The organism is Flavobacterium sp. P1_E4 (assembly GCF_056405915.1).
The window spans coordinates 288,358-346,028 of the sequence record NZ_JBFUBE010000003.1 but is presented as its reverse complement, the minus strand read 5'-3'; the positions used below and the strand labels follow the sequence as shown (position 1 = coordinate 346,028).

General features: G+C 34.5%; 51 protein-coding genes and 1 riboswitch (2 of these 52 only partly in view). Of the genes, 20 read left to right on the top strand and 31 right to left on the bottom strand.

Annotated features, from left to right (window positions below; genetic code table 11):
• Nucleotides 1-816 carry the 5' portion of an A/G-specific adenine glycosylase gene (mutY, locus tag AC1DY0_RS05080; RefSeq protein ID WP_477187571.1) on the bottom strand. Its footprint begins 222 nt before the window's first position, so 816 of the gene's 1,038 nt are visible here — the first part of the coding sequence; the start codon lies at nucleotides 814-816; the stop codon falls past the left edge of the window.
• A gap of 133 nt (nucleotides 817-949) precedes the next feature.
• Here mutY and AC1DY0_RS05075 point away from each other — a divergent pair, with 133 nt between their 5' ends.
• On the top strand, nucleotides 950-1,240 hold the full coding sequence (locus AC1DY0_RS05075) for an HU family DNA-binding protein (RefSeq protein ID WP_035634379.1): 291 nt from the start codon (nucleotides 950-952) through the stop codon (nucleotides 1,238-1,240).
• A 390-nt stretch (nucleotides 1,241-1,630) separates the two neighbouring features.
• On the top strand, nucleotides 1,631-3,175 hold the full coding sequence (locus AC1DY0_RS05070) for an Rne/Rng family ribonuclease (protein WP_116798396.1): 1,545 nt from the start codon (nucleotides 1,631-1,633) through the stop codon (nucleotides 3,173-3,175).
• A gap of 100 nt (nucleotides 3,176-3,275) precedes the next feature.
• On the opposite strand, the gene AC1DY0_RS05065 is transcribed toward AC1DY0_RS05070, so the two are convergent.
• Nucleotides 3,276-5,276 (bottom strand): M16 family metallopeptidase, encoded by a 2,001-nt coding sequence (locus AC1DY0_RS05065; RefSeq protein WP_477187570.1) that lies wholly within the window; start codon nucleotides 5,274-5,276, stop codon nucleotides 3,276-3,278.
• A gap of 62 nt (nucleotides 5,277-5,338) precedes the next feature.
• Nucleotides 5,339-6,640: a M16 family metallopeptidase gene (locus AC1DY0_RS05060; protein WP_477187569.1), complete on the bottom strand. Its 1,302-nt coding sequence runs from the start codon at nucleotides 6,638-6,640 to the stop codon at nucleotides 5,339-5,341.
• A 251-nt stretch (nucleotides 6,641-6,891) separates the two neighbouring features.
• Here AC1DY0_RS05060 and rplU point away from each other — a divergent pair, with 251 nt between their 5' ends.
• The 3 genes from rplU to AC1DY0_RS05045 all read left to right on the top strand — a co-directional run bounded on the left by rplU (nucleotide 6,892) and on the right by AC1DY0_RS05045 (nucleotide 14,303).
• Nucleotides 6,892-7,326 (top strand): 50S ribosomal protein L21, encoded by a 435-nt coding sequence (gene rplU, locus AC1DY0_RS05055; protein WP_116796269.1) that lies wholly within the window; start codon nucleotides 6,892-6,894, stop codon nucleotides 7,324-7,326.
• Between the two features lie 22 nt (nucleotides 7,327-7,348).
• On the top strand, nucleotides 7,349-7,609 hold the full coding sequence (gene rpmA / locus AC1DY0_RS05050; protein WP_007805051.1) for a 50S ribosomal protein L27: 261 nt from the start codon (nucleotides 7,349-7,351) through the stop codon (nucleotides 7,607-7,609).
• A 652-nt stretch (nucleotides 7,610-8,261) separates the two neighbouring features.
• Nucleotides 8,262-14,303, top strand: a complete 6,042-nt coding sequence (locus AC1DY0_RS05045; protein WP_477187568.1) for a T9SS type A sorting domain-containing protein — start codon at nucleotides 8,262-8,264, stop codon at nucleotides 14,301-14,303.
• Nucleotides 14,304-14,687: 384 nt separating this feature from the next.
• On the opposite strand, the gene AC1DY0_RS05040 is transcribed toward AC1DY0_RS05045, so the two are convergent.
• The 7 genes from AC1DY0_RS05040 to ahcY all read right to left on the bottom strand — a co-directional run bounded on the left by AC1DY0_RS05040 (nucleotide 14,688) and on the right by ahcY (nucleotide 23,873).
• Nucleotides 14,688-15,617 carry an alpha/beta hydrolase gene (locus tag AC1DY0_RS05040; RefSeq protein WP_477187567.1) on the bottom strand — a complete coding sequence of 310 codons (930 nt, stop codon included), beginning with the start codon at nucleotides 15,615-15,617 and terminating at the stop codon, nucleotides 14,688-14,690.
• Nucleotides 15,617-16,150, bottom strand: coding sequence for a hypothetical protein (locus tag AC1DY0_RS05035; RefSeq protein ID WP_477187566.1), 534 nt, complete (start codon nucleotides 16,148-16,150; stop codon nucleotides 15,617-15,619). The genes AC1DY0_RS05040 and AC1DY0_RS05035 overlap by 1 nt, the downstream gene beginning before the upstream one ends.
• 178 nt (nucleotides 16,151-16,328) lie before the next feature.
• The gene (locus AC1DY0_RS05030) at nucleotides 16,329-18,656 is read right to left on the bottom strand and encodes a patatin-like phospholipase family protein (RefSeq protein WP_477187565.1); all 2,328 of its coding nucleotides are present in this window, start codon (nucleotides 18,654-18,656) and stop codon (nucleotides 16,329-16,331) included.
• Between the two features lie 206 nt (nucleotides 18,657-18,862).
• The gene (locus AC1DY0_RS05025; RefSeq protein WP_477187564.1) at nucleotides 18,863-19,966 is read right to left on the bottom strand and encodes a fatty acid desaturase family protein; all 1,104 of its coding nucleotides are present in this window, start codon (nucleotides 19,964-19,966) and stop codon (nucleotides 18,863-18,865) included.
• A gap of 252 nt (nucleotides 19,967-20,218) precedes the next feature.
• Entirely contained in the window at nucleotides 20,219-21,013 is a 795-nt protein-coding gene (locus AC1DY0_RS05020; RefSeq protein ID WP_477187563.1) for a hypothetical protein, read from the bottom strand.
• Between the two features lie 109 nt (nucleotides 21,014-21,122).
• On the bottom strand, nucleotides 21,123-22,445 hold the full coding sequence (locus AC1DY0_RS05015; RefSeq protein WP_477187562.1) for a tetratricopeptide repeat protein: 1,323 nt from the start codon (nucleotides 22,443-22,445) through the stop codon (nucleotides 21,123-21,125).
• A 111-nt stretch (nucleotides 22,446-22,556) separates the two neighbouring features.
• Nucleotides 22,557-23,873: an adenosylhomocysteinase gene (gene ahcY, locus AC1DY0_RS05010; RefSeq protein WP_477187561.1), complete on the bottom strand. Its 1,317-nt coding sequence runs from the start codon at nucleotides 23,871-23,873 to the stop codon at nucleotides 22,557-22,559.
• Between the two features lie 234 nt (nucleotides 23,874-24,107).
• On the opposite strand from ahcY, the gene AC1DY0_RS05005 reads away from it, so the two are divergent.
• The 6 genes from AC1DY0_RS05005 to AC1DY0_RS04980 all read left to right on the top strand — a co-directional run bounded on the left by AC1DY0_RS05005 (nucleotide 24,108) and on the right by AC1DY0_RS04980 (nucleotide 31,148).
• Nucleotides 24,108-24,764 (top strand): 4'-phosphopantetheinyl transferase family protein, encoded by a 657-nt coding sequence (locus tag AC1DY0_RS05005; protein ID WP_477187560.1) that lies wholly within the window; start codon nucleotides 24,108-24,110, stop codon nucleotides 24,762-24,764.
• Nucleotides 24,765-24,829: 65 nt separating this feature from the next.
• Nucleotides 24,830-25,588, top strand: a complete 759-nt coding sequence (locus AC1DY0_RS05000) for a phosphoglycerol geranylgeranyltransferase (protein ID WP_477187559.1) — start codon at nucleotides 24,830-24,832, stop codon at nucleotides 25,586-25,588.
• Nucleotides 25,589-25,594: 6 nt separating this feature from the next.
• Entirely contained in the window at nucleotides 25,595-26,230 is a 636-nt protein-coding gene (pnuC, locus tag AC1DY0_RS04995; RefSeq protein ID WP_477187558.1) for a nicotinamide riboside transporter PnuC, read from the top strand.
• Complete coding sequence (locus tag AC1DY0_RS04990; protein WP_477187557.1) at nucleotides 26,179-28,305, top strand: DUF4301 family protein; 2,127 nt, start codon at nucleotides 26,179-26,181, stop codon at nucleotides 28,303-28,305. The genes pnuC and AC1DY0_RS04990 overlap by 52 nt, the downstream gene beginning before the upstream one ends.
• Nucleotide 28,306: 1 nt before the next feature.
• Nucleotides 28,307-28,708 (top strand): alternative ribosome rescue aminoacyl-tRNA hydrolase ArfB, encoded by a 402-nt coding sequence (gene arfB / locus AC1DY0_RS04985; RefSeq protein ID WP_477187556.1) that lies wholly within the window; start codon nucleotides 28,307-28,309, stop codon nucleotides 28,706-28,708.
• A 232-nt stretch (nucleotides 28,709-28,940) separates the two neighbouring features.
• Nucleotides 28,941-31,148: a TonB-dependent receptor gene (locus tag AC1DY0_RS04980; protein ID WP_477187555.1), complete on the top strand. Its 2,208-nt coding sequence runs from the start codon at nucleotides 28,941-28,943 to the stop codon at nucleotides 31,146-31,148.
• A gap of 140 nt (nucleotides 31,149-31,288) precedes the next feature.
• Here AC1DY0_RS04980 and AC1DY0_RS04975 read toward each other — a convergent pair whose 3' ends face one another.
• Nucleotides 31,289-31,681, bottom strand: a complete 393-nt coding sequence (locus tag AC1DY0_RS04975) for a Rieske (2Fe-2S) protein (protein WP_477187554.1) — start codon at nucleotides 31,679-31,681, stop codon at nucleotides 31,289-31,291.
• Nucleotides 31,682-31,872: 191 nt separating this feature from the next.
• Here AC1DY0_RS04975 and greA point away from each other — a divergent pair, with 191 nt between their 5' ends.
• The 3 genes from greA to AC1DY0_RS04960 all read left to right on the top strand — a co-directional run bounded on the left by greA (nucleotide 31,873) and on the right by AC1DY0_RS04960 (nucleotide 34,043).
• Complete coding sequence (gene greA / locus AC1DY0_RS04970; protein ID WP_477187553.1) at nucleotides 31,873-32,349, top strand: transcription elongation factor GreA; 477 nt, start codon at nucleotides 31,873-31,875, stop codon at nucleotides 32,347-32,349.
• Between the two features lie 67 nt (nucleotides 32,350-32,416).
• Complete coding sequence (locus tag AC1DY0_RS04965; RefSeq protein ID WP_477187552.1) at nucleotides 32,417-32,806, top strand: HIT family protein; 390 nt, start codon at nucleotides 32,417-32,419, stop codon at nucleotides 32,804-32,806.
• A gap of 70 nt (nucleotides 32,807-32,876) precedes the next feature.
• Nucleotides 32,877-34,043, top strand: a complete 1,167-nt coding sequence (locus AC1DY0_RS04960) for a transglutaminase domain-containing protein (protein ID WP_477187551.1) — start codon at nucleotides 32,877-32,879, stop codon at nucleotides 34,041-34,043.
• Nucleotides 34,044-34,257: 214 nt separating this feature from the next.
• On the opposite strand, the gene AC1DY0_RS04955 is transcribed toward AC1DY0_RS04960, so the two are convergent.
• On the bottom strand, nucleotides 34,258-35,403 hold the full coding sequence (locus AC1DY0_RS04955) for a sensor histidine kinase (protein WP_477187550.1): 1,146 nt from the start codon (nucleotides 35,401-35,403) through the stop codon (nucleotides 34,258-34,260).
• A 281-nt stretch (nucleotides 35,404-35,684) separates the two neighbouring features.
• On the opposite strand from AC1DY0_RS04955, the gene AC1DY0_RS04950 reads away from it, so the two are divergent.
• The 3 genes from AC1DY0_RS04950 (at nucleotide 35,685) to aat (ending at nucleotide 37,705) form a co-directional block, all read left to right on the top strand.
• Nucleotides 35,685-36,572: a flavin reductase family protein gene (locus tag AC1DY0_RS04950; protein WP_477187549.1), complete on the top strand. Its 888-nt coding sequence runs from the start codon at nucleotides 35,685-35,687 to the stop codon at nucleotides 36,570-36,572.
• 21 nt (nucleotides 36,573-36,593) lie between these two features.
• Entirely contained in the window at nucleotides 36,594-36,968 is a 375-nt protein-coding gene (locus AC1DY0_RS04945; protein WP_477187548.1) for a DUF3127 domain-containing protein, read from the top strand.
• Nucleotides 36,969-37,066: 98 nt separating this feature from the next.
• A complete protein-coding gene (aat, locus tag AC1DY0_RS04940) occupies nucleotides 37,067-37,705 on the top strand; it encodes a leucyl/phenylalanyl-tRNA--protein transferase (RefSeq protein WP_477187547.1) in 639 nt (212 codons plus the stop codon).
• Nucleotides 37,706-37,735: 30 nt separating this feature from the next.
• On the opposite strand, the gene AC1DY0_RS04935 is transcribed toward aat, so the two are convergent.
• The 12 genes from AC1DY0_RS04935 to AC1DY0_RS04880 all read right to left on the bottom strand — a co-directional run bounded on the left by AC1DY0_RS04935 (nucleotide 37,736) and on the right by AC1DY0_RS04880 (nucleotide 48,407).
• The gene (locus tag AC1DY0_RS04935) at nucleotides 37,736-38,446 is read right to left on the bottom strand and encodes a HesA/MoeB/ThiF family protein (RefSeq protein ID WP_477187546.1); all 711 of its coding nucleotides are present in this window, start codon (nucleotides 38,444-38,446) and stop codon (nucleotides 37,736-37,738) included.
• A gap of 46 nt (nucleotides 38,447-38,492) precedes the next feature.
• The gene (gene thiH, locus AC1DY0_RS04930) at nucleotides 38,493-39,650 is read right to left on the bottom strand and encodes a 2-iminoacetate synthase ThiH (protein WP_477187545.1); all 1,158 of its coding nucleotides are present in this window, start codon (nucleotides 39,648-39,650) and stop codon (nucleotides 38,493-38,495) included.
• A 67-nt stretch (nucleotides 39,651-39,717) separates the two neighbouring features.
• Nucleotides 39,718-40,494: a thiazole synthase gene (locus AC1DY0_RS04925; RefSeq protein ID WP_477187544.1), complete on the bottom strand. Its 777-nt coding sequence runs from the start codon at nucleotides 40,492-40,494 to the stop codon at nucleotides 39,718-39,720.
• On the bottom strand, nucleotides 40,475-41,113 hold the full coding sequence (locus AC1DY0_RS04920; protein ID WP_477187543.1) for a thiamine phosphate synthase: 639 nt from the start codon (nucleotides 41,111-41,113) through the stop codon (nucleotides 40,475-40,477). Before AC1DY0_RS04920 ends, AC1DY0_RS04925 begins: the two co-directional genes overlap by 20 nt.
• Nucleotides 41,106-41,861: a hydroxymethylpyrimidine/phosphomethylpyrimidine kinase gene (locus AC1DY0_RS04915; protein ID WP_477187542.1), complete on the bottom strand. Its 756-nt coding sequence runs from the start codon at nucleotides 41,859-41,861 to the stop codon at nucleotides 41,106-41,108. Before AC1DY0_RS04915 ends, AC1DY0_RS04920 begins: the two co-directional genes overlap by 8 nt.
• Nucleotides 41,834-42,445 (bottom strand): thiamine phosphate synthase, encoded by a 612-nt coding sequence (locus AC1DY0_RS04910; protein WP_477187541.1) that lies wholly within the window; start codon nucleotides 42,443-42,445, stop codon nucleotides 41,834-41,836. Before AC1DY0_RS04910 ends, AC1DY0_RS04915 begins: the two co-directional genes overlap by 28 nt.
• 11 nt (nucleotides 42,446-42,456) lie before the next feature.
• Nucleotides 42,457-44,280 (bottom strand): phosphomethylpyrimidine synthase ThiC, encoded by a 1,824-nt coding sequence (gene thiC / locus AC1DY0_RS04905; protein WP_477187540.1) that lies wholly within the window; start codon nucleotides 44,278-44,280, stop codon nucleotides 42,457-42,459.
• Between the two features lie 227 nt (nucleotides 44,281-44,507).
• A complete protein-coding gene (gene thiS, locus AC1DY0_RS04900; RefSeq protein WP_477187539.1) occupies nucleotides 44,508-44,714 on the bottom strand; it encodes a sulfur carrier protein ThiS in 207 nt (68 codons plus the stop codon).
• A 65-nt stretch (nucleotides 44,715-44,779) separates the two neighbouring features.
• Nucleotides 44,780-44,876, bottom strand: a riboswitch (TPP riboswitch).
• A gap of 145 nt (nucleotides 44,877-45,021) precedes the next feature.
• Complete coding sequence (locus tag AC1DY0_RS04895; RefSeq protein ID WP_477187538.1) at nucleotides 45,022-45,846, bottom strand: hypothetical protein; 825 nt, start codon at nucleotides 45,844-45,846, stop codon at nucleotides 45,022-45,024.
• Nucleotides 45,847-45,917: 71 nt separating this feature from the next.
• On the bottom strand, nucleotides 45,918-46,487 hold the full coding sequence (locus tag AC1DY0_RS04890; RefSeq protein WP_477187537.1) for a DNA-3-methyladenine glycosylase I: 570 nt from the start codon (nucleotides 46,485-46,487) through the stop codon (nucleotides 45,918-45,920).
• Nucleotides 46,487-47,203, bottom strand: coding sequence for a hypothetical protein (locus tag AC1DY0_RS04885; RefSeq protein ID WP_477187536.1), 717 nt, complete (start codon nucleotides 47,201-47,203; stop codon nucleotides 46,487-46,489). The genes AC1DY0_RS04890 and AC1DY0_RS04885 overlap by 1 nt, the downstream gene beginning before the upstream one ends.
• Nucleotides 47,204-47,348: 145 nt before the next feature.
• The gene (locus AC1DY0_RS04880) at nucleotides 47,349-48,407 is read right to left on the bottom strand and encodes a Ppx/GppA phosphatase family protein (RefSeq protein ID WP_477187535.1); all 1,059 of its coding nucleotides are present in this window, start codon (nucleotides 48,405-48,407) and stop codon (nucleotides 47,349-47,351) included.
• A 223-nt stretch (nucleotides 48,408-48,630) separates the two neighbouring features.
• On the opposite strand from AC1DY0_RS04880, the gene AC1DY0_RS04875 reads away from it, so the two are divergent.
• Complete coding sequence (locus tag AC1DY0_RS04875; protein ID WP_477187534.1) at nucleotides 48,631-49,893, top strand: MFS transporter; 1,263 nt, start codon at nucleotides 48,631-48,633, stop codon at nucleotides 49,891-49,893.
• A 319-nt stretch (nucleotides 49,894-50,212) separates the two neighbouring features.
• Here the strand turns inward: AC1DY0_RS04875 and tsf are convergent, their stop codons facing one another.
• From tsf to rplM, 4 genes are all read right to left on the bottom strand, one after another.
• Nucleotides 50,213-51,175 (bottom strand): translation elongation factor Ts, encoded by a 963-nt coding sequence (gene tsf, locus AC1DY0_RS04870; protein ID WP_116796238.1) that lies wholly within the window; start codon nucleotides 51,173-51,175, stop codon nucleotides 50,213-50,215.
• Between the two features lie 136 nt (nucleotides 51,176-51,311).
• On the bottom strand, nucleotides 51,312-52,106 hold the full coding sequence (gene rpsB, locus AC1DY0_RS04865; RefSeq protein WP_477187533.1) for a 30S ribosomal protein S2: 795 nt from the start codon (nucleotides 52,104-52,106) through the stop codon (nucleotides 51,312-51,314).
• A 174-nt stretch (nucleotides 52,107-52,280) separates the two neighbouring features.
• Nucleotides 52,281-52,667 carry a 30S ribosomal protein S9 gene (rpsI, locus tag AC1DY0_RS04860; protein ID WP_077371473.1) on the bottom strand — a complete coding sequence of 129 codons (387 nt, stop codon included), beginning with the start codon at nucleotides 52,665-52,667 and terminating at the stop codon, nucleotides 52,281-52,283.
• A complete protein-coding gene (rplM, locus tag AC1DY0_RS04855; protein ID WP_326400300.1) occupies nucleotides 52,667-53,122 on the bottom strand; it encodes a 50S ribosomal protein L13 in 456 nt (151 codons plus the stop codon). Before rplM ends, rpsI begins: the two co-directional genes overlap by 1 nt.
• Nucleotides 53,123-53,472: 350 nt before the next feature.
• Here rplM and AC1DY0_RS04850 point away from each other — a divergent pair, with 350 nt between their 5' ends.
• Complete coding sequence (locus tag AC1DY0_RS04850; RefSeq protein WP_477187532.1) at nucleotides 53,473-54,492, top strand: LacI family DNA-binding transcriptional regulator; 1,020 nt, start codon at nucleotides 53,473-53,475, stop codon at nucleotides 54,490-54,492.
• Between the two features lie 98 nt (nucleotides 54,493-54,590).
• Here AC1DY0_RS04850 and AC1DY0_RS04845 read toward each other — a convergent pair whose 3' ends face one another.
• The 3 genes from AC1DY0_RS04845 to AC1DY0_RS04835 all read right to left on the bottom strand — a co-directional run bounded on the left by AC1DY0_RS04845 (nucleotide 54,591) and on the right by AC1DY0_RS04835 (nucleotide 56,929).
• Entirely contained in the window at nucleotides 54,591-55,010 is a 420-nt protein-coding gene (locus AC1DY0_RS04845) for a hypothetical protein (RefSeq protein ID WP_477187531.1), read from the bottom strand.
• 181 nt (nucleotides 55,011-55,191) lie between these two features.
• Nucleotides 55,192-55,920, bottom strand: a complete 729-nt coding sequence (locus tag AC1DY0_RS04840; protein ID WP_477187530.1) for a LytR/AlgR family response regulator transcription factor — start codon at nucleotides 55,918-55,920, stop codon at nucleotides 55,192-55,194.
• Entirely contained in the window at nucleotides 55,910-56,929 is a 1,020-nt protein-coding gene (locus AC1DY0_RS04835) for a sensor histidine kinase (RefSeq protein WP_477187529.1), read from the bottom strand. The genes AC1DY0_RS04840 and AC1DY0_RS04835 overlap by 11 nt, the downstream gene beginning before the upstream one ends.
• A 257-nt stretch (nucleotides 56,930-57,186) precedes the next feature.
• Between AC1DY0_RS04835 and AC1DY0_RS04830 the strand changes: the two genes are divergently transcribed.
• Nucleotides 57,187-57,671: the 5' portion of an alpha-amylase family glycosyl hydrolase gene (locus AC1DY0_RS04830; RefSeq protein ID WP_477187528.1), read on the top strand. The gene runs 1,366 nt beyond the window's last position; only the first 485 of its 1,851 coding nucleotides appear in the window; it begins with the start codon at nucleotides 57,187-57,189; the stop codon falls past the right edge of the window.

Here is a 57,671-nt window from a genome sequence, read left to right as displayed (position 1 = left end):
CACGGTTTCGAAATCTTCGACTTTGTCGGTTTCGATTAAAGGGAACTCATATAGATTGTGCCAGATTCCTTTGGCGGTGCGTTTCTGAATGATGGTGTTCTCCAAATCATCGACTGCTACTATATAATTAAAGTAGCGGTTTCGAACTTTAGTTTTCTTTAATTTTACGGGTAACTGATCTACTTTCTTTTTTTGCAGAGCGGCACAGCTATTATTAAAGACACATTCGGTGCAATTTGGATTTTTCGGTACGCATTGCAGGGCGCCAAATTCCATTATGGCTTGGTTGAATTGTGCCGGGTTGTCTTTAGGCATTAGTTCGAAAGCCAAAGCAGCGAATTCTTTTTTGGCTGAAGCTTGTGCAATATCGGTTTCTAGGTCAAAATAACGTGAAAGTACGCGGAATACATTTCCGTCAACGACGGGAACACATTCATTATAGGAGAAGGATGCAATTGCGGCTGCTGTATATTCGCCGATTCCTTTTAGCTTTAACAAGTCGGAATAATTATTTGGGAAAACGCCGTTCATTTCAAAAGCTACTGTTTGGGCAGTCTTGTGTAAATTTCGAGCACGGGAATAATATCCTAATCCTTGCCAAAGTTTTAGGACTTGTTCTTCATTGGCTTTTGCCAAATCAAAAACAGTCGGAAAAGCCTCGGTAAAAGCAAAAAAATAAGGCATTCCTTGAGCCACTCTTGTTTGCTGAAGCATGATTTCGGAGAGCCAAATTTGGTACGGATCGGTGGTTTTTCGCCAAGGTAAATCACGCTTGTTTTGTAAGTACCACTTAATTAATGTGTTGTGAAATTTCATTGTAAAATAATTGTAAACAAAAGTAATTGTTTATGTAATTAAATTTTAACGAATTAGGTTGATTTATTGTTTTTTAAATTCATATATTTGCAAACTCAAAAAAATTATTACAACATAATAAAAAGGAAAGAAAATGACGAAAGCAGATATCGTAGCGAAGATTTCAGAAAAATTAGGTCTTGAAAAAGGGGATGTACAAGCAACCGTAGAGACTTTTATGAACGAAGTGAAAAACTCACTAGAAACTGGTGACAATGTTTACCTAAGAGGTTTCGGTAGTTTTATCGTTAAAACAAGAGCTGAAAAAACTGGAAGAAATATTTCCAAAAATACCACTATTAAAATTCCAGCACACAACATTCCTGCATTCAAACCTGCGAAAGTTTTTGTTGAAGGTGTAAAAGTGAACAACGAAGCAAAATAACACTATTAATTAATCATAAAATCTATTAGATATGCCAAGTGGTAAAAAAAGAAAGAGACATAAGGTAGCGACGCACAAACGTAAAAAAAGAGCGAGAGCTAACCGTCACAAAAAGAAAAAGTAGTTTTAAACTACTTTTTTCTTTTTTAAGTTCATTGAAATTGAGAAAAAGACGAATAGATGAAAGACGAAAAGAGAAAAGACGAAACTGTCTATTATCTAGTAATCTATTATCTTAAAGTCTTCTACTCTCCGGGTACAATACCTGTTAAATTATTGTTTAATCCATCCTTGCTGAAAAGTTGATGGTTGGTAGTTGATAGTTGATGGATTTTCCAACAACCGACAACCGACAACCGACAACCAATAAGTACGGATAAAAATTTACAAATGAATAAAGAATTAATCATTCGATCTAGTTCTGATTTCGTAGATTTTGCCTTATTAAAAGATGGAAAACTAATTGAATTACACAAGGAAGAAGAGAAAAGCAACTTTCAAGTAGGTGATATTTTTATTGCCAAAATAAGAAAACCTGTTGCCGGACTTAATGCTGCTTTTGTAAACGTAGGCTTCGAAAAAGATGCCTTTTTACATTATCACGATTTAGGGCCTAACTTAGCTTCCCAACTGAAATTCATAAAACTTGTAAGCGCAGGTAAAATAAAAGATTTCTCCCTAAAAAACTTTCAGTTTGAAAAAGAGATAGACAAGAATGGTACAATTACAGATGTAATTAGTGCCAATCAATCTGTTTTGGTGCAAGTTGTCAAAGAACCAATATCGACCAAAGGGCCAAGGATAAGCGCAGAGCTTTCTCTAGCCGGAAGATTTATTGTTTTGGTTCCGTTTTCTGATAGAGTTTCTATTTCGCAAAAGATAGAAGACAAAAAAGAAAAGGAACGTTTGAAACGTCTTGTACAATCAGTCAAACCAAAAGGATTTGGCGTTATTGTTCGCACAGTAGCCGAAGGCAAAAGCACAGTAGAATTAGAAAAAGATTTGCAGAACCTGCTTAGCAGATGGACTGCAATGTGTAAAAAATTACCAACTGCTCATCATCCTTCCAAAGTATTAGGAGAGCTCAACAGAGCTTCTTCAATATTAAGAGATGTATTTAATGATACTTTCAGTAGTATTCAAATTGATGACGAAGAGTTGTACAACCAAACAAAGGATTATCTGCAAGAAATTGCACCATCCAAACAATCAATTGTTAAGTTCTATCAGTCCAAAGACACTCCAATTTTTGAGAAATACAATATAGAGAGACAAATCAAAACTTCATTTGGAAAAACTGTTTCCATGAGTAAAGGGGCTTATCTTATTATAGAACACACAGAAGCTTTGCACGTTATAGACGTAAATAGCGGAAACCGTTCCAATAAAGCTACCAACCAAGAGGATACAGCCATGGAAGTCAATATGATTGCAGCCGCCGAAATAGCGAGACAATTGCGTCTTCGTGATATGGGCGGAATCATAGTAGTTGATTTTATCGATATGTCGAATCCCGAAAATCGTAAAGTCTTGTTCGACTTCTTGAGAGAAGAAATGAGCGACGATAAAGCGAAACACAAAATCTTACCACCGAGTAAATTTGGGTTGGTCCAAATTACCAGACAACGCGTAAGACCAGAAGTTAACATAAAAACTAGAGAAGAAGATCCAAACAATGAAAATGGCGAAATTGAAGCGCCAATATTAATCATTGACAAAATCGCTTCCGATCTGGAAAGAGTTTTAAAAACCCACAATAAAGTAGTGCTTAATGTACATCCGTTTGTGGCTGCATACCTCAGTAAAGGTTTTCCATCATTGCGTTCAAGATGGTTTTTTGAACACAAAAAATGGGTGAAAATCATACCACGTGACGCTTACACGTATTTGGAATATCATTTCTACGATAAAAAGGGAGATGTTATTAAGGAATAAAACAAAGAACCGCCTTTCGTGAGATTGGCGGTTTTTTTGTGTCTTGTTTAAAAAAAAACTGCCTATTAGGACAGTCTTTTTGATTTAGAAAATTTATTGATTATTGAAAATCGGTGTCATTTACTCCTTCGTTGATTGTGATTTCAGACATTTTGATATCCAGTTCAATGCCTATGTTTTGGATGATGTTAAAAGGAATTTTTATACTTTTTACTTCTCGATAATCGTTAAAATTAGTAGTAACAATAATTGTTTCTTCGTCTTGATCTATGATTTTAGATTCGGCTAGTTTCAGTCCGGTTTTGGTATCGTAGAAATAGGTGTTTTTTCCGTTTTTGATAACATAGGTATCGTTTCCATTGATAGTTTCAATTCGGTCGATGGTTAGTTTGTTCATCTTTAATAAAAGAAGTTCTTCAAAAGGAGTAGCTGATGCTTGCATTTCGGCTAACTCATCTCCTTCAAAATCTTTGTGTTGTCCTTGTTCAATGGCGTAAGCTCCTTTTTGAGTGATGACCTGTTTCATCATACTCATTCCTTCCATGGAAATTTCCACCAAAGAATTTCCTTTAATATCAATTTTTGAAGTATAGATTAAAGGTGCTGGAGCCTGCGGAATAGATGCTGATCCTACCATTGTGATAGATTTTACCGAAGAAACTACTTCCTCTCCTCCAATTGCTTTGATGTAATTCTCAAGCACATTTTTGGCTGTGATTCCTTCTGGAATTTCTTTGTTCAAAAGCGGTTTTTCTAAAGGATTTCCGTATTTGTCAAAATAGAACATCGGAATTTTTAGTTTTTCCAATCCTAGAGCAATCTCAGATCCTTTTCCTGTAATTACAATTCGCATATTGTCGATTAGGAAATATTTGTTGGCTACGCGTAATACGTCATCAGTGGTTACTGCGTTTATAGTTTGAATGTATTTCTCGTAAAAATCGGCTGGAAGTTTTTCGGTTTCTATGTTTAATGCATATCGAGCAACGGCTTGCGGTTTTTCTACCTGCATCACAAATCTTCCAATGTATCCTGCTTTTACAGTTGCAAGTACTTCTTCGGTAACTTTCTCGGTACGGATTCGTTTTATTTCTTTGATAAATTCCACTACGGCACTATCAGTAACAGCGTTTCTTACGGCAGATTTTGCGAAAAATTTGGAAGTGTATTTACCTGCGCCTATGCTTGATCTAGCGCCATAAGTCCAAGCGTGTTCTTCGCGTAAATTCATATTCAGATAACTGTTGAAATCTCCTCCCAGAATTTGATTGGCAATTACCACAGGGAAAAAATCAGAATCTCCCATTTTTAAATTCACGGTGTTTACCAATGTGATTTCAGACTGAACGGCATTGGATACATCAACTAAGTTGATTTGTAAATTTGATGTGTTTGCTGGAATATCATAGGGTACTTTTGGAGTGCTTTTTTTCTCCCAATTACCAAATAATTTTTCTACGACTACTTTTACATTATTGTATTTAACATCACCAACAATTACTAAGTATGCGTTTTCGGGAACGAAGTAGGTTCTGTAATTTGTTTCTACATCGGCAAGTGTTATGTTGTTTAAAGTTTCTTCGGTCATAAATTCACCAGAAGGATGGTTCTTTCCAAAAGCTAAAACATCAACAACGCGACTGGCAATTGCGGGAACGCTTTTTTCTTCGGCTTTCATTCCTTCGATTAATTTGGCCTTTTCTTTGTCAAAATCTTCTTGAGTGAAATTTGGATGTAAGACACCTTCTGCCATTAGTTCCAGAATTCTTCCGCTGTATTTGGAAAGTGAATTCGCTGTAGCTCCGTGAGAACTGAAATTGATGTCTACTCCCCAAAAGTCTATTTCTTCATTGAAAGCAGTTTTTGTTGTTATTTTACTACCGTTACCAATCAGGTTGCTGGTTAATTCATCGACTCCTTTTTTGTTGCCTTCTGCAAAAGGAGCGTTGTCTAACGTTAGATTGAAGGATACTTTAGGTAGTTTATGATTTTCTACTACCAATATCTTCATGCCATTGTTCAAAACAAAGCTTTGTGGTTTTTTGATATTGATTATAGGTGATTTTCCGGGTTTGGGTTGCGTGCGATCTTGTGCTTGCATAATTCCTGTTGATAATGAAAAGGATGAATACTGTACTTGTTTTCTTTATGATATCGGTTTCTTTAATTTTGGATTTTTGCCGGTATATAATCTAAAAGTAAGCGTTGATTTGAGTTTAAGTATTTGTTGGCAACCTCCCTAATTTCTTCTCTTGTGATAGAATGGTACAGTTCGATTTCTGTGTTAATTAGGTTGATGTCTTTGTATAATAGGTAATAAGATGCTAGATTATTGGCAATCCCTTCTATAGTTGCATTTGTGTTCACGAAAGTGTTGTCAAATTTGTTTTGCAGTTTTTCATAATCTTTTTCAGAAATCAAATCAGTTTGGATTTTTACAATCTCTTCGTCAATTTCTTTAAGTATGTCTGTGGTAGTGAAGTTAGCCATTGGTAATCCATATATTATGTACATTCCATAATCTTCTTGGCTAAAGCCAACAGCTCCGATTTGTAAAGCCATTTTTTTATCGTCTACCACTTTTTTGTATAATTTGGAACTTTTACCGTCACTTAGGTAAGATGAAATTAAGTCCAATACTCTGGCGTCTCTGCTTTTCATTGATGGAGTACGATAACTTGCTACCATCATCGGAATTTGAATGTTAGGGTCTTCGTAGGTAGCTTTGATGGTTTCTGTTATTGGTTCTTCTATGAAGGTTTTTTTGGGAACAATTTCTCCTTTCGGAATAGAACCAAAGTATTTTTGAATCCATTCCTTGGCTTGTTCTTTTTCAAAATCTCCGGCGACTACCAAAACAGCATTATTCGGCAAATAGAATTTTTTGTTGAATGCTTGAAATTCCTCTAGTGTTGCAGCATCTATATGCTCCATAGACCCGATTGTTGTCCAGCGATAAGGATGATTTTTGAACATATTTTCTTTTACCGCGGCCAATATATTTCCGTACGGTCTGTTGTCGTAGCTGGTCCTTTTTTCTTCTTTTACAACTTCATTTTGGGTATCGACCCCAATTTTGTTGATTATCGGGTGCATTAACCTTTCGGATTCCATCCAAAGTCCCAATTCTAAATTATTTGATGGGAATATTTCGTAATAATAAGTTCTGTCATCGGTAGTGTTGGCGTTATTTGTTCCTCCATTTGAAGTTACAATTTTAAACCATTCGCCTCTCTTGATGTTTTTGGTTCCTTCAAATAATAAATGTTCGAAAAAGTGAGCGAAACCAGTTCGATCTGGATTTTCGTCTTTGGCGCCCACGTGATACATGACAGAAGTAATAACAACAGGGGCAGAATCGTCATGGTGTAAAATAACATGTAAGCCGTTATCTAAATCGTATTCCTCGAAAACTACTTTTTGAGCTGAAGCAACTCCTCCTAACGTTAATACGGTACTTGACATCATTGTTTGTTTTTAATGGTAATTGTTATGCGATTTTGTTATAGCAAAAATACCTTTTTTTATCCTGTAGAAAGTAAGTAAATTCATCATTGGGAATATATTAACGTTATTTTACTTTGCAACGGTAAGTGTTTCAAAAATAGGATGAAATAGGTGAAGAAAAAGCTATGAAATATTTTTTCAGTAAAGGATTGCAGGGTAAATATTTAATTGTATATTTGCAACCTTAAAAATTATTAAAACAATTCAGTATGTATGCAATCGTAGAGATAGCAGGGCAACAGTTTAAAGTAAGCAAAGACCTAAAGGTTTACGTTCACCGTTTGGCAAATGAAGAAGGATCAAAAGTTTCTTTTGATAAAGTTTATTTGGTAGACGATAACGGTTCAATCACAATAGGCGCCCCAGCTATAGAAGGTGCTTCAGTAGAAGCTAAAGTGTTACAACACTTAAAAGGAGATAAAGTTATCGTTTTCAAAAAGAAAAGAAGAAAAGGATACAAAAAAAGAAATGGTCACAGACAATATCTTTCTCAAATTGTAATTGAAGGTATTACTGTTGGAGGAGCTCCTAAAAAAGCAGCTTCTAAAAAAGTAGCAGTTGAAGCAACTACAGAAGAAGCAGCAGAAGTTGCTCCTAAAGTAAAAAAAGCTCCTAAAGCTAAAAAAGAAGATACACAAGAATAATAACAAAATAAACTAATACGTCATGGCTCACAAGAAAGGTGTCGGTAGTTCCAAGAATGGTAGAGAATCAGAATCAAAACGTTTAGGCGTTAAGATTTTTGGTGGACAAGCTGCTATCGCAGGGAACATCATCGTAAGACAAAGAGGTTCAAAACACAATCCAGGTGAAAACGTTTACATCAGTAAAGATCACACCCTACACGCAAGAGTAGATGGAGTTGTTAAGTTCCAAAAGAAAAGAGATAATAAATCTTATGTTTCTATACTTCCATTCGAAGCATAATCATAAGAATTAAATATTATTGCAAAACCCGTTTCGAAAGAAACGGGTTTTTTGTTTTTAATTTTGTTGTCGAAATTATTCAGTAACTGTAGTTTGCTATATGAATTCTTTGGTGTGTCTCGTTTTTTATTTAGTTTATATAAAGACATCAGTCAAATCATTGAAATGGTAAACAGAATTAGAAAAGGAAAGTAAAACAGTAGCTGAAGAAATAATGAAAATAGGTTTCGATTAAAATATATGTCGAGCCATGCAAATTTTTAAACAATAAATTCTGTATCTGACCTATATGTTTTGATTTTAAAAAAGTTTATGGTTCTTTGATATTGAATATTCAAGAGAAAAATTTGTATTTATATCGAATTATGTCATTTAAAAAGTCGTTTTAATTCTATATCCGGGTAAGTTTTTCTTTATACATAAAATGGCAAAACGAGATAAATATGCTATAATTTTGGGGCTTAAATTAATTAAACATAATTGTTTTTGATGAAAATAGTGTTGAAAAATTATTTTTTTGAAATATGTTTGATTTTGTGTCTTATTGAAGCAGCCTAAAAAAATCTACCGATTATAGACTTCATGCCTAGATTCTTAGCTTATACTATTATGAAAATTTTTCAAGGAGTATTTCAACTAAATTCTACACTGTATGAACTCAAAAATGACTCTGTTTTTACTGGCATTCTTAATTCTTGTTGGTAATGTAAATTCGTATTCCAATGCTGTTAAAATTGACTCTCCAAGAGTGTCAAATTTAAGTAATGCAACTGTTCAATGTAATACTGAAGTCCCAGTGCCTTTAGTAAATACAGCCACTACATTTGATAATTTAACTACTAGTTCATCAACCTCTGGATTGTGTTTATTGGGTTGTGGTATTTCAAATGTTTCTAATTTAACAGATTCTAGCTTAACTAATTATGCAACAGTTTCAACTCTGCTTGGAGTTGGTGTTACTCATAATTTAAGAGTAACAGATACTAATGATGATTTTGTTGCAGGAACCTTTGCCGGATTTAGAATTGATCCCAGTGGAGCGTTATTATCAGTGGAATTATTGAATAACATTTCCATTAAAACTTATCTTAACGGTGTTTTAAGAGAAACTACTACAGGAAGTTCGTTGTTAAATCTAGCTTTATTAGCTAATCCGGATAATTATATTCTGGGGTTTAATACAAACCTATCTTTTGATGCTATCGAAATTTCGATTAATAGTTTAGCTGGTGTTACAACTTCTACTAATGTCTATTACGCAGTTATTAGAAATTATTGTGCCGGACCTGCCTTGGCTTGTAATATGCCCACTGCATTTAATCTTCCTGCTTTCCCTGCAGCAGTTGTAAATTCGCACACAGGATTATCAGGAGTTAGTGTTGGGAGTATTTCAAATCCAGAAAATGCAGTTTCTTCAAGTGCTACTGATTATGCCGGTTTAAATTTATTGGTTGGTGTTCTTGGTTCTGCAAGTTTAGCTATAAAAGACCAAGTAACCGATTATCCTGTCGGGACGTATGCCGGATTTGAGATTGAAAACATAAATCTTGTAAGTGTTTCGGCTTTGAGTAATGTTAAAATAACGACTTATTTAAATGGGGTACAAAAAGAACAATTTTGGGGTACCAATTTACTCGTAAATGGTACTCTTCTTAATGCAACTGGGCGATATAAATTAGGATTTGTTTCTACAACTGCTTTTGATGAAGTTCAAATTTCAGTCAATCAAACGGCTGGTGTTAGTCTTGGTCTAACAAAAGTTTATAGTTCAGTTTTTGAAAAATTCTGCGTCGGCCCGGATTTGCCTTGCAATACCCCTATGGCAATTAATACCCCAACATATCCAGTATTTATAAATGGTGTTAAAACAGGTGTTGACGGCTTAGTTTGTGCTCTTTGTTCTGTAAGCAATAGTGAAAACTTGATTGATGAAAATGCAATGAATCATGCTAATGTTGATTTAACGGCAAGTGTTGGAACTAGTGCCAAAATTTCGGTTAAAGATCAAATTACGGATTATCCTGCTGGTACTTTTGCTGGTTTTGATATCGAAAGTATTGCGTTGTTAAACGCCAATGTCTTTGACGCTATTAGGATTACAACTTACTTAAATGGTGTACAACGAGAGACTAAAATTGGAAATGGTCCTTTGATTTCTGTAAATACAAACATATTTATTGGAACAGGAAGACAGTCTATCGGGTTTATTTCAACAATGTCTTTTGATGAAGTGCAAATTACGCTAACTAATTTAGCAACGGTTACTTTAGGAACTGTTAAAGTCTATAGTGCTGTATTGGAAAGATTCTGTCCAACAACAGTGGAATGTAATAAAACATATCCGCTTACAAGTCCTATATTCCCGGTTACTATTGATGGTGCTAAATCGGGAATTAATGGTGTGGCATGTGTGGCATGTGCGATTAATAATGTGAATAATGTTTTAACTGCAAATACAACCGATTTTGCAAATATTACATTGACAGCGAGTGTTCTTGTTTCCGGATCTATTGCGGTTGCGGACCAATTATTTACCTATCCAGCTGGAACTTATGCTGGATTTACAATTAAAGATATTAATAATTTAATCGAAACAGATTTATTTCAATCTTTAACTATTTCTACATACAATAATGGAGTACTTCGAGAAACAAAAACTGGTGCTCAATTATTAAGCTTGTCCTTGCTTACTCCAGTATTTGGAAGTGGTCCTGGGTTTTATAATGTGGGTTTTAAAGCTACATTATCATTTGATGAAATACAGATTAGGGTTGCTTCACTGGCGAGTGTCATAAGCAATGTAAATGTGTATGGCGCATTTGTAAATACAAAAGACAGTGATGATGGAGGGGCTGGATCATTAAATTGTAATAGCTCAGATTTACGTATACTTAAAACAGTCAGTAATGCAACACCGCCTGTAGGTTCCAATGTGACATTTACAATAGTAGCCACAAATGCTGGTCCTAGGGATGCAGATGGAGTTGTTGTAAATGATATTTTACCAACTGGATATATGTATATAAGTTCTACTGTTTCAACAGGGAATTATAACAATGCAACAGGAGTCTGGACAATTGGTAATTTAAGTAATGCTGCTAATGCAACATTAACTATTACTGCAAAGGTAAATGTTACAGGCAATTTTGCTAATACTGCAACTATAACAGGAAATCAACCTGATCCAAATCTTGGGAATAATACTTCGACATCAACACCCACTCCAGTAAACGTAATTATTGCTCAAGATGACACAATCAACGGTGGAAATGGAACAACCGGAAATCCAAATGCCGGAAATGTACTGAATAATAATGGAAACGGAAACGATACTTTGAATGGAAATAATATTGTCATTGCACAAGTTAATCTTACCGTTACGACTCCCGCAACTCCAGTTGGAGGGAATCCAGTTCCCGTGATTAATCCGTCTACAGGTCAAATTTCTATTCCTGCCGGAACGCCAGCTGGACCTTATATTTTGGTTTATCAAATTTGTGAAAAATTAAATCCAACAAATTGTGATTCTGCCACGGTTACCGTAACGGTTTCTCCTCCGGCAATTGTCGCCCAGGATGACACAATCAGCGGAGGAAACGGCACAGCCGGAAATCCAAATGCTGGAAATGTGCTGAACAATAACGGAAGCGGAAACGATACTCTAAACGGAAGTAACGCTGCCATTGCACAAGTTAATCTCACGGTTACAACTCCCGCAACTCCAGTTGGAGGGAATCCAGTTCCCGTGATTAATCCGTCTACAGGTCAAATTTCGATTCCTGTCGGAACGCCAGCTGGACCTTATACCTTGGTTTATCAAATTTGTGAAAAATTAAATCCGGCAAATTGTGATTACGGAACGGTTACAGTAACGGTTTCTCCTCCGGCAATTGTTGCTCAGGACGACACAATCAACGGTGGAAATGGAACAGCCGGAAATCCTAATGCCGGAAATGTGCTGAATAATAACGGAAGTGGAAATGACACTCTAAGTGGAAGTAACGCTACTATTGCACAAGTTAATCTTACGGTTACAACTCCCGCAACTCCTATTGGAGGGAATCCAGTTCCTGTGATTAATACATCTACGGGTCAAATTTCGATTCCTGCCGGTACGCCAGCAGGACCTTATACTTTGGTTTATAAAATTTGTGAAAAATTAAATCCGACTAACTGCGATTCTGCCAGGGTTACCGTAACGGTTTCTCCTCCGGCAATTGTTGCTCAGGATGATACAATCAGCGGTGGAAACGGAACAGCCGGAAACCCAAATGCGGGAAATGTGCTTAATAACAACGGAAACGGAAATGATACTCTAAGTGGAAGTAACGCTACTATTGCACAAGTTAATCTTACGGTTACAACTCCCGCAACTTCTATTGGTGGGAATCCAGTTCCTGTGATTGATCCGTCTACGGGTCAAATTTCGATTCCTGCCGGTACGCCAGCAGGACCTTATACTTTGGTTTATAAAATTTGTGAAAAATTAAATCCAACAAATTGTGATTCTGCAACGGTTACCGTAACGGTTTCTCCTCCAACTGTTGTTGCCCAAGATGATACAATCAACGGTGGAAATGGAACAACTGGAAATCCAAATGCTGGAAATGTACTTAATAATAACGGAAACGGAAACGATACTTTAAACGGAAGTAATGTTGTCATTGCACAAGTTAATCTTACCGTTACAACTCCAGCAACTTCTATTGGGGGCAATCCAGTTCCTGTGATTAATCCTTCTACGGGTCAAATTTCGATTCCTGCCGGTACGCCAGCAGGACCTTATACTTTGGTTTATAAAATTTGTGAAAAATTAAATCCAACAAATTGTGATTCCGCCACGGTTACCGTAACAGTTTCTCGTCCTGCTATTGTTGCTGTAGATGATACTGCTGCGCCAATTAGTACTAGCGGAGGAACGGCTTTTACTAATGTGTTAGGAAATGATACTTTGAATGGACAGCCTGTGGTGGCTTCCCAAGTAAACACTACTTTTATATCTTCAACCAATTCGGGTATTATGCTTTCTGGTGTAAATGTGACGGTGGCTCCAAACACGCCTCCAGGTCCTTATACATTGACGTACCAAATTTGTGAAAAATTAAATTCAACGAATTGTGACCAAGCTGTAGTTTCTGTAACGGTATTTTGTGAACAAATAGCCGCACCGACAGCTTCAGTGATTGCCCAACCAACATGTACGTTGGCTACAGGTACAATCACTGTTACTTCACCGGCTTCTGGAGCTGGAATAAGTTATACGGTAACAGGGACTAATCCAGTTGTAGCGGCACAAAGCAATACATCAGGTGTATTCTCAGGTTTGGCTCCAGGTGTTTATTCGGTAACGACAAGCAGATCGGGATGTACCTCAACAGCTATCTCTTTGACAGTAAATCCGCAGCCGGCAACACCTACATCACCAACAGCCTCAGTGACTGCCCAGCCTACATGTACGTTGGCTACAGGTACAATCACGATTAGTTCACCTGTACCAGGAACAGGAATAAGTTATACGGTAACAGGTACTAACCCAGTTGTAGCGGCACAAAGCAATACATCAGGTGTGTTCTCAGGTTTGGTTTCGGGTGTTTATTCGGTAACGACTAGCAAATCGGGATGTACTTCAGCGGCTATTTCCTTGACGGTAAATCCGCAACCTGTAGCACCGGTGCAACCGACTTTGAGTGCGGTAACCCAGTCAACATGTACTAATGCTAACGGAAGTTTTACCATTACGAATTATAATGCATCGTATATTTATGTGATAAGTCCATCGACCGGGGTAAACGTTTCGGGCAATACGATAATTGCTCCGGCAGCAACCTATACGGTAACCGCGAAATTGGGATCCTGTACTTCTGTGGCGTCTGCAAGTGTGACTATCAATGCCCAACCGACAATATGTAATGTTGCGGGCATTTTCCATACTGTTGTCACTTGTACTGATTATAGAAATAATGCCAGTAACCAATTGATTGGGCAATTATGTTATACAACTAAATCTAATAAAGTGGCTAATGTAACTCCAGGTCAGTTTTTCTATTTTACTAGTATAACAGCACCATCTGCCAGTTTTTGTGTTGATATTGTAGAAACAAAATCAAGTAGTGACCTTGCACTGTTTACTATTCAACAGAGTAATCAGATTACTTTATATAATGCGAATTGTTCGAGTGTAGCCAGCGGAACGCAAGTTTCATTGGGGCTAGGAAGAGTGTGTATATCAAATGCTATTCCAGGAACCCAATACGTGTTAGCGGTTAAGTACGATTCTAAATCTATTGTGAGTTCAACTTTTACCGGCACAGCGCCTGTGTGCAAATATTCGTTCGAATGTAGAATTAATGGTGTAATTGTATCAGGTAGTAGCACAAGTATCGATTTGGTACCAAATTGTTCTGTTACAACCGCAAAAATAGTAGATGCAACTGCAAATAAATCAACTGAACCTGACATGGTGGTTTCTTTAGCACCTAATCCATCTTTGAACGATTTTGGATTAGATATTAAATCTTTGAGCGATGAACACATCACTATAAGAATAATAGATATAAACGGAAGACTCATACGTCAATTTAAATCAACACCAAAGGAGACGGTTCGTTTTGGAAGTGAATTAAGTAAAGGATTGTATTTTATTGAAGTAATTCAAGGAGATAAACGAAAAGTCGTGAAAGCCCAAAAATTATAAAGCGATAATCAATTTATTTTGAAAAGGGAATGAGATAAAATTGGATGTTTCTATACTTCCATTCGAAAATCATAAGGATCAAATATTAATCAAAAAACCCGTTTCGGAAGAAACGGGTTTTCTGTTTAGATTAGTGTTTGATTATTGCTGTTTTTCTTTTTTTTTGATGATGGCAAAAAATCAAATGTTGGCTTTTAGCCCCTGTTGAAGTGAAAATCTTTTGTGCTGAGGTTCAGTACAAAAGATTACTTCATTATACTTTCATTTTCATAGAAGTTCAGTGAACTTGGTTTGTAACGGAAAATGGGACGATATTGCGAAGAATGCCAAGTGTTTCTGCTCCAAATTAATAATAGAATTCAGGTTTGAAAGGAGGTGTTTCGATTAATTTAATTTATTTGCTATTTGGTTAAATGCATCCAGTTGATTGGCATATTGTAAAGGAGTGACGTTAGATCGCAAACTTAATCTTGTAAAGACATGAATATCAGAATCCATTATTTGTGCATCGATATGAGCTCCGGTACTTGTTTTTAAGCCTTTGTAGATTAATACAGTACTTGTTGTGCTTGCGACAGGATCGTGCAACGAATGAAATACTTTTAAATAGGTCCCAGTCGGAAGTGTCATTCCGTTTTCTAATCCTTTGCGTACCACTTTCATTACATCATTAAGCTCATCGATTGTTTGATAGGGTCTAAATCGATACCAGTATTTATTTTCTTCTGAAGTTTGGTCCGATTCAGCATAAACAATCATTGGTCCAACAATACCAATAATAGATTGAAGTTTGTTGGAAGAGACTACTATTGGATCGATTAAAAATAAATTTTTGGGAGACAAATGGGAATTAAAATAACCTGATTTTACTAATTCCAAAATTAGGGTTCCTCCGGTGGATGAGCCTGCTATACTGATTTTGGTGTAGCCAAGTGTGATTAGTTTTTCATATTCGTCAGTTATAGCAGAACGCCAGTCTTCCCATTTCGAGGCTTTAAAAGAATCGTAATCTCTGCCGTGTCCGTCGAGTAAAACCTGAGAAATTCTATAGGTAGATTCGTTTGACCAATCTTTAAATTCCTGCCATTCAAATGTGGTTGCAGAATATCCGTGAACAACCAATATAATATGCTTGCTTAAATCTTCGGGTGTTGGATTAGGGTATTTGGCGGAGACCAAAAATTGTTCAGGATTATATAATGAAGGATCAAAAATAACATTACCATCGAGCAGATCATCTGTAATGGTTGGATCTCCACAGGAGTGGAATAAAGCCATAATGGCAAAGAGAAAAAATAGGTTTGATTTATTCATTAGTTATGTTTTTTAAACAACGTATAATAAATGTCAAGATGAAAGTACAGAGGCTGTAAAGTTCCTGGAGAATAGCCTTCTTTTTCTGTAATAATATAATATCCAGTGCCAAAATTTAGAGAGACCGGAACTTGTGGGATATTGAATGTAAAGCCAATTTCAGGAGAAAAGAGAAAGGCGGTATTTGGAATTTCATCGAAAATTTTCTCTTCTAAATCCGAGTAAAAATAGCCCACGTTCAATCGAGTGACAAAATGATAAGGTTTATTTTTGTTGAATTGCCAACTGCCAGAAAAGATGTAATTGTCTTGCTTGATGGCATTCGAATTATAGGCAGATCCCAATCTGGAAGTTACATAATCAAACCCAATGAAAAATTGATCGGGTTTAAATTTTGAGAAAGAGTATTGAGCTGAAATACCATTTTCCCAATACATCTCTTGCGTCTTTTGAAAGCGTCCACCCAATTTGAGAGTTTGGGCATAGGAGATGATGGTGCATAATATCAACGAAACTATTAATGTTTTTTTCAATAGATATGGTTTAGGTTAATATTTGAAAATGAACTTTTAGGTTAACAAAGTGTAAATTACACAATTTATTTATTAATAGGTGGTTATGGTTTAGATATTTAAAAAAATAGACCCTTCAGAGGAGATATTGAATCTGCACTGAAGGGCTTATTTAAAATGTATTTTGATCGTAATTTAACTATAAGTTTGATGGGTTGAATGAAAATCCAACACTAAAAAACACCCTCACTTTGTCTATATTATTAACCCATGATGTGTCAAAATGAATGGGACCTAAAATAGATTGATAAGAAAGGGCTGCTCCACCAGAAAGTAAAAGGCTCGTTTCTGAGCCATTATCCCAATTTCCTTTTGGATGAAAAGCATCTCCGATAAATTCGTTGAAATTGTGAAATCCAACAGTTGCAATATTAAAATGTGGAGTTAGATAGATTTTGCCTATAGGATTTATTTGTGCTCCAAGTTTTACTGCCATAAATTGAGAAACGTTGACTTCATCTTCATTTAAACCAGGAAAAGAAAAACGATTACTACCCGAACTAGGGATAATGCCTCCAAGGAAATATTTTGCAGCATAACCATAATCAGAAAAAGAAACGTCACTGTCCTTGAGTTTGTCTTGAAAAATAAAGTTGGCGTCAAAACCCATTATACAGGTAACTTTCTTTTTTAGTTGTAATCTTTTTTCAAATCCGAATCCTATTTTGGTAAATCCATTTGTTTGCCCAGAATAATCCGTTAAACTCGGATCTGTAAAGGCAATATTAGCATCGCTAAATAGTGAACGGTTTATATTGGCTCTTAAAATTGTTCCGTTTGTTGCAAAAAAAACTTTGTCCATATCGTTGTATGAATAATGGGCATTCACTTCTGCATCTTCAAAGTTATAGTTGTTAAGAGATAGTATATTAGGATTTAAAATTGGATCATTTTTAGGTTTTACTTCAGTGTAATTGTAGTTTAAGCCAAGACCAACATAGCTTTTTAGGGAATTCAAATTTCGGTTTGCTTCATTATTGAATTCAAATGCATTGTAAAGCATATTGTCAGCTGATCTTCCATCGATGAATAGCTCTTGTTTTAAAAATGCTCCATAAAGTTCAGAACCCCACCACCAGTCTTTGTTTTTTCCAAAATTTTTCTGGAAATCGATTCTGGCTTTAGGCTGTTCTGCAATATCTGCAGTAACTATAAGGCGAGAGGATTGAGCGAGAATATTTCGGGCCGTATAATTAAGGATTAATCCAACACCTCTATAGGTATCATAGTGCAAGGACGCGTTGACTTGGTTTTTTGAGTATTCAAAGCCATTTATGTTTAACCCTAGTTTGTCTCCATCCTTTATGAAATAACTGTAAGTAATTTGATTAAAAAGATTAGTGCCCATGGCTCTATTGATGCCTTCAATTAAATCTTTAGTAGCGTATTTTGTATGTGGTTTAAAATTTGTTCGGGCAATTACCAAGGGGATATTTTCTTTGCTGATATTTTTGTAAACAATGGTGTCTATTAAAAATTCATTGGCAACTTTTGGAAGTTCATGCATTCGTTGTTTGTATCCTTTTAATTTTTCAGCTAATGCGGACAAAGCATTTAAGTTGAGAGCAGTGGCAATTTTACCATCTTTGTAGATTTCGTCGCTTTTATTAAAATCAGCTGTGGAAAATCTTAAGTTGGGCATGTGGTCTACCAGGATGTCACAGAGTTTCCGGTTCTCAGGATCTTTTATGTTGCTTGGAAACATGCTGGTTTGCATTAGTACGGTTACCAAATTGTTTAATTTATCTATAGGTTCCATTCCCCCTCCAACATCACTACCAATTATAATGTCAGCACCCATTTTCTTGGCAATATCAGTAGGGAAATTATTCATTACCCCACCATCGACCAAAAGGGTTTCCTCATAAGGCATTGGTTTAAAAACCGCTGGTAGTGACATACTCGCTCTCATAGCAAACGCCAAACTTCCCTTGCTGAGAATAACTTCTTTTCCATAAACAACATCTGTAGCCATAGCTCTAAAAGGAATTGGAAGATTGTCAAAATCTTTGACATTGTAAACTGGAAAGGTTAGTTCAGAAAGATATTCTCTTAAGTTTTGGTCGTTTAATAAGGAACTGACACTGGTTGGTTTTCCATCTTTTATACCAATTCCTGCCAAATATCTTTGAAATTCACTTTTCTCTTCAACGCTAACATTCTTTAGCGACAAACTTCCGCCGAGCAGTTTGTCCCAATCAATGTTTTTGGTTATACTTGCTATACTATCGCCAGAATATCCCATGGCATATAAACCTCCAATAACACTTCCCATACTGTTTCCAACGATAAGGTCAGGTACAATATGTAAAGAATCCAATGCTTGCAATAGTGGAATGTGTGCAATTCCTTTGGCTCCACCACCACTCAGTACTAATACTACTTTAGGTTTTTTTTCTTGAGAAAAAATAATTTGACTAGTTATTAAAAAAATAAATAAGAGGAAGATGGGAAGATTTCTTTTCAAAGTGTCTTGTTTTGAGTTGATAATTCAAGGAGTATAATGGATATTTTATTTCTAAAAAATAAATACTAAGATATTGAAAATAATATCCTTAAAATAATAAAAAATAGTATTAAAATTTAATGCTCGATTTTTTTATGAAGTAATGCCTTTCTCGACTATATGATAAAGTTCACTTTCAATTGAATATGGTTGATTTTCTTGGAGTTTCACAATTCAGATGTATCGAAAATAGAACCGGTTTTGTTAGAATTTTTTAATAATAAATAATGAGATTTTATCGCTTTTAAAACAGGTCTACAAGTATAAGGAAGTTTGTTTTCTTGGGCATATTTACGTATTATGGGTGTTATTTTTGGATAATAAGTATGGCCAATTGTAGGGAATAAATGATGTGCAACATGATGGGTAAATCCTCCATAGAGAAAATCAAACAGAGGATCTCCAGCATTGAAGTCTTTGGTGGACATTAGTTGGTGTTCTGCCCAGGTAACTTCCATTTTGCCGTCTTGCGGAGGTAAGGGGAAATGAGCCGTTTCATCTGCATGTGTAGATACCAATGCTACCACTCCAAATAAACTCGAGGTTAAATGCATCACTATCCAAGCTATGAAAATAGTGTCAAAAGTTTGGTTTAATGCCCAGTAAGGAATAACGAGCATATAAAATAGATTGAAAGCTTTGGCAATAAACAGTTTAATGTATTCTATGGTTGGAATGGTGTAAACTCGTTTTAAATAATTGTCTTTGGTTCCAAAAAAATCTTTAAAATCCCTTATGAATAGCCAAATAAGGCTGTAAAAGGGATATAGGAACCACATATAGATATGTTGGTATTTGTGAAATTTATATAAAGGGCTATTTGGAAAAATACGTATAACGTCACTTTGTTTAACATCACAATCCCAATTCTGAATATTAGGGTAAGGATGATGCAGCAGTAAATGCCGTTTTATCCAAATTTCACTATTGACACCAAAAAGCTCTACGACATAGCAAAACATACGGTTCTGTTTTTTGGTAAAAAATAGAGCTCCATGACTTGCATCATGAAAGGAGTTTACAAAAGTGAGTATCATTGCAAATCCCATAATGATATAAAATGTAAATAAGAAGGATGTCTTATTTCCAAATGCTAAAATGCACGTGTAGGATATAAAAAAAAGAGCTATAAATCCCAGTGCTTTAGCGATGTTTTTATATTGTAATCTTTTATCCTTTAGTACGGTTTCGTGCACTTCCTTGGCTAGTCTTTTGAAAGAATCGTCTTTTCCGGCACGAAGAAACTGTGGTTTTTGTCCAATGTTCTCCATATTAACTAATTCAAAATTGCATCAAAACTAATACGTAAAGTTATAAAAAAAAAAATATTTAATTGTTGATTTTTAGTGCATTAGGCTTTGTTTTGCAATGACTATTAAGCAAAAAAACCTCACGGCCCTGTGAGGTTTAAAATAATGGGAAACAATTACCAGAAAGAAGTACTTCTTCTAAGATTCAATTGTTCTTAATATATGTATTTAGATTTTTCGAAGTTGGGCTGTTATTTTTGATCACTCACTTCGTTAATAAGTGTATTCTGTTTCATATTCTGGAGTTTTTCCATCTCCCGTAAAAGATATAAATTTTGTCGGATAGCCATTTGTATCATAAATACAAGTTGAATTAAAAACGTGTTCCGAAATGCCTAATCTGTTAATTATAGTTGTTTTTGTGATGTTGTTAATTGAATATTCGTTTAGAATTAAATTAAATCCTAAAATATATTTTAATGGATTATTCATAGTATCATACTCAAAAATAAAGACTGTGTCAGCAATAGCAGGATCACTATTTATCTCTTCCATTTTAATCAAGTTTCCTGATTTATAAGTAAGGTTAACATCTCCTCGTTTTGTTTCAGCTTTTGTTTGCGAATTTACATCAAGTTGAGAATAAGATATAATGCCGTCAGATTTGTAGGTGTAAACTTCTTTTCTAATGTAATCTCCATTTGGATGACTACTGTCAAAATTGGAAGTGGTAATTTTTGTTTTTAGTTTACCGTTTTCATATTCATATATTACTCTATTCTTTATACTCTCTTCGCCTTGTGTTCCTATCTTGTAAGTTTCCTGTTTTGTAATTACGTTGCCGTCATATGTGAATTTTGTTTTCGTTTTAGCATTTACGCTACTTACAATTTTATTTCCATCATAAGTAACAGTTGATTTACTATTATCTTGAGGAAAATCTGGAAATGAGGTTGAAATTGTTTTTGGTAAAAATTGAATTTCTTCTGTTGAGGAAGTATTTTCGTTATCTGAACAAGAAGCCAAAAATAAATTAAGAATGACAAAAGCGTAAAGGATTTTTTTCATTTTTTTATGATTTAATTGCAACAAAAGTAAGAATAATAATCTGAGGTTTTCATCAATAAGTTTGCTCAGCAAAAAAACCTCATATCTCTGTAAGGGTTTTGAAATAATTCTAATTGCATTCTTTTAAAGCTTTTTCAAATCCTAATTCTGCTGCCTTATGAAGGTCCAAACAAGCGCTTTTTATTTGTTTTAATTCTTTTTTTGCAATTCCTCTAAAATAATAGGCATCAGCTGCTTTCTCGTTTATTTCTAAAGCTTTATTAAAGTCTAAAATTGCTCCTTTATAATCTTTTATGTCAGATTTTACACATCCTCTATTTATGTATGCAAGAACATAATTTGGATCTAGTTTTATGACTTTTGTATAATCTGCTATTGCTCCTTGATAGTTTTTAAGCATTCGTTTTGGACCTCCTCTTTTGAAAAATACATTTACTGTTTGATAATTTGGATCGAGTTCTAAACATTTATTATAATCTATAATTGCACCTTTAAAATCGTTTGAATTATGTTTTGCTCCAGCTCTATTCATATATGCAAATATGAAATATGGATTTATTTCTAATGATTTATTATAATTTAGAATCGCTTCTTTGTATTTTTTTAACTTTCCATACGCTACACCCATGTTATTATAGGCGTCTATATTTTCTGGAGTAATTTCGATACATTTTTTATAAAACTTTATTGCTCCTTGAAAGTCATTTAATTTTTCTTTTGCAATTGCAATATTGAAATTGATAGTTTCAGGTTCGTCATTTGGATTCAATTCTAAAATTTTTTCATAATCTAAAATTGCACCGTTATGATCTTCTAATAAGGATTTTGCATCAGCTCTATTAGCAAAAAGGATAGAGTTGGTAGAATCAATCTTTATTGCACAGTCAAAATCTTCTATTGCGCCTTTATAATCGTTTAATTTCTTTTTAGCAAAACCTCTGCTATTGTAAGTCTCTGAATCATTTGGATTTAATTTTAATGCCTTGGTGAAATCCGCTTTTGCTTCATTAAATTTTAGGAGCTTGTTTTTTGAAATCCCCCTATTGTAATAGGCATTAAACGAGAGGGAGTCAATTTTTATTACTTTGTCAAAATCTTTAATGGCTTCCTCAAAAGTTCCCAAAGATCCTTTTATAATTCCTCTCCATAAATAAGGATTTATTGCTTTAGAATCATATGTAATAATTCTATCAAAGTCAAGGATGGCTCCTTTGAAATCTTTTAAAGAATATTTGGTAAAACCCCTTTGGTAAAAGGCTTCTATGAAAGTATAATCTAAATCAATTGCCTTGCTGAAATTTTCAATGGCTTCCTCTTTGTTGTTTAGTTGTAATTTTAATAATCCAGTATTATAATAATTAATGCTTGTTTGTCCATAACTAAAATGAATTGCAAAACATATAAAAAGTAATTGGATTATTTTATTTTTCATAAAAGTATAGGTTTTTTAATTATGTCAAAATTAGGTTTTTTTACCCCAAAAAAAACCCTCACATCTCTGTAAGGGTTTTAGAATGATCTAAAATTGTAAATCTACAATTATTTAGTATCTGTAATATTCTGGTTTGAATGGACCTTCAACAGCAACACCGATGTATGCAGCTTGATCATCACGTAAAGTTTCTAATTCTACTCCTAATTTTGCAAGGTGCAAAGCAGCTACTTTTTCATCCAAATGTTTTGGTAACATGTAAACATCATTGTTATATGCTGCACTGTTCTTCCATAATTCAATTTGAGCTAAAGTTTGGTTTGTAAATGAGTTACTCATTACAAAACTTGGGTGACCTGTAGCACAACCAAGGTTTACTAAACGACCTTCAGCAAGGATAAGGATATCTTTTCCCGCTATAGTATATTTATCAACTTGTGGTTTGATCTCGATTTTTGATGCACCGTGGTTTTTGTTCAACCAAGCCATATCAATTTCGTTGTCAAAGTGTCCAATGTTACAAACGATAGTTTTATCTTTCATTTGCTCGAAGTGACTTCCAAGAACGATATCTTTATTTCCTGTAGTTGTAATGATGATATCAGCATTAGCAACAACAGTGTTTAATTTTTTAACTTCAAAACCGTCCATTGCAGCTTGTAAAGCACAAATTGGGTCAATTTCAGTAACAGTTACAATAGAACCAGCACCTCTAAAAGAAGCAGCCGTTCCTTTTCCTACGTCTCCGTATCCACAAACGATTACTCTTTTTCCAGCCAACATAATATCTGTAGCACGACGAACTGCATCAACTGCAGATTCTTTACAACCGTATTTGTTGTCAAATTTAGATTTAGTAACCGAGTCATTTACGTTGATTGCAGGCATTGGTAATGTTCCAGCTTTTACTCTTTCGTATAATCGGTGTACACCAGTAGTAGTTTCTTCAGACAATCCTTTGATTCCGGCAACCAATTCTGGGTAACGGTCAATAACCATATTTGTCAAATCTCCACCGTCATCAAGAATCATGTTCAATGGTTTTCTGTCTTCACCAAAGAATAATGTTTGCTCAATACACCAGTCAAAATCTACTTCGTTCAAACCTTTCCAAGCATAAACCTGAATTCCGGCAGCAGCAATAGCAGCAGCAGCTTGATCTTGAGTAGAGAAAATGTTACAAGAACTCCAAGTCACTTCAGCACCAAGAGCAATCAATGTTTCGATCAAAACGGCAGTCTGAATCGTCATGTGTAAACATCCTGCAATACGAGCACCAGCAAGCGGTTGTTCGTTTTTGTATTCTGCACGAAGCGCCATTAAACCTGGCATTTCAGCTTCAGCTAGTTCAATTTCTTTTCTTCCCCAGGCTGCTAGAGAAATGTCTTTTACTTTGAAAGCCACAAAAGGCATAGTCGTTGTACTCATTTATAGTATATTTGTAATTGTAAATTTTTTGCAAATTTAGGCAATAAGTTTAGAAATAAACTAATTTATGCGAGATTTGTGATTTGTTTAATGTCTTAATCTTTTGAACATTAGATAAATATTTTTTTTGGAGCTAATCCCGCTATTCGTTGCAATCTTTTTTGAGCCGAAGAAAAATCGGCTCAAAAAAGGATTTCCACTGCTATCGGGGCTAAAAATTACCACCACGACATCATGCCATTATACAAAACCATAATCTTAAATTCATCAACCAAAATCCTTGTTTGGGAAATAACTGAATCTTATCAGGAGCTTTTTGATGCAGTCGTTCTTAATGAAAGCAACCTGAACAGACTAAACGGCATGAAGTCCGAAATACATCAACGTGCTTTCTTAAGTGTTCGCAAACTGTTTCAAGAAGCGGGTTATACAGATTTTGATTTGTATTATGACGAATTAGGAAAACCGCATTTGCATGATGGTAAACATATTTCGATTACCCATTCACATCAATTTTCGGCCATTATTTTAAGTGACGAAGTGGTTGGAATCGATATCGAATTGCAACGTGAAAAAATCATTCGCATTGCCGATAAATTCGCCGATACGGAGTTCTCCTTTTTGAATTCTATGGAAAAAGAAGAATACATTAGAAAACTAACCGTGATTTGGGGTGTCAAAGAAGCGATATTTAAAATTAGAAACGAAAAAGGAATCAGTTTCAAAGATCATATTAAAGTGGAAGCTTTTGAATTGTGCGACGAAAAAACTAAAACTGAACTTCATTTTGATGACATAATCAGAGATTTTTATGTTTGCTTTGAAGAATTTGAATCAAAAGATAATAATGGTTTAAAACAAAATTTCACTCTTGTTTATGCTTTTGAATAATCAGGAATAATTTTAAATCTTTACTTAGCTTTGCGCCTGTTTAGTGAATCTCTGAGTGACTGCCTATGACTAATATTTATAATGCCATAATTCAGGCCAAAATCGAAAATCGAAAATTGCTTGCTATCCTTTTGGATCCCGATAAAATTCTTTGGGAGAATCTAGTGTATCTAATTGAAAAAATCAATCAATCGCCAGCAACACATATTTTTATTGGCGGAAGCCATGTTCAAAATAATATTTTGGATGAATTAATTATTCGTCTGAAAGAAAAAATAAATTTGCCAATTGTCCTTTTTCCGGGTAACCCATCTCAGATTTCTGCTAATGCCGATGCAATTCTATTTCTGTCCTTAATATCAGGTCGAAATCCAGATTATTTGATAGAACATCAAGTAGATGCCGTTCCAATTTTGAAAAAAACTGAACTCGAAATTATTTCGACAGGCTATATGTTAATCGAAAGTGGTAGTGAAACAGCGGTCGCCAGAGTGAGTAATACAAAACCATTGGACAGAAATAATAGTGATTATGCTATGCACACCGCCCAAGCAGGGGAGATGTTAGGAAATAAACTCATTTATCTGGAAGCGGGAAGTGGTGCAAAAAAGGCTGTTCCTTTTGAAATGATAAAAAAAGTATCAAATAATATTGAAATTCCTCTAATTGTTGGTGGCGGAATTATAGATTTGCAAGGCATTCAAAAAGCCTACGAAGCTGGAGCTGATTTGGTTGTTATTGGAACCGCTTTTGAAAATGATCATGATTTTTTTGAGTATCAGATGCAAAAATCTAAAATTGGAAATCATCAATCATCAATCTAAAATCAAATGATCGACTATTTTTTCGCACAATATAAAGGCTATCCACTTCACGAAGTTTACTTAGAGTTAATTGCCGTTTTTTTCGGGCTTTGGAGTGTTTGGTGCGCCAAAAAAGATAATATTTGGGTTTTTCCAACTGGATTAATCAGTACGTTTATATATGCATATTTGCTTTGGCAATGGAGCTTGTTGGGAGATTCTATGATTAATGTGTATTACTTTATAATGAGTATTTATGGGTGGTATCACTGGACGCGTAAAAAAGGAGATGTCGATGAATTTCCGATATCGGTTACTACTAATAAGGAAAAAGCAATAGCGGTTGTTATTTTTGTATTGACCCTCATTTTTGTAATTATAGTCTATCTTTATTTTAATAAATTTGCAAGCTGGTATTCGTACGTTGATACCTTTTTGACTGCAATATTTTTTGTGGGTATGTGGTTGATGGCCAAAAGAAAAATTGAAAATTGGATTTTTTGGATTGTAGGAGATTTACTTTCCATACCGCTTTATTTTGCAAAAGGTTATACTTTTACCAGTTTTCAGTATATAATATTTACAATTATTGCCGTTTATGGCTATTTAGAATGGAAGAAAATCTTGAACAGCTCGCAAAATCTGGAGCTTCGCCAATTATAAAAATTGCCATTTTTGGACCAGAATCTACTGGGAAAACTACTTTGGCAACACAACTCGCCGAATATTATAAAACGGTTTGGGTTCCCGAATTCGCACGTGATTATCTACAGGAAAAATTAGATAGCGGTCGCGGTATTTGTGATATTGATGATATGTTGCCTATTGCATATGGACAAACCAAATTGGAAAACGAAAGTGCTTTAATTGCTAATAAATATCTTTTTTGTGATACAAATTTGTTGGTAACCAAGGTGTTCTCCGAATTGTATTATAATTTTTGTGATTCATTATTGGATAAAGCGGCACGTGCTCATCAGTATGATTTGTTTTTCTTGACAGATATAGATGTGCCATGGGAAGATGATGGTTTGAGAGATAGTCCAGAGGGAAGAGAAAGTGTTTTTGAGGTATTCAAACAGTCGTTGATTGACAATAAAAAACCTTTTATTACCATCTCTGGTGATAAAGAAACACGTTTGAAAAAAGCAGTTGAAATCATTGAGGATTTGACGATGGCTTTTCAGATGGGATTTACTTCTCTTGATTTTTTGCAAATTTATGAGCATGGTATTCCTTTAGAAAACATTAAAAAGCAATTTGATATTTTCAGAAAAGGAATTCAAAAAAGTGTTTTGGTCAATCCAGCGACTTTAAATAATGGAATCCTAAAGTTGTCAGATGCCGATTATGAACAAAAAATCACGTATTTTGATGCTAATATATCAAAACTAAAACTAAAGAAATTTGTTCCGGCTTCTGGTGCCGCAACAAGGATGTTTAAGTTCTTGAGTGCTTTTTTGAATGAATTTGATTTCGAGAATGAAAGTATAAATGCCTACATCAATAGAAAAAAAGATACCGAATTGGCTCTTTTTATTATTGGGATGGATAAATTTCCATTTTTTGACGCAGTAGATAAAAAATTGAAGGAGATATATCCCGATTTTAATACTTTGGGTCGTGATTATAAAAATTATTATTTCATAAAGACTCTCTTGTCTCCAGAATATTTCGACTTTGCTAATAAGCCAAAAGGAATCCTTCCATTTCATAAATACGCAACTCATATAGCAGCTCCTATTCAGGAACATTTGTATGAATGTGCGTTTTATGCCACTTCAAATAATCAGTCCAATTTGCATTTGACGGTTTCCGAAAATCATCAAGTTCAATTTGAGGAAATTATTGAAAATGTAAAAGGAGAAATTGAGTCTAAATCAAACTCTACCATAGCCGTTAGTTATTCGTATCAAAAAAAAGAGACCGATACTGTTGCTGTAGATAATGAAAATAAGCCTTTCCGAAATGAAAAAGGGATGCTGGTTTTTAGACCTGGAGGCCATGGTGCTTTGATTGAGAATCTAAATGCAATTGATGCCGATGTTGTTTTTATCAAAAATATAGACAATGTAAGTCAAAATAATATTAAACAAATTTCTTTTTATAAAAAAGCCTTGGCAGGTGTTTTAATAGAATTACAACATCAGATTTTTGGTTATTTAAAAGCATTGGACAGTCATGAAATCACGCCAGAAAAAATAAGTGAAATTTTAGTTTTTCTGAAAAAGCAGTTGAATATCGACTTGAATGATGATTTTTATAAATTCAAATTGAAAAACCAAATCAGCAAATTAAAAGAAACACTAGACAAGCCTATAAGGATTTGCGGAATGGTAAAAAATGAAGGAGAACCTGGTGGCGGCCCGTTTTGGGTAAGAGGAATCGATGGTGAACTGACGTTGCAAATTGTAGAGACTTCACAGATTGATTTGAATAATGCTGCACAATTGAAAATTCTGGGTAATGCTACTCATTTTAATCCAGTGGATTTAGTTTGTGGATTGAAGAATTATCAAAACCAAAAATTCGACTTGAAGGAGTTTGTTGACCCAAACAGTGGTTTTATAGTGCATAAAAATAGCGGGGGAATGGATTTAAAAGCCTATGAACTACCTGGTTTATGGAATGGAGCCATGGCCAATTGGCTGACCGTTTTTGTAGAGGTTCCTTTGTTTACTTTCAATCCAGTAAAAACTGTAAATGATTTATTAAAGTCAGCACATCAACCGATATAAAGTGGAAATCCAAACTATCCTTTCAGAGGTTAAATATAAGGCAGTAAGAAGTAGTGGTGCAGGTGGACAAAACGTGAATAAAGTTTCGTCCAAAGTAGTGCTGACTTTTGACTTGTCTAATTCTCAGGGATTCTCTGAAGAAGAGAAATTGCTATTGGAGACCAACTTGCATAACAGACTCACTACCGAATTGCTGTTAATTTTGAATTGCGATGAAGATAGAAGTCAGATGAAAAATAAAGAAATCATCACTAAGCGTTTTTTGGATATTATAAAAAAAGGATTGCATGTTGCCAAAGAACGAAAGGCTACTAAAATACCAAAAGCGGCAATCCGCAAAAGAATTAAGGATAAAAAAAACTTATCTGAAACGAAACAAAACAGGAGAAAACCTGATTTTTAAATTTTTTTAAATTCATAATTTATAATCCACAATTTATAATTAATTTTGCACTGTCTCAAAGGGGTGCTCCAAATAACGAGCTGAGATTATACCCAAAGAACCTGGGCGGGTAATGCTGCCAAGGGAAAAAACGACAAAAAAGTAGTATTCAATAGACTATTTGTCGTAGAACAATCATTTTTTAATTTAAACAAAAGAATAATTCCCCCTTTTATTCGTAATCATTTTACGGATGAAAATTTCAATTCAATTTATTGGCTTTAAAAAAGTCAGTACGAAAACGGCTCAATTCTCAAAACGTTTTCTATTTTCTATTTTCTTTACTTTAGTATCTTTTCTTTCTTTTTCTCAGGTAAAAGATACTACAAAGGTTAATCAACTCGATGAAGTCTTGGTTTCGGCCATACGTGTAACCACAAAAACACCAGTTACATTCAGTAATTTGGACAAAAAAGACATTCAGACAAGAAACTTAGGCCAAGACATTCCTATTTTGATGAATTATCTGCCTTCGGTTGTGACAACTTCAGATGCTGGGAATGGAGTAGGTTACACTGGTATTCGTGTGCGTGGGAGTGATGCTACCCGTGTGAATGTGACCATCAACGGAATTCCATATAATGACTCCGAAAGTCAAGGAACGTTTTGGGTAAACATGCCTGATTTTGCTTCTTCAGTTCAGAGTTTGCAATTGCAACGTGGAGTAGGAACATCTACAAATGGAGCTGCGGCTTTCGGCGCGAGTTTGAATATGTTGACAGATTCTTATTCGGATAAGGCTTCGGGTGAAATTTCCAGTTCTTTTGGAAGTTTTAATACGTTTAAAAATACCGTAAAATTCAGTACAGGTTTGATGAATGATCATTTTGAAATTGCAGGTCGTTTATCAGTATTAAAATCGGATGGATATGTTGATCGTGCAAGTTCTGATCTTAAATCGTATTTTCTTCAAGGAACTTATGTTGGGAAAACGACTTTAATCAAAGCACTGGCTTTTGGTGGTGTAGAGCGTACTTATCAATCTTGGAATGGAGTTGATGCTGCGACTTTAGAGACTGATAGAACATATAATTCTGTTGGAGAGAAATTCGATGACAATGGAGTTTTTGAAGGGTTCTATAATGATCAGGTAGATAATTATAATCAAGATCATTATCAATTACATTGGAATGAGAAAATTTCAGATCAATGGAGTACTAATTTAGCTTTTCATTATACAAAAGGGAAAGGGTATTATGAGGAATTTGTAGATGATTGGAAGTATAAAAATGTATATTTTGCTGATGATTCCAAGTTTTCTTTCTTGGGCTTAGATCCAATTACCGTAAATGGAGAAACAATTACGTCAACTGATTACACACGTAGAAAATGGTTGGATAATGATTTTTATGGGACAACATTTTCAGCTAATTATAAAGCCGATAAGTTAGATGTAATTTTAGGTGGAGGGTATAATAAGTATGAAGGCGATCATTTTGACCAAATACTTTGGGCTCAATATCCTTCTAATAGCCAGCCTGGGGATATTTATGATTCTAGTTATGCAACTAAAACTGATGGGAATATTTTTGCAAAAGCTAATTATCAATTATTGGATAACTTAAGCGTTTATGGAGATTTACAACTTCGAAATGTGCATTATAAAACAGATAGTGATGAAACAGGATTGGTAAACGATAACTTTAATTTCTTTAATCCAAAAGCGGGCTTAACTTTTGAGGTAAATAAGCAAAATGCTTTGTATTTTTCGTATGCGAGAGCTAATAGAGAACCCAACCGATCAGATTATAAAAATGGAAGTCCCAAGCCAGAAAAACTAAATGATTTTGAATTGGGCTGGCGTATGAGAACTCCTAAAAGCCAAGTGAATGTCAATGGGTATTACATGCATTATAAAGATCAGTTGGTATTGACTGGAAGCCTTGATGATGTAGGAAATCCTATTCGACAAAATAGTGGAGACAGTTATAGATTGGGAATAGAAGTTGATGCAACTGTACAGTTTTTAGAAAAATGGACAGTTTCTCCAAATCTTACGCTGAGTAGCAACAAAAATGTTGATTTTGTTTCTGAGGATTTAATAAATCTAGGAAATACAAACATCGCTTATTCGCCTAATTTTATTGCGGGTAACATTTTAGCTTTTTCGCCAATAACTCCATTAAAATTGAGTTTGTTGTCTAAGTTTGTTAGCGAGCAATACATGAACAATATTGACGATACTAGTGGCAAATTGAAAGATTATTTTGTGAATGATTTCAATGCTTCTTATCAAATTAAAACCAATTCAATTTTTAAATCTATTGCGATTAATTTATTGGTAAACAATATATTTAATGTTGATTATGTTTCTAATGGAGCAGATTATGGAGGAGGATATGTTTATTATTTTCCACAAGCCGGAAGCAATTTCTTAATTGGATTGAACTTGACGTTTTAAGGAATAACATCTTGGTCACGCGTGAAGGATAGAAGCAAGCTACCGAAGTAGCGGATAGCCTGACAGCATAAAGAAAAGGGAGCGACTCACCAGTACGATGAGTAGCTCCCTTTTCTTTATGGTGACACGCCCAAAAGGGCTTAATTATAAATACGAATAAGTGTTTCACTTATTACTTGCACGCGGTATTGTTTCATCGGGTAGGTCGCATCACCTTGGCCTGTGAATAGATTGTATTCTTTGTTGTCACAAGCGCAAAGAGCATTAATCCCTTTGATGGTCATAGTCGAACAACTACTGATCTCTTGATTGGGACAGGCGGCATCAAAAGCGTTGTAGCCACTTCCAGTATTGAAAACAATTATACCTTTTGCGCCCGCATTTGAATAATAGATTCCATTGCCAGGACTTTTAAGGGGTGAATAAAGTGGCAAATTCATGTTGAGATCTACCGAGAAGCTGTAATTGGGGATATATGGGTTTTTATTGGAGCTTTCATTGTTGCTGCATCCTATAAAAAATATTAGTAGCATGAGAAATAGAATGTGTTTTTTCATTATCAAAAATTAAATATAAAGTATTAGTGAAACAAATTTAATTTATTTAACTTTGAAATTGTTATGATTAACATATAATTGTAAACTAAAAACAAAAATATAGTATCTTTGTGGAAAGAAATCCCGTCCTGATGGGATTTTTTCTATTTTATATAAATGACGAAATTATGAGCGCAATATCGTATTACACAGCCGAAGGATTAAAAAAATTAAGAGAAGAATTAGATTACTTAAAAAGCGTGATGCGTCCAAAGGCTTCTCAAGATATAGCAGAAGCAAGAGACAAAGGGGATTTATCTGAAAATGCAGAATATGATGCCGCCAAAGAAGCGCAGGGAATGCTTGAAATGAGAATTGCTAAGCTAGAGGAGGTTCATGCTAATGCAAGATTGATTGACGAGTCTAATTTAGATTTGTCTAAAGTGTTGGTTTTGTCAATTGTGAAAATAAAAAACCAAACCAACGGAATGGAGATGAAATATACATTGGTGGCAGAAAGTGAAGCCGATTTGAAGACTGGTAAAATATCGGTTACTTCTCCTATTGGAAAAGGGTTGTTGGGTAAAAAAGTAGGTGAAGTTGCCGAAATTACTGTTCCTAACGGTGTTTTGAAATTTGAAATTCTTGAAATTTCTAGAGAATAGTTTTTTAAGAGTTTAACCGTTAATTCGTTTAACCGGTTAAACAAATTAACGGTTAAACAAATTAACAATGAGCACCATTTTCAAAAAAATAATCGACGGAGAAATACCTTGTTACAGAGTAGCTGAGGATGAGAACTTTTTGGCTTTTCTAGATGTAAATCCAAATGCAAAAGGACATACGCTTTGTATTCCTAAGAAAGAAGTAGACAAGTTTTTTGATATAGAAGATGATTTGTATCTTGGTTTGATGGCTTTTTCTAAAAAAGTGGCAATTGCCTTGGAGAAAACGGTTCCTTGCAAAAGAATAGGAGTGGCTGTTGTGGGGCTTGAAGTGCCTCATGCACATGTTCACTTAATTCCTTTGAATGAAATGGGGGAAATGACATTTAGACACAAAGTAAGTTTGACAAAGGATGAGTTTGAATCTTTGGCGAAAAGTATTCAAGCAAATTTGTAAAAGTATAAAGGTAAGAACACGGATCTTTTAAAAGGTTCGTGTTTTTTTATGCCTGAAAAAGTGATTGGTTATGAAGTACATGTTTTTATTTTTGATGTTGGCGGTTGCTAGCTTTGGACAAACCAAAGGAGTTTATACTTTGGTTGATGCTAAAATGGACAAAATTCCAAATGATTTAAGTACTTCAACCATTGGAATTGCAGAATATATCAATGCTAATTTTAAATCTGAAAATGATAAAGTAAGAGCTGCATTTTATTGGACAGCTTCAAACATCAGGTATGATATTGAGAATATAGAATCTATTGATTATAAAGAAATTTCTCAGGATAAAATAAAAAATGCAGTACTTACTAAAAAAGGAGTTTGTATTCATTATGCTGAGGTCTTCAATGATATTGCAAAAAAAGTGGGAATAAAATCCTATCTCGTTTATGGATATACCAAGCAAAACGGAAAAATAGATATACAGTCACATGCTTGGTGTGCTGCTAGAATTGACAATGTTTGGTGGCTTTTTGATCCCACTTGGGGAGCGGGTTACGTTGACAAAAAGAAGTTTTTCAAGAAAATTAACAACCTCAATTATAAGGTTGCTCCAAATCAATTTATTGCATCACATATGCCTTTTGATTATTTGTGGCAGTTTTTAAATCAGCCAATATCGAATCAAGAATTTATTGAGGGAAAAACACAGTTGAATAAGAGCAAGGTCAATTTTGATTTCGTTACTCAAATTGGGGAGTATGATAATATGTCGGATTTGGATAAAGCAAAAACTTCTTTAATTCGAATGGAGAAAAATGGAGTTAAAAACAAGTTGATTCAAGAATTTGTTTTTTCAAAAAAGAGTGAGGTTGATGCCTTACAGAATAATGAAGCGATGGATAAGATGCAGGCAATCAGTGACGATTACAATCAAGCTATTTCAATGTTTAATGATTTTATTTATTATAGAAATAATAGATTCAAACCAGTCTTGCCAGATGAAGAGATTAAGGCAATGATTGAATCTCCAAAACAGAAAATACTGGATTGTCAAAGCCGTATTTATAAGATTGGCGCTTATAATGACAATAATATTGCTAATGTAAAATCATTGAAAAACTCAATAATTGATGTTCTTAAGCAAATCGAAGTACAAGAAAAATTTGTAAATGACTATTTAAGTAAAAGCAAATCGGGTAGAAAATCAATGTTTAGCACGACAACTTTTTTTGGAATTCCGGTTAGGTAAAATCGCTTACTGCTTCAGTTGACAGTGTTTTGTCAGACGAATTGTTAAACATATAAGTCATGTAAGTTTTTAGTTGAAACAAATGAAGTAAAATCAAAAGTTCATTCAAGTAAAGATATTTGACTTATATTCTCTTTTTAACGACTAAGTGAATAAACAGTTTTAAAAAACTTATGTAACTTATATGTTAAAAATTAAATATAGCGGATAAAATTCACGTTTTTCTTAAGATAATTTGCATCGTTGTTCCTTTACCCATCTCAGAATGGAGTACTTTGATAGTACCCTTGTGATATTCCTCGACAATTCTTTTGGTTAAGGAAAGTCCAAGTCCCCATCCTCTTTTTTTGGTAGTAAAACCAGTTTCAAAAATGCGGTGGAATTCTTTTTTGGGAATACCACTACCGGTATCGGTTACGTTTATTTTTACGTGATGATTATCCTCTTCCATTTCCATCGATAATTTTCCTCTTCCCTTCATTGCGTCAATAGCATTTTTGACTAGATTTTCTATCGTCCAACTATGTAAAGTGGGGTTTAGTAAAATATTTATAGGTTTAGAAGGCCCTTTGAATGAAAATTCAATCTGGTCAGAAAAACGTGAAATGAGATAATTATAGGATTGCTTCGTTTCTTCGACCGCATCTTTTAATTCTAATTTGGGCTCGGAACCAATTTTAGAAAAACGGTCGGTAATAGTCTGCAAACGTTCAATGTCTTTTTCGATTTCAAGGGTTATTGATTCGTCAATATTCTCCATTTTTAAAATCTCGAGCCAGCCAATTAGAGACGAAAGCGGCGTTCCTATTTGGTGAGCTGTTTCTTTGGCCATTCCCGCCCACAATTTGTTTTGGGTAGATATCTTATGTCCGAGGTAAAAATTGTAAATAAGGATACCGCACAAAACGATGATTAGTGACAACGCGATTGGGTAATATTTCAGTTTGTCTATCAAAGAAGAATCACCATAATATAACTCCTGGGATTTTCCTGGCGCATAAATGATTTTGATAGGTTCATTTTCGCTTTTTAATTCGGCCAAATACTCAATTGACTTCGCTTTGTTTTTTATGATTTCGTCGTCAATATTTACAGAGTTTATAATGCTGTCATTTTCCGTCAGTATCAGCGGAATCGTGGTGTTATTGTTGAAAATCTGAAGCGGTAAATCCACTTCGGTATTTTCTTGGGCATTAATTAATGTTTTCTCGGCTGTAGCCCAAAGATTCATTTTTATCCGCTCCTCATTTTTGAATATTTGAAAAAAAGTATAGGTATTCCAAAGAATAATGGCAATTATCAAAAAGGAAATAAAAATAATAATCCAACGTATGGGGTTGCTGTTTTCGGAAAAATTCATAAAAGTAAATTTGTGGTATAAATATAACGAAATAATAGTCGTTGGATTGTGTTGGCATAAAAAATCATTGTTTATAATAGCCTAATTGCAATTGTTTTTGGAGCTTAATCCTGCTGTCCGTTATATTCCCAATTTAGAAAAACTATGGCAAAAAAGCCTTGTTTTTCTAAATTGGGAGATGCCACTTCCATCAGGGCTAGGGCATTTGTTTTCATAATATAATTGTTGAATTATCTATAATCTAACGGCTATTTTGTTATTTTTGTCCAAATAAAAAATTTATGATTAGCATTGATCCAAAAAGCATTGACACTGTAAAACTACAAGGGTATTTACAAAGCTCTGTAGGGCCTCGACCTATCGCTTTTGCTAGTACTATGGGGAAAAATGGGATTCCTAATTTGTCGCCTTTTAGTTTTTTTAATGTATTCAGCGCCAATCCGCCCGTACTTATTTTTTCACCCGCAAGACGCGTAAGAGACAATACGGTTAAACACACATTAATCAATGCCGAAGCTACTGGCGAAGTTGTTATCAATGTGGTGAATTACGATATGGTGCAGCAAACTTCTTTGGCCAGTACAGAATATGCCGAAGGTGTTGATGAGTTTTTAAAATCAGGACTAACACCAGTTCCTTCAGATATCGTAAAACCGTATAGAGTTAAAGAATCACCAGTGCAGTTTGAATGCAAAGTGACCCAGATAATTCCTTTGGGAACAGAAGGTGGTGCAGGAAATTTAATCCTTTGCGAAGTGGTTCGTATTCATATCAATGAAGCGATTCTAAATGAAAATGGGGCTATCGATCAATACAAAATTGACTTGGTTTCCAGATTGGGAGCCAATTGGTATTCCAGATCAAATCAGGGATTGTTTGAAGTGCCAAAACCGCTTACAAATCTGGGAGTTGGAGTAGATGCCATACCTGATTTTGTTAAAAACAGCTCAGTTTTTGATGGAAACGATTTAGGAATGTTAGGGAACATTGAAGCCTTGCCTACTAAAGAGGAAGTTAGTATATTTGTAAATCAAAATTTCGCAGTAAAGGCCGTTTTGAGTTCGGATGACATTGAAAAACAGCACTTAGAGGCCAAAAGATATCTTTTGGACAATGATGTAGTTTCGGCATGGAAAGTGCTTTTAGCCAAAAAAATAAAATCAAAGTAACAATAATAAAACAAAAAGAAGATGGAAGTATTAGGAAAAGTTAAAGTTGTTAATCCAGAGCAACAAGTAAGTGCAGCATTCAAAAAAAGAGAGCTGGTTGTTACTACAGATGAGCAATATCCGCAACATATTTTGATTGAATTTACTCAAGACAAATGTGATTTGCTAAACAGTTATAATATTGGTGAAGCTGTAAAAGTTTCTATCAATTTGAGAGGAAGAGAATGGATTAACCCACAAGGTGAAACAAGATATTTTAACAGTATTCAAGGTTGGAGAATTGAAAGATTGGTTGCTGATGCACCAACTCAACAAGCACCTCCAATGCCAGCTGCTGCAACTTTTGCGCCAGCAACTAACTTAAATGAAGAAGAAGCAGACGATTTGCCATTCTAAGACAAAAAGAAGTCAAAAGTTAGAAGTCAGAAGTTTGAGTTTACTTGAATTTCTGGCTTTTTTGTTTTTGAAATTTCCATTGATATTGAAATCTAGAAATGTATTATTTATCTAAAGCTTTATTCTTTCCGCCAGTTTCTCACGCCGACAACGATGGGATTATTGCCATTGGTGGGGACTTGATTCCAGAGCGTTTGCAGCTAGCTTATAGAAAGGGAATTTTTCCTTGGTTCAACGAAGGGGAGCCCATTATTTGGTGGTCACCCAATCCTAGAATGGTATTGTTCTTAGATGAATTGATTGTTTCCAAAAGTATGCGAAACATCTTAAATCGAAACATTTTCACAATTACTTTCAATCAGAATTTCAGGGAGGTTATTTCCAATTGCAGGCAAGTAAAACGTGATGGACAAACTGGAACTTGGATTACAAATGAAATGATTGAAGCTTATTGCAAGCTCAACGAACTTGGAATGGCAAAATCGGTTGAAGTTTGGCAAAATGGCCAACTAGTTGGAGGATTGTACGGCATCGATTTGGGGCATATTTTTTGTGGAGAAAGTATGTTTTCGTTGGTTTCCAATGCCTCCAAAGTCGCTTTTATTGCTTTGGTAAATCAGCTTAAAAAAGACAATTATCGCTTGTTGGATTGCCAAGTTTATAACGAACATCTCGAAAGTTTAKGCTGTAAGGAAATTAAAAGAGAAGATTTTATGACAATTTTGAAGAGCAAATAATTATCAAATTCGAAATACACAATCTGTTTTCTAAAATTTCAACTTTGTAAAACTCCAATTCAAAGTACTAAACAATACCAATTCGTTTTTTAGTATAGGCAAACCCATAATAAGTTTCAAAGTTTCGTGCGCCATCATCGTGCCTATTATTCCAGGTAAAGTTCCTAATACTCCATTCAAATTGCAATTGGGTACATCTTTCGGATTCGGTGGTTCAGGAAATAAATCCCGAAGATTTTTTGTTCCGTTGTGATTGAAAACGGCCAATTGTCCTTCAAATTTTAAAATGCTTCCATAAACTAATGGTTTTCCCAAAGCCACGCAAGTGTCGTTTACTAAATAACGAGTGGCAAAATTATCCGATCCGTCGACAATAAAATCAAAATTCTGCATAATTTGGACGGCATTTTCGGAAGTTAATTTTTCTTCGAATGCCACAATGGAAATTAAAGGATTCATTACTTCCAATGTTTCTTTCGCTGCGATGGCTTTGCTTTGGCCTACTTGGTTTTGGGTGTATAAAATTTGACGATGTAAGTTATGAATTTCTATTTTATCAAAATCAACTATGCCAATAGTACCGACACCTGCAGTAGAAATATATTGTAAAATAGGACAGCCCAGTCCGCCGGCTCCAATAACCAAGACTTTGGCTTTTTTTAGTTTTTCTTGTCCTTCATCGCCTATTTCAGGTAACATCATTTGGCGGTTATATCTTAAATAATTTTGAACTATACTCATTTTATTAAATCTTAAAGTTAGAAAGTCACAAAGGTGAAAGGAAGCATTAATTAAGAATTGAATCCTTTTTAAGACTTTCGGCTTTCGACTTTTTACTAAATGTTCTGTCCCAATCTTTCCAAACAGGTTCGTATCCTTTGCCAGTAATTATTTTGGCTATTTCTTCAGCGGAACGCTCATCGCTAATCTCAAATTGTTCCAAGGATTGTGGATCAACGACGTAACCGCCTGGATTGGTTTTGGAACCCGCACTCATACTGGTTACTCCAATCGGAATGATATTATTTCTGAAATTTTCGTTCTCTCGTGTCGAAATTGAAATCTCTAAATCTTCATTCCACAGACGATACGCACAAATCAATTGCGTCAAGTCTTTGTCGTCCATAATGAAGTTGGGTTCAATAATTCCTTCGGCGGGTCGTAACCTCGGGAACGAAACCGAATATTTCGTCTGCCAATAGGTTTTTTGTAAATAATCCAAATGAAGGGCATTGAAAAAACTGTCCGTTCTCCAATCTTCAAGGCCTAATAAAACGCCCAATCCAATCTTGTGAATTCCTGCTTTCCCAATTCGGTCGGGTGTTTCTAAACGAAAATCAAAGTTGGATTTTTTACCTTTGGTGTGATACTTTTTGTAAACTTCCTGATGATAGGTTTCCTGATACACCAAAACGGAATACACCCCAGCTTCGTGTAACTTTTGGTATTCTTCGGTTGAAAGAGGCTGTACTTCTACAGAAATGGTTGAGAATTGCTCTTTTATTTGGTCAATCGCATTTAGGAAATAGTTGATATTTACAGTATAATTAGCTTCTCCGGTGACCAATAATACATGATCAAAACCTGCTGTTTTTAAGGCTCGTACTTCTAGATTTATTTCAGTATCCGATAATGTTTTGCGTTTGATTTTATTGTCCAGACTAAATCCGCAATAAGTGCAAATGTTTTGGCATTCATTGCTTAAATACAGCGGAGCATACATTTGGATAGTTTTTCCGAAGCGTTTTTTGGTCAATTCATGGCATTCTTGTGCCATCTGTTCCAAATAAGTCATGGCTGCAGGCGAAATCAAGGCCATGAAATCATCGAGATTTCTTTTACTTTTTGCCAATGCTTGTTCCACTTGTTTGGTGGTTGTTTGGTATATTTTAGTTTGAATGGTATCCCAATCAGAACCTTCAAAAACCGACTTAAATGTTTTCATTTTTAATGTTTTTTTTACAATAACCCTATCAGGGTTCAAAACCCTGATAGGGTTGGTAGTAGTGGTTTTACTCGTACAAAAAAGCAGTCAAAGGGCTAGAAGCTACCGCTTGTTTGTATTGTTGCCCCAGTTTTGCTTCAAATGCTTTTCGTCCAGCGATTACGGCTTCTTTAAAAGCTTCAGCCATTAATTTTGGATTTCCGGCTACAGCAATTGCGGTGTTGACTAATACTGCATGGGCTCCCATCTCCATTGCTTTTGCAGCATCGGATGGAGCGCTAATACCAGCGTCAATAATTACCGGAACCAAACTCTGTTCGATGATTATTTCAAGAAAATCTATAGTTTTCAATCCTTTGTTACTTCCAATTGGTGAACCTAAAGGCATTACAGCTGCTGTTCCTGCGTTTTCTAAATGTTTGCATAAAACTGGATCGGCATGGATATACGGCAAAACAATGAATCCTAATTTTGCCAATTCTTCAGTCGCTTTCAGAGTTTCAATGGGATCGGGCATTAAGTATTTCGGGTCCGGATGAATTTCAAGTTTTAACCAATTGGTTTCCAAAGCCTCTCTGGCGAGTTGCGCTGCAAAAATCGCCTCCTTGGCATTTCGTGCTCCTGAAGTGTTGGGTAATAAATTAATTCGAGGATGCTTTAAATGATTTAAAATAGCATCAGTGTCGGTTTCTAAATCAATCCTTTTTAAAGCCACTGTTACCAATTCGCTTTCGGAAGCTAGAATTGCTTCTTCCATTTCTATATTGGAACCAAATTTTCCAGTTCCTAAAAATAGCCTGGACTCTAGTATTCTGTCTCCTATCTTAAACAATGACGTTGCCATATAAGTTGTAGTTAAGTTGTGTAATGAGTTCTTGTTTGTTGTCACTTTTGGTAATAACACCCGAAACTGCGACACCATGAATTCCCGTTTTCATTAGAGTGTTAACATCTCCCAATGTAATGCCACCAATGGCATAAACTGGTATTTCAATTTGAGCCTGTTCCATTTGGGTAATTATGGAGCGATAACCTTCTATTCCAAGTATCGGACTGAGATTATCCTTGGTTTTTGTGTGTTGGAAAGGTCCTAATCCAATATAATCACAGCCATTATTTGTCTGACGGATTATGTCTTCAAAGGTGTTTGCTGTCGCCCCGATGATTTTTGTTTTGCCGAGAATAGCTCGCGCTTCTGCAATCTTCATATCCGAAAGACCAAGATGAACACCGTCTGCATTAATTTTTTCGGCTAAATGAACATCGTCGTTAATAATGAAATTAGCAAGATATTCGTCGCACAGGAATTTTACGGCTTCAGCCAATGCCAATGCTTTTTTAGGTTTTTGATGTTTGAATCGCATTTGTATCCAATCACACCCATTATCCAGAGCTTGGTGAATGTTATACAGTTGTTCTTCGACGTTTTCTCCTTGAGAAATGTATTGTAGTTTGTTATACATGATGGAATCCTAGTTTAGTTGGGTTAGACAGTAAATAGTTTTCAGTATATGCTTTTGCATTTTCACAAGCCGTTTTTAGGTTTTGTTCCAATGCAAGATTGGCTGTAATTGCTGAGGATAGCACACAACCTGAGCCGTGTTTTTCATAACATTCGGTTGTTTTTGGCAGATATGTATAAATGTTATTTGTAGTAAATAGATAATCGACTCCAATTTCATCACTGTTATGTCCGCCTTTTAGTAAAATTGGACAATAATCAGAATAGAATTTTGCTATCTTTTGCGGGTCTTTTTCTTCAGGATTAAAATGTTTGATTTCGTTGTAATTTGGAGTAATCAACACAATTTGTTGCAGGATTTTGATCAAAGTCTCCTGATTTTCTATGGACAAAAAATCAAATTCGGTTGAAGATTTCAAAATTGGATCCCAAATAATTTTGATTGATGGTGAATGCTTTTTTAGGCAAAAAACAATTTGTTTCAAATAATCCAATGATGGTACAATGCCAATTTTTAAAGCACTGATGGTATAACCGTCCAAAAGGGTTGTTATGGATTCCAAAACAAAATCGATAGGAGTCCATTGGATTTTATGGAACGCCTTTTCGGTTTGTATGGTGTTGGCCGTGTTGATGGCAAAACCATACACTTTATGCTGCTCAAAGGTTTTGGCATCCGCCAAAACTCCTGCGCCACCCGAAGGATCAAATCCTGCGATAGTTAAAACGATTGGACGATTTTTTGACATGATTTAAAATTTTCGATGGGATTGTTTTGATTCCAAATGATTCCAAGCAAGGCTACATAATCAAAACCGTTTTGTAATGTTTGCTCTGTGTTTTTTGATTCTATTCCACCCAAAGCGATTAGTTTTGTGGCATGATTAGTCCTGTTTTTAATGACTTCAAACCAATTTGTTTTTGAAGAATAATTTTCTTTGGAAATACTTGGGTAAATAGGACTCAAAAAAGCATATTCAAACACGTGATCCAAAGCATTGAAATCTTCCATACTATGAACCGAAGTCGATAAATGGAAACCTTTTGTTTTGTATGTTTCAAAAGCTGATTTTTCGAATATTGTTACTGTTTTTTTTCTTTCGCTTTCGCTAAAGTGAATTCGATTTATACCAAATGACGAAGTCAAATGATGATGGCTGTGCAAAACCAATTGTCCTCTTAAATCCGATTTTATTTCCGACAAGTATGATCTCATTTCTGCGGCAGATAAATCAGGTTTGCGAATATGAAGCAACTCCAATCCATTCCCAAAAAGAGAATGAATGGTGTCGATTTCATTGGCTATCGAAACTGGATTTGTGATTACAATCATAATCTATTTTCTTAGATATAAATTTCTTTACCCTGTTCAATAAACTCTTCTGATTTTGCAGCCATACCTTTTTCGGCTTCGGCGACATCACGAATTTCCTGTGATATTTTCATGGAACAGAATTTAGGCCCGCACATCGAGCAGAAGTGTGCTACTTTGGCGCCATCTGCCGGTAATGTTTCGTCATGGAATTCTCGGGCAGTATCTGGATCCAGTGATAAATTGAACTGGTCTTCCCAACGGAATTCAAAACGCGCTTTGCTTAAGGCGTTGTCGCGATATTGTGAACCTGGATGGCCTTTGGCTAAGTCGGCGGCGTGTGCGGCAATTTTATAGGTAATCACTCCGTCTTTGACATCTTTTTTGTTGGGTAGTCCTAAGTGTTCTTTTGGCGTAACATAGCATAACATTGCACAGCCGTACCAACCAATCATCGCGGCACCAATGGCAGAAGTGATGTGATCGTAACCTGGAGCTATATCTGTTGTTAATGGGCCTAAAGTGTAAAAAGGTGCTTCATCACAATGTTCCAATTGTTTGTCCATGTTTTCTTTAATCATGTGCATTGGAACGTGGCCGGGACCTTCGATGAATACCTGAACATCATGTTTCCAAGCTACTTTTGTCAGTTCTCCTAGTGTTTCCAATTCAGCGAATTGTGCGGCATCATTGGCATCGGCGATAGAGCCTGGACGCAAACCGTCTCCAAGAGAGAAAGCGACATCGTATTGCTTCATGATTTCGCAAATGTCTTCAAAGTGTGTGTAAAGAAAATTTTCTTTATGATGAAACAAACACCATTTGGCCATGATAGAACCACCGCGGGATACAATTCCAGTTACGCGGTCGGCTGTTAGGTGAATGTAGCGCAATAGTACTCCTGCGTGAATGGTGAAATAGGAAACTCCTTGTTCGGCTTGTTCGATAAGAGTATCTCGGAATACTTCCCAAGTCAGGTCTTCTGCAATTCCGTTTACTTTTTCAAGAGCTTGATAAATAGGAACTGTTCCAATTGGTACTGGAGAGTTACGAATAATCCATTCTCTTGTTTCATGAATATTTTTACCTGTAGATAAATCCATAATGGTATCCGCTCCCCAACGACAAGCCCAAACGGCTTTTTCTACTTCTTCCTCGATACTGGAAGTCACGGCACTGTTTCCAATATTAGCGTTTATTTTTACCAAGAAATTACGTCCCACAATCATAGGTTCGCTTTCGGGATGGTTGATATTGTTAGGGATAATGGCACGACCTCTGGCTACTTCACTACGAACAAATTCGGGGGTGATTTTGCTTTTTGGGGTGTATGCTCCAAAACTATGTCCTTGATGTTGGCATTGCATCGCTTTAGATTGCTCGTTCAATTGTTCGATGCGCTGGTTTTCACGAATGGCGATGTATTCCATTTCGGGAGTGATGATGCCTTGTTTTGCGTAGTACAATTGAGAAACATTGGCTCCTTTTTTGGCACGCATTGGTTTGTGTAGATATTCGAAACGTAAGTCGTTTAGTTTTTCGTCATTCAAACGAGATTTTCCGTATTCAGAGGAGATTTCGGTCAGTTCTTCTACGTCATTGCGGTCTAGTATCCATTTTTCACGTATGCGAGGCAATCCTTTTCGGATGTCAATTTCGATATTTTGATCAGTGAAAGGACCTGAAGTGTCGTAAACAGTTACAGGAGGATTTTTTTCTATTCTTCCATTGGACATTTTAGTGTCGGCTAGGGAGATTTCACGCATAGCAACTTTTATCGGGTGGATTTCTCCTTCGATATATACTTTTTTTGAATTTGGAAACGGAGTTCTTGAGATTTTTTCTTCGTTGTTCATTGGTCTGTAGTTTATATTTTGAAAAGTTTTTTTGTTTAAAAATCGAATGCTCTTGGTTTGGTGCGTCCGCGTGAGGGATAGAAGCTAGCTACCGAAGTAGCGCGGATAGCCCGACAGCATTAGGGAAAGGGGGCGAATAAGCGTAAAGATTGGTAGCCCCCTTTTTCTAATGGTGGCACGCCCACATGATCTTTTGCGTACTTATGCGGCAAATGGGCGCAAGTATTTTACCCGCCTTGTGTGGCAGAAATAATTAGAATGTCGTCTGTTGTGTTGAGGAAATGCGAATTCCAATCGGATTTTGGAATTACGGTATTGTTAATGGCTAGGGCGATTCCGTTTTGTTTTTCGGGAATTTCTATGTCTAAAAGTGCTTGTACAGTGAGACTGTCAAGGGGGAATTGTTTGGTTTGATTGTTGATTTTTAGCTCCATTCCTTTTTGAATTTAGTATAGGTTATACTTTAGGAATGGCTACAAGTGTACACAAAATGGTACATGGAAGTCATCTTACTTTTTCCTACGCTAGTATGAACTAGATCAGGTTCGAGGGTAAAGTCTCAGCCTACAATTTTGTAGACACCCCTAAAGTGTGAAGCAAATGTATATAATTTATTATAAATAAGTACGTATGTGATTGTTTTTTAACCAAAAAGCATGCTAAAGTTATTTTTAGCATGCTTTTTTATTTTTGTATAATTTAAAATTGAACCTTTGATTGAACTTCTATTAAGTGTTTTTACTATTCGTAAAAATATTGTGTAGTGAATGTAGTTGGGATATTATTACTATTGGTATCGTTGTATTTTCTCTCTTTTAAAAAATTGTTGGCATCATAAGATAAAATATAGTTTATTGTTTTGTCAGGTTGGGCTGTGAAATGAATGCCATCTGTTGTGCTTTCAAAGGAAATTGTTCTTTTAATGATATTGTTTAAGGATGAGGTATCGCTGAATTCAATTTTATTAAGTCCTAAAATGTTTGAATCAGGATTTTTTTTATTGTCATATTCATAAACATAAGTGTTTTTAACAGTAGTGTTTGTAGTTCCGTTAAAATAGGTGTATGTATTAATTTCTTTTGTCAAATTGCCATTTGCAAAAGTATATGTAGTACTGTTAGTTTTTGTTTCTATCTCTGTATTTGGATCTGTGCTATATCTTTCCTCTAAAATCGTTCCATCAGAATTGTGTGTGTAAACTGTTCTCAATTTATGGTTAGTTGTAACTCCAGTTGATATACTTAGATAGTTTTCAATACTGCTTTTGAGATTGTTATTTTGATAAGTATAGTCGATGGTACCAATGATTGTATTTCCTTTGTAGCTTGTTACTGTGCTAATTTGGTCGCCTGTGTAAGTATAAACAAATTTATTGCCATCAGAATAAGCTATCTCTGAAATTTTATTGCCATCGTAGGTAAAGATACCAGTGTAGGTATTCGCGCCATCTGTTGTAATAATTTTGTTAAGAAGGATTGTTTTTTGTTGATTTTGAGAATCATCATCTTTCGTACACGATGCAATAGACAATAAAAAAATACTTAAAAGAGTAATTGTTTTTTTCATAAAAAAAAATATTTTTTAGCAAAAATAGTCTTTTTTGTAAAAAAAACACGTGTATTGTAGCTGAATACGGCTTATTGTTTGCTTCTTTTCCAGCAATCGGCTACGTGGTCATCAACCATTCCGGTGGCCTGCATATGGGCATACACTACGGTTGAACCGACAAACTTGAATCCGTGCTTTTTTAAATCCTTGCTAATGGCATCGGAAAGGGGAGTGGTGGCTTGTACTTCGCTGAGGCTTTTTCGGTTGTTTATAATAGGTTTTCCGTCTACAAAACCCCAGATGTATTTGGAAAAATTGCCGTATTCTTCTTGAATTTTTATGAAGGCTATGGCATTGGAAACGGCGGAATACACCTTGAGTTTGTTTCGGATGATACCTGGATCTTGTAGTAAATCCTGAATTTTATCTTCGGAATAGGTGGCTATTTTTTTATAGTCGAAATTGTCAAAAGCTTTGCGGAAATTTTCTCTTTTGTTTAATATGGTAATCCAGCTTAATCCAGCTTGAAATGTTTCTAAGAGTAAGAATTCGAAAAGTTTTTGGTCGTCATAAACAGGAACGCCCCATTCTTCGTCGTGGTATTTTTGGTATAATTCACTGGAATTGCACCAAGCACATCTTGTGAGTTCTGTTTTCATTATTTATTAATATCCCAGTGGTAGCCTTTTACGGTTGGAATATAGGCTGCTCCGTTATTAAGTATTAATTCGGTGTATATTTTTTTGTTATACTTGATGCCGATGGCACCACCTGATACGTAAGTTTTGTTTTTCTTGAAGACAAAAATCATGGTGTCATTTTCGAATTCTGCATCCGATACTTTTTCGACAAGCCAAGTGGAACCCCAATTGAAATATAATTTGTTTGGACCAACACAGGTTACGTGTTTTATCAGATCTACTGCTTGTTTTGGAAATTTATATTCTTCAATAAGTTCTTTTTTGGAGTATGATTTTCCTACTTGGCCATTCCTAAGTAAATTTCTTAAAGGTGAGTTGATAACAACTTCTGCATCTTTCTCGGTTGGCGCTGTAGTCACAACAATTTGTTCTACATTAATGCTGTTGTTTTGAATATTTTCTTGTTCCGAGGTTTGGGAGGCTGGAATTTGTCTTTGTATAGCTGCTGCTAAACCTGAATCTGAATCAGAATCATTCTCTGTCTCTTCTGTTTCTGTGATTACAGCTTCATCTTGAGCTTTTGTTTCTGTATTTGTAGCCGCTGTTTCTGTTTTGATATTTGAAGTCTGGGTGTAATTTGTTTCTATTTCTTCTATTCCTTCTGGCTCATTTTTTCCACAACTAATTAGTGAAGCGAGAAAGATAAATGAAAATATTTTTTTAAAGTTATTCATGAGTAGGGTGTTATGATGCTAAATTACTCAAATTTAAACTTTTTTTAAAATCTTAATCAAAAGAATTGTTGAAAAGAGAAAAAAAAATCCCAAACAGTGAATGTATGGGATTTGATTTTTAGGGAAATATGTTTGGACTCTATATCTAGTATATTTGTTTTACACCTTTAGCATTGTCGAAAACATAACTAACTAACCAAGCAATTTGACCTTGTTTTGCAAAGAAAATCTTTTTGCTTTGAATGTTAGGAATAACTTCAAGAGAAGTTTCCAAAAGATTGAAAGCTGCGATTAAGTATTTTTGTTGGTAAGTGTTTAATACTTTTTTCATTTCAACATTACTTTCTGCACTTGTTACAAATCTTTGATAATTGTTTTCTGCAATTGTTCTAATAGATAAGATATCATCATATTGGATTTGAGTAAAGTTTTCTTCTGCTTTAGCTCCATTTAAAAGTGTGTAAAAAGCCCAAGCTGCACCGCCAGAGATGTAAACATTGCTTTTGTCTTGTGATTCAGCTCTGCTTGTATACATTTTTTTGAAACTCTCTCTCATTGTAGGTAAATAGTCAAACAAGTTTTCGTTGAATTCGAAAACAGTTTTTTGTTTACATTTTTTATTGATGATTTCAGTCAAAGTTACAGTTCCAAGATCACATGAAATTGGAAAAAATACAGATGCGTCGTTAATGTCTTTGGCATAACCTCCTTTAGTATTTCCTCCACCTATGTCAATAATTACAGAATTTAAATAGTTTTTAGGTGGGATACAACCTCTCAAAAGCAATTTAGCTTCAAGTGAAGAGGAGATGATTTCTATTTTTTTATTTGTCAACTCTTTTATTTTTACAACTAAATCATTAGTATTTGTCGCAAGACCAACACCTGAAGAAGCTACAATAAAAATATTTTTGTCTTCAATCTTGTATTCACTAAGCATTTTTTTATAGTTGTTGTAAACTACTCCTCCTGCTTTGTCGATGTCTTCTTTTAATAGAGTACCGTCTATTCCGATACCAGCTGCTATTCCTACGTTTTCAGTCCAAAACTCCTTTACATCGTAGGTGTTTCTTTTAATACTTTCAACTTGAAGAACGGTCATTTTGATACCTTTACTTCCAATTTCTATTCCTCCATAAAGTTGCGCCTGTGCTGTGTAGGTAAAGATTAGGCCTATTATTAAATAGTAAATTTTTTCTTTCATAATTATTGTTATTTGGGGTTAATGCTGATTGCAAATCTATATTAAAAATCTATAAATTCCTTTTTTTTAGTGTTTTTTTTGAATAACTTTTTTTTTAACCAAAAATGTTTTAGAAATGTTATGAAATTATTATGTTTTTTAACTACCTGATTGTTGGTTGATTGAAAAAAAAATCTATTTTTGCCAAAATGAATAAATTATTTGCCCCAAAAACAAATTAATTATGATAAAAAAATACCTCAACAATTTTAAAGATTTTCCAAAAGAGATTTGGATACTTACTTTAATTACATTCATCAACAGAGCAGGGACTATGGTTATTCCCTTTCTCTCAAAGTACATGAAAGAAAATTTAGAATTCACTTACAGTCAAATTGGCTGGGTGATGGTTTTCTTTGGAGTCGGTTCTATAATTGGAACTTGGCTTAGTGGTAAATTATCTGATAAGATCGGCTTTTATAAAGTTATGGTCTTTAGTCTATTTGCTAGTGGTATCGTGTTTATTTTGTTGCAATATGCAACAACTTTTGAAGAACTCTGTATTGGTATACTTGTATTGACTACTATTGCCGATATGTTTAGACCTGCAATGTTGGTGTGTCTAAAGACATTTACCACAAAAGAAAATAGAGCTCGTGCCTATTCATTAACCCGTGCAGCGATTAACTTAGGATTCCTTTTTGGACCAGTTCTAGGAGGGTTGATTATTATGCAATTGGGATATGAGTATATATTTTATGTTGATGGTGCAACCTGTATCTTGGCGATAATTGTTTTCATGTTTTTTGTGAAAGAAAAGAAATTGCCTGTGAAATTGAAAAAACATCATGAAAAAGCTTTCAAGAAGGTTTCAGTTATGAAAGACAAGCCTTTTATGCTTCACTTAGTGATATGTTTGATAACTGGAATTTTATTTTTCCAGATTTTTACAACTTTACCTTTGTATCATAAAGAGCGATTTAATATGTCAGAATTTGATAGTGGATTGCTTTTGAGTTTAAATGGATTGCTTATTTTGCTTTTTGAACTTCCTATTGTGAATTATGTGAGTAAGAATAAGATAAACAACCATAAAGTAATTTCTTTAGGCTTATTGCTTATGGCAACTAGTTTTTTACTTCTATTGTTCCCTTGGGAAGCTATTTTAATCCCTATGATGCTTTTTATGACTTGTGGAGTAATGTTGACTTTTCCATTTGCTAATTCATTCGCAATGGAGAGATCTAATGAAATGCAAGAAGGTAAGTATATGGCAGCTTTTACCATGAGTTATAGTTTTGCACATATTTTAAGCGCTAAAACCGGTATGGAAATTATTCAGAATTCTGGCTATGAGTCCAATTGGATGTTTATGACTGTTCTTGGTGTAGCGGGTACTTTGCTTGTTTTCAAGCTGTCTAAGATGGTTGAGAAAGAAGAATTGAAAGATAGGATGATACCGGTAGAAAGCAACGAGAGCAATAGCCCGGTTTTGTCGGATAAATAATTTTACTTATATTGAATACTATATAATTAACTATTTTTAAAGTAGTTAGAGTAAATGGAATGATTTAAAACAGTAGTAAACTTTTGTTTACTGCTGTTTTTTTTGCTTTAGGACTTATGTTACTTTTTTTTGTTGATGCTTTGTTAAGAGTTATTAATTGTTTTTAGAATACTAGATCATATCAGTTTTTTTGTTTGTTCTGAAAACTTATTTTAAAACGATTAAGTAAAGGCATAAAAAAATCCCATTTCGTGAAGAAATGGGATTTTATGAGTAAACGAAAATCTGTAATTAGATATCGTTGATGTAATCTAATTGATTATCCTAAAGTAACTCTTTTGAAACCTGTAATTTCAACATTGAATCCTTTAACGTAATCACCAACTTTTTTACTGTCATCTTTGATGAAGTTTTGATCTAATAAGGCTTTCTCTTGATCTAAAGTAGTGTTGTCAGAGATGAAACGTTGAACTTTTCCTGGGATAATTTTATCCCAAATTTGTTCTGGTTTACCTTCAGCTTTTAATTCAGCTTTAGCATCTTCTTCAGCTTGTTTGATAACTTCTTCAGTTAATTGAGAGTAAGAAATATATTTAGGAACATTTTTTAAAGTTTTTCCTAAACGTTTTGCTTCTTCATTTTCTTTTTCGATTATAGCAATACGAGCAGCAAGTTCAGAAGCAACGAAAGCTGGATCAAAATCTTTGTAAGATAATGTATCAGCTCCCATAGAAGCAACTTGCATAGAGATGTCTTTAGTTAAAACGTCACCATTAGCAATTGGTGCAGAAATTGCAGTTAATGCAGCAATTTTGTTAACGTGAACGTAAGATCCAACGAAAGCACCTTCTAAGATTTCAAAACCACCGATTTCGATTTTTTCACCGATAACACCAGTTTGCTCGATTAATTTTTCAGCAACAGTAATTCCGTTGAAATCTGAAGCTAAAAATTCTTCTTTAGAAGAGAAGTTAATAGCTCTTTCTACTAATTCTTTAGCCAAAGTTACGAAAGCCTCATTTTTACCTACGAAATCTGTTTCGCAGTTTAAAGTGATGATAGCTCCTTTAGTTTTGTCAGCATTAATAAAAGAAACAGCAGCTCCCTCACTAGACTCACGGTCAGAACGGTTAGCAGCAACTTTTTGTCCTTTTTCTCTAAGGTTTTGTATAGCTTTATCGAAATCTCCTTCAGCTTCAACTAAAGCTTTTTTACAGTCCATCATTCCGGCACCTGTAGTTTGTCTTAATTTATTTACGTCTGCAGCAGTAATTGTTGCCATAATATAATGTGTTTAATGTTATAAAAGTAAAAATTCCAATTTTTAAATCCCAAATTCCAATTTTATTAAATTATCAACATACTGTTTCTAATTTTTTATGGAATTTGGAATTTAAAATTGGAATTTAAAATTTGATTTATTCTTCAGTTGCTGGAGCTACAGGAGCTTCAACTGCTGGAGCTTCAGCTACAGGAGCTTCAGTTTCAGCAACAACTTCAGTAGCATCAGTTTCTTTATCAGAAGTTCTATTTGCAAGACCATCGATAATTGAAGCAGTTACTAAAGATAAAATTTTATCAATTGATTTAGAAGCATCATCATTTGCAGGGATAACATAATCTACTTCACGTGGATCAGAGTTTGTATCAACCATTGCAAAAACTGGAATGTTTAATTTTTGAGCTTCTTTTATTGCGATGTGTTCAGCTTTGATATCTACTACGAACAATGCTGCAGGAAGTCTAGACATATCTGCGATTGAACCTAAGTTTTTCTCTAGTTTAGCACGAAGACGATCAACTTGTAAACGCTCTTTTTTAGAAAGGGTCATGAATGTACCATCTTTCTTCATTTTATCAATAGTAGCCATTTTTTTAACAGCTTTACGGATAGTTACGAAGTTAGTTAGCATTCCACCAGGCCATCTTTCAGTGATGTAAGGCATGTTTGCAGCTTTTGCTTTATCAGCAACGATGTCTTTTGCTTGTTTCTTGGTAGCAACAAATAATATTTTTCTACCTGATGCAGCGATTTTTTTCAAAGCGTCATTAGCTTCTTCAATTTTTGCTGCAGTTTTATATAGATTGATAATGTGTATACCATTACGCTCCATATAAATGTAAGGAGCCATATTTGGATCCCATTTTCTAGTCATGTGTCCAAAATGAACACCTGCTTCTAGTAATTCTTTTACTTCTACTTTGTTTGACATTTTTTTGTACTAGTTTACGTTCTGTTGATTAGCAATGTATAAATGGCGAAAATTCGGCTAAATACATTTAGATGCTAAACTAATTTCCAACCTCGGTCGGACAACAACAACATTGTTTTAAATTTTTTAATACATTCTAGAGTGTCTTGTATGAATAATACAAGACAGGCAATATTAACGTTTAGAGAATTGGAATCTCTTACGAGCTTTCTTCTGACCGAATTTCTTACGTTCAACCATTCTTGGGTCTCTAGTTAATAAACCTTCTGGTTTCAAGATAGCTCTGTTTTCAGCATTTACTTCACACATAACGCGTGCCAATGCCATTCTTACAGCTTCTGCTTGTCCAGTTGAACCACCTCCATAAACGTTTACTTTTACGTCAAAGTTAGATGCGTTTTCTGTCATAGACATTGGTTGCAAAACTTTGTACTGTAAAGTAGCAGTTGGGAAATAAGTTGCGAATGGTTTTTTGTTTACAACGATAACTCCTGTTCCTTCAGAAACATAAACACGTGCAACAGCGGTCTTTCTTCTACCGATTTTGTGAATAACTCCCATTACTTAAGATCGTTTAGGTTAACAGTTCTAGGTTTTTGAGCTCCTTGTTTGTGCTCAGACCCTACAACAACATTTAAATTTCTAAAAAGTTCAGCCCCTAATTTGTTTTTAGGTAACATTCCTTTTACAGCTTTTTCTACTAGTAATGCAGGATTTTTCGATTGCAATACTTTAGCAGTTAAACTTCTTTGTCCTCCAGGGTAACCAGTGTGACGGATGTATGTTTTTTCATCCATTTTGTTACCTGTTAGGTTAATTTTTTCTGAGTTGATAACAATTACGTTATCTCCACAGTCCACGTGTGGCGTATAACTTGGCTTGTACTTACCTCTTAAAATCATAGCGACTTTTGAAGCAAGACGACCTAAGTTATGACCGTCAGCATCTACAACAATCCATTCTTTTGTAGAATTGGCTTTTGTTGTTGAAATTGTCTTGTAGCTTAATGCGTTCACAATAATATATTTTAATTAAACATTCCATCCCCAATAAAGGGGTTGCAAAAGTACAATTAATTATTTTAAATACAAATAGCTTATTTGAATATTTTTTTGTTGGATTCCTGCTGATTATCAAATATATATTTGAATTGTGTCAAATACCATTTAGTTTGAGATTCATTTTTTTAAAATAATTTACTGGAATATTTTTTTTGATGTTGCATTTTTTTTGTAATTTTCGCTTTTAACCTTTCAAATGCCTGTTAAATTTTATATATTTAGTAAAAATTTAGCATCTTTTGTTTAATCCCTTGTCATTTTAATTTTTTAACGACTCTTAATATAGTACCAAATACCATTCTCCAATGAAAGCAAAAGCAACATTAAAACAAATTGCAAAAGAACTTAATGTTTCGGTATCAACTGTTTCTAAGGCACTTAATGATAGTCCAGAAATAAGCGAGCAAACAAAAATTAGAATTAAAGAATATGCAAAATTAAAAAATTACAAACCCAATGTTATCGGTTTGAATCTTAAAAACAGAAAAACTAAAACGATTGGAGTTATCATACCTAATATATTAAACTCATTTTTCGCCAAAGTTTTTAGTGGTATTGAGAAAGTGGCCGATGAAAAAGGTTACAATGTTATTATGTGTATTTCCAATGAGTCGCTTGAAAAAGAAGCCCATACTCTTGAAATGTTGAGTAATGGCACTATTGATGGATTTGTTTTGTCAATTTCTGAAGAAGCACAAAAATTACATGATTACAGTCATTTTACTTCTATTATAAATGATGGTACACCAATTGTGATGTTTGACAGAACCACAGACGAAGTAGAATGTGATAAAGTTATTGTAGATGATTTTGATTCAGGACATAATGCAACACAGCATTTAATTGATTTAGGGTGTAAAAATATTGCCCTAATTTCATCTGTGGATAATTTGAGTGTTGGTAAATTAAGAGCTGAAGGTTATTTGAAAGCTTTAAAAGATAATAATATAGGAATAAACGAGAATATTATTATCAGAACAGATTCCGAAATGGATCTTATTGATAAAATTACTGACTTGTATTCGAATAATCTTGTGGACGGTGTTTTTGCATTAGATGAAAACGATTCGGTTGCAGCTTTAAAAGTGGGGGCCAAAAAAGGATACAAAATTCCAAAAGATCTTAAAATTATTGGTTTTGCCGATGGAATTCTGGCATCAAGAAGGTTGTCGCCAAGTCTGACAACTGTTAGTCAACACGGAATTGACATTGGTGAAGTTGCCGTGAAATTGCTAATTGACAGATTGGAATCAAATGAAGAACACAAACCTTATGAAACCGTTGTAATCAAAACAAAATTAAAGGAAAGAGAATCTACTAAATAATAAAAAAGCTTCTTTAATATAATTGTAAAAAAAGGCAATCGTGAAAAATTTCGATTGCCTTTTTTTATTCTCAAAAAGAAATATTGTTCTCTAGAACATTATTTCTTTTTTCCACCACCTTTGCTCGGTTTTGAATCGTATGAGTTGACTGTTTTTTCAACTTTTTTCACATCGCTGGTTTTAACTGGTTTTGTCTGTTTAACCGGTTTGTATTTCTGTTTGTGATTTGAATTTTCTTTCCAAGGATCGTCTCCGTCAAAATCAAAATCATTAAAACTTCCTATTAATCTAATACTATTGGGTAAAGTAATAGCGGTAGTCCATCTGGTGCCATTTAGATATGTATATCTCTTAGTAACAGGATTAAAATACACATTAGATTCTGGGTAATATCTGTATTTCTTTTTTACACCATGTGCTTGTGCATGAGCAGGTGGATTTTGGGCGCTGACAGCATAGGTGCCCGCTCCGATAAAAAATGCAAAAAACAAAATAATCGTTTTAATCGTTCTTTTCATAATGAGATTTTTTGGTTAGTACAATGGTTTATAAATCAAAAGATTAAAGTTAATGAATAGTTATAGATATTTTTGTTTTTTATAGGGAAATTTTGCTAAAATGATCTCTTAGGTACATATTTCAGGTAGAATTAAAGTGTCACTAATCAATTTTAGACATGAAAATATTAAAAAGATAATTCTATTTTTTCATAAACGATTGCAAATAATTAATCGTAGATGTACTGTAAAGCCGTCCAATAGGTAAAACTTTATTTTTGATAGTTACTGAACGGCTGTTGAATTGGGTGACTTTTTTCAAGGGAATCAAAAAGGAGCGATGAATTCTGTAGAATAAGCCTTCGGGTAATTTCTCGATCATTTCTGTAATGGATTGATGTGTTTTGAAACAATCGCTTTCGGTATGGATGAGCAGATAATTGCCTTGCGATTCAAAATAATCAATTTCGTGCAGATACAATTTAAGTGTTTTTCTTTCGCACTTGACAAAAATAAAAGGACGCTCAGTTTTTGCTTGTGTTAATTGTTCAAATTCCTGATTCGTTTTTTGAATTTTACAATATTTATGTATTGCTTTCGAAAAACGTTCCAAAGAAATTGGTTTCAATAAATAATCAATTGCTTCCAACTCGAATCCTTCTACTGCATGTTGCGGATTGGCAGTCGTAAAAATGACTCCGATATCTTTCGGTAATGATTTTGCAAATTCGATCCCTGATTTTCCAGGTAAATTAATATCCAAAAAAAGTAAATCTATTTTTTGTGTCTTCAAAAAATTCGAAGCATTGTTTGTACTCATGAATTTTCCCTTCAAATCCAAAAAATCAAATTTAGCAATATGCATTTCCAGTAATATTGATGCAGGAAGCTCGTCTTCTATAATGATACAATTGATTCTATTAGTGGTCATTTATTTTTATTTTTAAAGAAACAAAAAAGGAATCTACTTCATTTTTGATGGTCAAAATATGTTTGTTTGGATAAAGCAATTCCAATCGTCTTTTGACATTAGTTATACCAACACCACTGTATGGGTTTTCTAAATTTTTATTTTTCGAAAAGTCAGGGGGTAAACTATTTTCAATTTTAATTACTAGCCATTCTTCTGAAGTAGTAATCGAAATGGTAATCCATGCTTGGGAATTGGCGTCATCTAAGCAGTATTTAAAACTGTTTTCAATAAAAGGAAGGATTAAGAAAGGCTCGATGACTTGATTTTCCATAATTCTATTAGTGCTGAAACTGAGTTCTAGTCGGTTGTCAAATCGCAATTGTTGCAACGAAATGTAGTTTTTTAAATATTCAATTTCTTTTTCTAAAGGAATGTATTTGGTGTTTGCCTCATAAACTGAATATCGAAGAAAATCAGAAATCTTAAGAACAATATCTGCAGAATCATCAGATTTACTTAGAATTCTAGAATATAAACTATTGAGTACATTAAATAAAAAATGAGGATGGAACTGATTTCGCAATGAAAACAATTCGGCTTGCAATTTCTCGGAAAGTATCGATTGAACCCTGTTTTTTTCTTCGGCAAGGTAATAGACGAGCTTTATTGCAAGAGGTATTGTAACAACAAATTGTAATTTAATAACATTATATAGGTAAACGGGTGCCGATAATAATGGTTCAGATTTCCATTCGGTTAAATAGAAAGCAATAATAATGTGGTTGTCAATTAACCGCTGAATGAAGGCAAAGAAAAGGATTGAAAACAGGTAGGTAAAAATGAAGAGTGCTTTTCTTTTTTTAAAGAATATAAGAGGCATCGCTATTTCTACAATCAGTAAAACAAACAATATTTTAGGAATTACACTATAGCATTCATTGGACAATGCTCTCCAAAAATCGGCGGTTGGTAAACCTTGAATTAGACTGAACAGTAAGATATATCCCAGCCAATAGATTGTATACATTTTTATTTTTTGGGATGTGCTTCCTGAATATATAGTTAGATCATTCATTCTCGAATTTATTTCTGAAATGTAAAGCTAAGGGTTTTGTTTTAGAATCTAAATTGATCTGTTGCAGAAAACGTTTTTCTGATTTAAACGACACAAATGATTTTAAATGGTTGTTTGCAATACAAATCATGTTGTTTAAATAAGTGGCTTTTTGATAATCGAAAAGTGAAATATCTTTCGCAGACTATTAAAACCCATAAACAACTATTATGAAGAAAACAGCTTTAATTTTAATGCTAATGTTTGGTTTTTCTTTGGTAGCAAATGCCAAAAATACCGAAGTCTATCCCACTAATTGGTGGGTAGGAATGAAGACTAATTCAATACAATTACTTATTCGAAGTACAGATGATTCTTTTATTACGGATAAAGTAGGAATTAATTATCCTGGAATAACCGTTGTAAAGACTTATTCTTTTCCAAACCAAAAATATATTGCGATAGATATCGTCATTTCGCCAGAGGCAGTTGCTGGAGATGTAATTATTGAATTGAACCAAAAAGGAGGGAAGCAAAAAATAAAATGGCCACTTTATAATCGAAGATCGGGTAATGGAACACAATATGCACAAGGGGTTACATCTAGTGATTTTATTGATTTAATTATGGTGGATCGTTTCAGTAACGGTGATGTTACTAATGATCAGGTAAAAGGTATGAGAGATCAATCCCTTAATCGAAAAGATATGTCCGA

What these genes read in the sequence shown, in the direction of transcription:
- AC1DY0_RS05075 (WP_035634379.1), top strand. Translation starts at nt 950, where the DNA reads ATGACGAAAGCAGATATCGTAGCGAAGATTTCAGAAAAATTAGGTCTT.
- AC1DY0_RS05070 (WP_116798396.1), top strand. Translation starts at nt 1,631, where the DNA reads ATGAATAAAGAATTAATCATTCGATCTAGTTCTGATTTCGTAGATTTT.
- AC1DY0_RS05065 (WP_477187570.1), bottom strand. Translation starts at nt 5,276, where the DNA reads ATGCAAGCACAAGATCGCACGCAACCCAAACCCGGAAAATCACCTATA.
- AC1DY0_RS05060 (WP_477187569.1), bottom strand. Translation starts at nt 6,640, where the DNA reads ATGTCAAGTACCGTATTAACGTTAGGAGGAGTTGCTTCAGCTCAAAAA.
- rplU (WP_116796269.1), top strand. Translation starts at nt 6,892, where the DNA reads ATGTATGCAATCGTAGAGATAGCAGGGCAACAGTTTAAAGTAAGCAAA.
- rpmA (WP_007805051.1), top strand. Translation starts at nt 7,349, where the DNA reads ATGGCTCACAAGAAAGGTGTCGGTAGTTCCAAGAATGGTAGAGAATCA.
- AC1DY0_RS05045 (WP_477187568.1), top strand. Translation starts at nt 8,262, where the DNA reads ATGAACTCAAAAATGACTCTGTTTTTACTGGCATTCTTAATTCTTGTT.
- AC1DY0_RS05040 (WP_477187567.1), bottom strand. Translation starts at nt 15,617, where the DNA reads ATGAATAAATCAAACCTATTTTTTCTCTTTGCCATTATGGCTTTATTC.
- AC1DY0_RS05025 (WP_477187564.1), bottom strand. Translation starts at nt 19,966, where the DNA reads ATGGAGAACATTGGACAAAAACCACAGTTTCTTCGTGCCGGAAAAGAC.
- AC1DY0_RS05020 (WP_477187563.1), bottom strand. Translation starts at nt 21,013, where the DNA reads ATGAAAAAAATCCTTTACGCTTTTGTCATTCTTAATTTATTTTTGGCT.
- AC1DY0_RS05015 (WP_477187562.1), bottom strand. Translation starts at nt 22,445, where the DNA reads ATGAAAAATAAAATAATCCAATTACTTTTTATATGTTTTGCAATTCAT.
- ahcY (WP_477187561.1), bottom strand. Translation starts at nt 23,873, where the DNA reads ATGAGTACAACGACTATGCCTTTTGTGGCTTTCAAAGTAAAAGACATT.
- AC1DY0_RS05005 (WP_477187560.1), top strand. Translation starts at nt 24,108, where the DNA reads ATGCCATTATACAAAACCATAATCTTAAATTCATCAACCAAAATCCTT.
- AC1DY0_RS05000 (WP_477187559.1), top strand. Translation starts at nt 24,830, where the DNA reads ATGACTAATATTTATAATGCCATAATTCAGGCCAAAATCGAAAATCGA.
- pnuC (WP_477187558.1), top strand. Translation starts at nt 25,595, where the DNA reads ATGATCGACTATTTTTTCGCACAATATAAAGGCTATCCACTTCACGAA.
- AC1DY0_RS04990 (WP_477187557.1), top strand. Translation starts at nt 26,179, where the DNA reads ATGGAAGAAAATCTTGAACAGCTCGCAAAATCTGGAGCTTCGCCAATT.
- AC1DY0_RS04980 (WP_477187555.1), top strand. Translation starts at nt 28,941, where the DNA reads ATGAAAATTTCAATTCAATTTATTGGCTTTAAAAAAGTCAGTACGAAA.
- AC1DY0_RS04975 (WP_477187554.1), bottom strand. Translation starts at nt 31,681, where the DNA reads ATGCTACTAATATTTTTTATAGGATGCAGCAACAATGAAAGCTCCAAT.
- greA (WP_477187553.1), top strand. Translation starts at nt 31,873, where the DNA reads ATGAGCGCAATATCGTATTACACAGCCGAAGGATTAAAAAAATTAAGA.
- AC1DY0_RS04965 (WP_477187552.1), top strand. Translation starts at nt 32,417, where the DNA reads ATGAGCACCATTTTCAAAAAAATAATCGACGGAGAAATACCTTGTTAC.
- AC1DY0_RS04960 (WP_477187551.1), top strand. Translation starts at nt 32,877, where the DNA reads ATGAAGTACATGTTTTTATTTTTGATGTTGGCGGTTGCTAGCTTTGGA.
- AC1DY0_RS04955 (WP_477187550.1), bottom strand. Translation starts at nt 35,403, where the DNA reads ATGAATTTTTCCGAAAACAGCAACCCCATACGTTGGATTATTATTTTT.
- AC1DY0_RS04950 (WP_477187549.1), top strand. Translation starts at nt 35,685, where the DNA reads ATGATTAGCATTGATCCAAAAAGCATTGACACTGTAAAACTACAAGGG.
- AC1DY0_RS04945 (WP_477187548.1), top strand. Translation starts at nt 36,594, where the DNA reads ATGGAAGTATTAGGAAAAGTTAAAGTTGTTAATCCAGAGCAACAAGTA.
- AC1DY0_RS04935 (WP_477187546.1), bottom strand. Translation starts at nt 38,446, where the DNA reads ATGAGTATAGTTCAAAATTATTTAAGATATAACCGCCAAATGATGTTA.
- thiH (WP_477187545.1), bottom strand. Translation starts at nt 39,650, where the DNA reads ATGAAAACATTTAAGTCGGTTTTTGAAGGTTCTGATTGGGATACCATT.
- AC1DY0_RS04925 (WP_477187544.1), bottom strand. Translation starts at nt 40,494, where the DNA reads ATGGCAACGTCATTGTTTAAGATAGGAGACAGAATACTAGAGTCCAGG.
- AC1DY0_RS04920 (WP_477187543.1), bottom strand. Translation starts at nt 41,113, where the DNA reads ATGTATAACAAACTACAATACATTTCTCAAGGAGAAAACGTCGAAGAA.
- AC1DY0_RS04915 (WP_477187542.1), bottom strand. Translation starts at nt 41,861, where the DNA reads ATGTCAAAAAATCGTCCAATCGTTTTAACTATCGCAGGATTTGATCCT.
- AC1DY0_RS04910 (WP_477187541.1), bottom strand. Translation starts at nt 42,445, where the DNA reads ATGATTGTAATCACAAATCCAGTTTCGATAGCCAATGAAATCGACACC.
- thiC (WP_477187540.1), bottom strand. Translation starts at nt 44,280, where the DNA reads ATGAACAACGAAGAAAAAATCTCAAGAACTCCGTTTCCAAATTCAAAA.
- thiS (WP_477187539.1), bottom strand. Translation starts at nt 44,714, where the DNA reads ATGGAGCTAAAAATCAACAATCAAACCAAACAATTCCCCCTTGACAGT.
- AC1DY0_RS04895 (WP_477187538.1), bottom strand. Translation starts at nt 45,846, where the DNA reads ATGAAAAAAACAATTACTCTTTTAAGTATTTTTTTATTGTCTATTGCA.
- AC1DY0_RS04890 (WP_477187537.1), bottom strand. Translation starts at nt 46,487, where the DNA reads ATGAAAACAGAACTCACAAGATGTGCTTGGTGCAATTCCAGTGAATTA.
- AC1DY0_RS04885 (WP_477187536.1), bottom strand. Translation starts at nt 47,203, where the DNA reads ATGAATAACTTTAAAAAAATATTTTCATTTATCTTTCTCGCTTCACTA.
- AC1DY0_RS04880 (WP_477187535.1), bottom strand. Translation starts at nt 48,407, where the DNA reads ATGAAAGAAAAAATTTACTATTTAATAATAGGCCTAATCTTTACCTAC.
- AC1DY0_RS04875 (WP_477187534.1), top strand. Translation starts at nt 48,631, where the DNA reads ATGATAAAAAAATACCTCAACAATTTTAAAGATTTTCCAAAAGAGATT.
- tsf (WP_116796238.1), bottom strand. Translation starts at nt 51,175, where the DNA reads ATGGCAACAATTACTGCTGCAGACGTAAATAAATTAAGACAAACTACA.
- rpsB (WP_477187533.1), bottom strand. Translation starts at nt 52,106, where the DNA reads ATGTCAAACAAAGTAGAAGTAAAAGAATTACTAGAAGCAGGTGTTCAT.
- rpsI (WP_077371473.1), bottom strand. Translation starts at nt 52,667, where the DNA reads ATGGGAGTTATTCACAAAATCGGTAGAAGAAAGACCGCTGTTGCACGT.
- AC1DY0_RS04850 (WP_477187532.1), top strand. Translation starts at nt 53,473, where the DNA reads ATGAAAGCAAAAGCAACATTAAAACAAATTGCAAAAGAACTTAATGTT.
- AC1DY0_RS04845 (WP_477187531.1), bottom strand. Translation starts at nt 55,010, where the DNA reads ATGAAAAGAACGATTAAAACGATTATTTTGTTTTTTGCATTTTTTATC.
- AC1DY0_RS04840 (WP_477187530.1), bottom strand. Translation starts at nt 55,920, where the DNA reads ATGACCACTAATAGAATCAATTGTATCATTATAGAAGACGAGCTTCCT.
- AC1DY0_RS04835 (WP_477187529.1), bottom strand. Translation starts at nt 56,929, where the DNA reads ATGTATACAATCTATTGGCTGGGATATATCTTACTGTTCAGTCTAATT.